At 70.4% G+C, this 51,657-nt stretch carries 61 protein-coding genes (1 of these 61 running past the window's edge); 57 read left to right on the top strand and 4 right to left on the bottom strand.

Translation table 11 applies throughout. The annotated features are described in order from the left end of the window. The 16 genes from ACFWV2_RS27465 to ACFWV2_RS27540 form a co-directional block, all read left to right on the top strand. Positions 1–476 carry the final stretch of a chromosome segregation protein ParM gene (locus tag ACFWV2_RS27465; protein ID WP_384408811.1) on the top strand. 1,678 nt of this gene lie to the left of the window's left edge, so the window shows 476 of its 2,154 coding nt (coding positions 1,679–2,154); the start codon falls outside the window, past its left edge; its stop codon occupies positions 474–476. Between the two features lie 115 nt (positions 477–591). Continuing rightward, complete coding sequence (locus ACFWV2_RS27470) at positions 592–1,053, top strand: hypothetical protein (protein ID WP_384408813.1); 462 nt, start codon at positions 592–594, stop codon at positions 1,051–1,053. Positions 1,054–1,172: 119 nt separating this feature from the next. After that, positions 1,173–1,958, top strand: coding sequence for a hypothetical protein (locus ACFWV2_RS27475; RefSeq protein ID WP_384408815.1), 786 nt, complete (start codon positions 1,173–1,175; stop codon positions 1,956–1,958). 159 nt (positions 1,959–2,117) lie between these two features. After that, positions 2,118–3,158, top strand: coding sequence for a hypothetical protein (locus ACFWV2_RS27480; protein WP_384408817.1), 1,041 nt, complete (start codon positions 2,118–2,120; stop codon positions 3,156–3,158). Positions 3,159–3,259: 101 nt separating this feature from the next. After that, positions 3,260–3,565 carry a hypothetical protein gene (locus ACFWV2_RS27485; protein WP_384408819.1) on the top strand — a complete coding sequence of 102 codons (306 nt, stop codon included), beginning with the start codon at positions 3,260–3,262 and terminating at the stop codon, positions 3,563–3,565. 567 nt (positions 3,566–4,132) lie between these two features. Then, positions 4,133–4,444 carry a hypothetical protein gene (locus tag ACFWV2_RS27490; RefSeq protein ID WP_384408821.1) on the top strand — a complete coding sequence of 104 codons (312 nt, stop codon included), beginning with the start codon at positions 4,133–4,135 and terminating at the stop codon, positions 4,442–4,444. Then, positions 4,441–4,995, top strand: coding sequence for a hypothetical protein (locus ACFWV2_RS27495; RefSeq protein WP_384408823.1), 555 nt, complete (start codon positions 4,441–4,443; stop codon positions 4,993–4,995). Before ACFWV2_RS27490 ends, ACFWV2_RS27495 begins: the two co-directional genes overlap by 4 nt. A 32-nt stretch (positions 4,996–5,027) precedes the next feature. After that, positions 5,028–5,279: a hypothetical protein gene (locus ACFWV2_RS27500; RefSeq protein WP_384408825.1), complete on the top strand. Its 252-nt coding sequence runs from the start codon at positions 5,028–5,030 to the stop codon at positions 5,277–5,279. A 215-nt stretch (positions 5,280–5,494) separates the two neighbouring features. Then, complete coding sequence (locus tag ACFWV2_RS27505) at positions 5,495–5,746, top strand: hypothetical protein (RefSeq protein WP_384408827.1); 252 nt, start codon at positions 5,495–5,497, stop codon at positions 5,744–5,746. Positions 5,747–6,055: 309 nt separating this feature from the next. Further along, positions 6,056–6,553 (top strand): hypothetical protein, encoded by a 498-nt coding sequence (locus tag ACFWV2_RS27510; RefSeq protein ID WP_384408829.1) that lies wholly within the window; start codon positions 6,056–6,058, stop codon positions 6,551–6,553. A gap of 364 nt (positions 6,554–6,917) precedes the next feature. Beyond that, positions 6,918–7,196: a hypothetical protein gene (locus tag ACFWV2_RS27515; RefSeq protein ID WP_384408831.1), complete on the top strand. Its 279-nt coding sequence runs from the start codon at positions 6,918–6,920 to the stop codon at positions 7,194–7,196. Next, positions 7,193–7,675: a hypothetical protein gene (locus ACFWV2_RS27520; RefSeq protein WP_384408833.1), complete on the top strand. Its 483-nt coding sequence runs from the start codon at positions 7,193–7,195 to the stop codon at positions 7,673–7,675. Before ACFWV2_RS27515 ends, ACFWV2_RS27520 begins: the two co-directional genes overlap by 4 nt. Further along, positions 7,672–7,947: a WhiB family transcriptional regulator gene (locus tag ACFWV2_RS27525; RefSeq protein WP_384408835.1), complete on the top strand. Its 276-nt coding sequence runs from the start codon at positions 7,672–7,674 to the stop codon at positions 7,945–7,947. The genes ACFWV2_RS27520 and ACFWV2_RS27525 overlap by 4 nt, the downstream gene beginning before the upstream one ends. Before the next feature lie 443 nt (positions 7,948–8,390). After that, positions 8,391–9,188: a hypothetical protein gene (locus tag ACFWV2_RS27530; protein ID WP_384408837.1), complete on the top strand. Its 798-nt coding sequence runs from the start codon at positions 8,391–8,393 to the stop codon at positions 9,186–9,188. Positions 9,189–9,735: 547 nt separating this feature from the next. Continuing rightward, positions 9,736–10,455 (top strand): NUDIX domain-containing protein, encoded by a 720-nt coding sequence (locus ACFWV2_RS27535; protein WP_384408839.1) that lies wholly within the window; start codon positions 9,736–9,738, stop codon positions 10,453–10,455. 142 nt (positions 10,456–10,597) lie between these two features. Next, positions 10,598–11,905: a helix-turn-helix domain-containing protein gene (locus tag ACFWV2_RS27540; protein WP_384408841.1), complete on the top strand. Its 1,308-nt coding sequence runs from the start codon at positions 10,598–10,600 to the stop codon at positions 11,903–11,905. A gap of 348 nt (positions 11,906–12,253) precedes the next feature. Here the strand turns inward: ACFWV2_RS27540 and ACFWV2_RS27545 are convergent, their stop codons facing one another. Both ACFWV2_RS27545 and ACFWV2_RS27550 read right to left on the bottom strand, forming a co-directional pair. Continuing rightward, the gene (locus tag ACFWV2_RS27545) at positions 12,254–12,508 is read right to left on the bottom strand and encodes a hypothetical protein (protein WP_384408843.1); all 255 of its coding nucleotides are present in this window, start codon (positions 12,506–12,508) and stop codon (positions 12,254–12,256) included. Continuing rightward, complete coding sequence (locus ACFWV2_RS27550) at positions 12,508–12,729, bottom strand: hypothetical protein (protein WP_384408845.1); 222 nt, start codon at positions 12,727–12,729, stop codon at positions 12,508–12,510. Before ACFWV2_RS27550 ends, ACFWV2_RS27545 begins: the two co-directional genes overlap by 1 nt. Before the next feature lie 342 nt (positions 12,730–13,071). Here ACFWV2_RS27550 and ACFWV2_RS27555 point away from each other — a divergent pair, with 342 nt between their 5' ends. The 4 genes from ACFWV2_RS27555 to ACFWV2_RS27570 all read left to right on the top strand — a co-directional run bounded on the left by ACFWV2_RS27555 (position 13,072) and on the right by ACFWV2_RS27570 (position 17,550). Beyond that, the gene (locus ACFWV2_RS27555) at positions 13,072–13,479 is read left to right on the top strand and encodes a hypothetical protein (protein WP_384408847.1); all 408 of its coding nucleotides are present in this window, start codon (positions 13,072–13,074) and stop codon (positions 13,477–13,479) included. A 55-nt stretch (positions 13,480–13,534) separates the two neighbouring features. Further along, the gene (locus tag ACFWV2_RS27560; protein WP_384408849.1) at positions 13,535–14,593 is read left to right on the top strand and encodes a hypothetical protein; all 1,059 of its coding nucleotides are present in this window, start codon (positions 13,535–13,537) and stop codon (positions 14,591–14,593) included. Between the two features lie 34 nt (positions 14,594–14,627). Next, positions 14,628–14,822 (top strand): hypothetical protein, encoded by a 195-nt coding sequence (locus ACFWV2_RS27565; RefSeq protein ID WP_384408851.1) that lies wholly within the window; start codon positions 14,628–14,630, stop codon positions 14,820–14,822. A gap of 73 nt (positions 14,823–14,895) precedes the next feature. Further along, positions 14,896–17,550: a DEAD/DEAH box helicase gene (locus tag ACFWV2_RS27570; protein WP_384408853.1), complete on the top strand. Its 2,655-nt coding sequence runs from the start codon at positions 14,896–14,898 to the stop codon at positions 17,548–17,550. Between the two features lie 319 nt (positions 17,551–17,869). Here ACFWV2_RS27570 and ACFWV2_RS27575 read toward each other — a convergent pair whose 3' ends face one another. After that, entirely contained in the window at positions 17,870–18,364 is a 495-nt protein-coding gene (locus ACFWV2_RS27575) for a hypothetical protein (RefSeq protein WP_384408855.1), read from the bottom strand. A 1,045-nt stretch (positions 18,365–19,409) separates the two neighbouring features. Here ACFWV2_RS27575 and ACFWV2_RS27580 point away from each other — a divergent pair. From ACFWV2_RS27580 to ACFWV2_RS27650, 15 genes are all read left to right on the top strand, one after another. Continuing rightward, positions 19,410–19,808, top strand: a complete 399-nt coding sequence (locus tag ACFWV2_RS27580) for a WYL domain-containing protein (RefSeq protein WP_384408857.1) — start codon at positions 19,410–19,412, stop codon at positions 19,806–19,808. A gap of 953 nt (positions 19,809–20,761) precedes the next feature. After that, a complete protein-coding gene (locus ACFWV2_RS27585) occupies positions 20,762–21,322 on the top strand; it encodes a hypothetical protein (protein ID WP_384408860.1) in 561 nt (186 codons plus the stop codon). 369 nt (positions 21,323–21,691) lie between these two features. Beyond that, a complete protein-coding gene (locus tag ACFWV2_RS27590) occupies positions 21,692–23,110 on the top strand; it encodes a hypothetical protein (protein ID WP_384408862.1) in 1,419 nt (472 codons plus the stop codon). A gap of 98 nt (positions 23,111–23,208) precedes the next feature. Next, positions 23,209–23,925: a hypothetical protein gene (locus ACFWV2_RS27595; protein ID WP_384408864.1), complete on the top strand. Its 717-nt coding sequence runs from the start codon at positions 23,209–23,211 to the stop codon at positions 23,923–23,925. 88 nt (positions 23,926–24,013) lie between these two features. Beyond that, a complete protein-coding gene (locus tag ACFWV2_RS27600) occupies positions 24,014–24,640 on the top strand; it encodes a DUF6248 family natural product biosynthesis protein (RefSeq protein ID WP_384408866.1) in 627 nt (208 codons plus the stop codon). 186 nt (positions 24,641–24,826) lie between these two features. Continuing rightward, on the top strand, positions 24,827–25,198 hold the full coding sequence (locus ACFWV2_RS27605; RefSeq protein ID WP_384408868.1) for a DUF6409 family protein: 372 nt from the start codon (positions 24,827–24,829) through the stop codon (positions 25,196–25,198). Positions 25,199–25,305: 107 nt separating this feature from the next. Then, positions 25,306–26,703: a hypothetical protein gene (locus tag ACFWV2_RS27610; RefSeq protein WP_384408870.1), complete on the top strand. Its 1,398-nt coding sequence runs from the start codon at positions 25,306–25,308 to the stop codon at positions 26,701–26,703. A 252-nt stretch (positions 26,704–26,955) separates the two neighbouring features. Then, complete coding sequence (locus ACFWV2_RS27615; protein ID WP_384408872.1) at positions 26,956–27,516, top strand: hypothetical protein; 561 nt, start codon at positions 26,956–26,958, stop codon at positions 27,514–27,516. Positions 27,517–27,651: 135 nt separating this feature from the next. Further along, positions 27,652–28,053, top strand: coding sequence for a hypothetical protein (locus tag ACFWV2_RS27620; RefSeq protein WP_384408874.1), 402 nt, complete (start codon positions 27,652–27,654; stop codon positions 28,051–28,053). Between the two features lie 72 nt (positions 28,054–28,125). After that, the gene (locus tag ACFWV2_RS27625) at positions 28,126–29,373 is read left to right on the top strand and encodes a phosphoadenosine phosphosulfate reductase family protein (RefSeq protein ID WP_384408876.1); all 1,248 of its coding nucleotides are present in this window, start codon (positions 28,126–28,128) and stop codon (positions 29,371–29,373) included. Between the two features lie 156 nt (positions 29,374–29,529). Further along, positions 29,530–30,984, top strand: a complete 1,455-nt coding sequence (locus ACFWV2_RS27630) for a DNA cytosine methyltransferase (RefSeq protein WP_384408878.1) — start codon at positions 29,530–29,532, stop codon at positions 30,982–30,984. Positions 30,985–31,201: 217 nt separating this feature from the next. Continuing rightward, the gene (locus ACFWV2_RS27635; protein ID WP_384408880.1) at positions 31,202–31,657 is read left to right on the top strand and encodes a hypothetical protein; all 456 of its coding nucleotides are present in this window, start codon (positions 31,202–31,204) and stop codon (positions 31,655–31,657) included. A 5-nt stretch (positions 31,658–31,662) separates the two neighbouring features. Continuing rightward, positions 31,663–32,037 (top strand): hypothetical protein, encoded by a 375-nt coding sequence (locus ACFWV2_RS27640; protein ID WP_384408882.1) that lies wholly within the window; start codon positions 31,663–31,665, stop codon positions 32,035–32,037. 184 nt (positions 32,038–32,221) lie between these two features. Then, positions 32,222–32,728 carry a hypothetical protein gene (locus ACFWV2_RS27645; protein ID WP_384408884.1) on the top strand — a complete coding sequence of 169 codons (507 nt, stop codon included), beginning with the start codon at positions 32,222–32,224 and terminating at the stop codon, positions 32,726–32,728. Positions 32,729–32,808: 80 nt separating this feature from the next. Continuing rightward, on the top strand, positions 32,809–33,486 hold the full coding sequence (locus ACFWV2_RS27650; RefSeq protein WP_384408886.1) for a hypothetical protein: 678 nt from the start codon (positions 32,809–32,811) through the stop codon (positions 33,484–33,486). On the opposite strand, the gene ACFWV2_RS27655 is transcribed toward ACFWV2_RS27650, so the two are convergent. Next, a complete protein-coding gene (locus tag ACFWV2_RS27655) occupies positions 33,487–34,137 on the bottom strand; it encodes a DUF3223 domain-containing protein (RefSeq protein WP_384408888.1) in 651 nt (216 codons plus the stop codon). A gap of 18 nt (positions 34,138–34,155) precedes the next feature. On the opposite strand from ACFWV2_RS27655, the gene ACFWV2_RS27660 reads away from it, so the two are divergent. The 22 genes from ACFWV2_RS27660 to ACFWV2_RS27765 all read left to right on the top strand — a co-directional run bounded on the left by ACFWV2_RS27660 (position 34,156) and on the right by ACFWV2_RS27765 (position 51,230). Continuing rightward, positions 34,156–34,419, top strand: coding sequence for a hypothetical protein (locus tag ACFWV2_RS27660; RefSeq protein ID WP_384408890.1), 264 nt, complete (start codon positions 34,156–34,158; stop codon positions 34,417–34,419). Positions 34,420–34,620: 201 nt separating this feature from the next. Further along, positions 34,621–35,274: a hypothetical protein gene (locus tag ACFWV2_RS27665; protein ID WP_384408892.1), complete on the top strand. Its 654-nt coding sequence runs from the start codon at positions 34,621–34,623 to the stop codon at positions 35,272–35,274. Between the two features lie 88 nt (positions 35,275–35,362). Next, the gene (locus ACFWV2_RS27670) at positions 35,363–36,019 is read left to right on the top strand and encodes a hypothetical protein (protein WP_384408894.1); all 657 of its coding nucleotides are present in this window, start codon (positions 35,363–35,365) and stop codon (positions 36,017–36,019) included. A gap of 54 nt (positions 36,020–36,073) precedes the next feature. Further along, a complete protein-coding gene (locus ACFWV2_RS27675; protein WP_384408896.1) occupies positions 36,074–36,283 on the top strand; it encodes a hypothetical protein in 210 nt (69 codons plus the stop codon). A gap of 411 nt (positions 36,284–36,694) precedes the next feature. Next, positions 36,695–37,069, top strand: coding sequence for a DUF3846 domain-containing protein (locus ACFWV2_RS27680; protein WP_384408898.1), 375 nt, complete (start codon positions 36,695–36,697; stop codon positions 37,067–37,069). 65 nt (positions 37,070–37,134) lie between these two features. Beyond that, positions 37,135–37,401, top strand: coding sequence for a hypothetical protein (locus ACFWV2_RS27685; RefSeq protein WP_384408900.1), 267 nt, complete (start codon positions 37,135–37,137; stop codon positions 37,399–37,401). Continuing rightward, positions 37,398–37,937 carry a hypothetical protein gene (locus tag ACFWV2_RS27690; protein WP_384408901.1) on the top strand — a complete coding sequence of 180 codons (540 nt, stop codon included), beginning with the start codon at positions 37,398–37,400 and terminating at the stop codon, positions 37,935–37,937. Before ACFWV2_RS27685 ends, ACFWV2_RS27690 begins: the two co-directional genes overlap by 4 nt. A 316-nt stretch (positions 37,938–38,253) precedes the next feature. Next, complete coding sequence (locus tag ACFWV2_RS27695; RefSeq protein WP_384408903.1) at positions 38,254–38,508, top strand: hypothetical protein; 255 nt, start codon at positions 38,254–38,256, stop codon at positions 38,506–38,508. A gap of 100 nt (positions 38,509–38,608) precedes the next feature. Continuing rightward, entirely contained in the window at positions 38,609–39,106 is a 498-nt protein-coding gene (locus ACFWV2_RS27700; RefSeq protein ID WP_384408905.1) for a DUF6573 family protein, read from the top strand. Positions 39,107–39,293: 187 nt separating this feature from the next. After that, positions 39,294–39,725 (top strand): hypothetical protein, encoded by a 432-nt coding sequence (locus ACFWV2_RS27705; protein ID WP_384408906.1) that lies wholly within the window; start codon positions 39,294–39,296, stop codon positions 39,723–39,725. A gap of 275 nt (positions 39,726–40,000) precedes the next feature. Next, positions 40,001–41,146, top strand: a complete 1,146-nt coding sequence (locus ACFWV2_RS27710; RefSeq protein ID WP_384408908.1) for an ABC-three component system protein — start codon at positions 40,001–40,003, stop codon at positions 41,144–41,146. Next, positions 41,146–41,622 carry a three component ABC system middle component gene (locus ACFWV2_RS27715; protein ID WP_384408910.1) on the top strand — a complete coding sequence of 159 codons (477 nt, stop codon included), beginning with the start codon at positions 41,146–41,148 and terminating at the stop codon, positions 41,620–41,622. Before ACFWV2_RS27710 ends, ACFWV2_RS27715 begins: the two co-directional genes overlap by 1 nt. Then, on the top strand, positions 41,619–43,565 hold the full coding sequence (locus ACFWV2_RS27720) for a DUF3732 domain-containing protein (protein ID WP_384408912.1): 1,947 nt from the start codon (positions 41,619–41,621) through the stop codon (positions 43,563–43,565). Before ACFWV2_RS27715 ends, ACFWV2_RS27720 begins: the two co-directional genes overlap by 4 nt. Positions 43,566–43,942: 377 nt before the next feature. Beyond that, on the top strand, positions 43,943–44,497 hold the full coding sequence (gene tpg, locus ACFWV2_RS27725; RefSeq protein WP_384408914.1) for a telomere-protecting terminal protein Tpg: 555 nt from the start codon (positions 43,943–43,945) through the stop codon (positions 44,495–44,497). 831 nt (positions 44,498–45,328) lie between these two features. Continuing rightward, positions 45,329–45,598 carry a hypothetical protein gene (locus ACFWV2_RS27730; protein WP_384408916.1) on the top strand — a complete coding sequence of 90 codons (270 nt, stop codon included), beginning with the start codon at positions 45,329–45,331 and terminating at the stop codon, positions 45,596–45,598. 1 nt (position 45,599) lies between these two features. Then, entirely contained in the window at positions 45,600–46,340 is a 741-nt protein-coding gene (locus tag ACFWV2_RS27735) for a hypothetical protein (RefSeq protein ID WP_384408918.1), read from the top strand. A gap of 171 nt (positions 46,341–46,511) precedes the next feature. After that, a complete protein-coding gene (locus ACFWV2_RS27740) occupies positions 46,512–46,787 on the top strand; it encodes a hypothetical protein (protein WP_384408921.1) in 276 nt (91 codons plus the stop codon). Next, positions 46,784–47,215, top strand: coding sequence for a hypothetical protein (locus ACFWV2_RS27745; RefSeq protein ID WP_384408923.1), 432 nt, complete (start codon positions 46,784–46,786; stop codon positions 47,213–47,215). Before ACFWV2_RS27740 ends, ACFWV2_RS27745 begins: the two co-directional genes overlap by 4 nt. Before the next feature lie 610 nt (positions 47,216–47,825). Next, positions 47,826–48,791 carry a hypothetical protein gene (locus ACFWV2_RS27750; protein ID WP_384408925.1) on the top strand — a complete coding sequence of 322 codons (966 nt, stop codon included), beginning with the start codon at positions 47,826–47,828 and terminating at the stop codon, positions 48,789–48,791. 163 nt (positions 48,792–48,954) lie between these two features. After that, the gene (locus tag ACFWV2_RS27755; protein ID WP_384408927.1) at positions 48,955–49,731 is read left to right on the top strand and encodes a hypothetical protein; all 777 of its coding nucleotides are present in this window, start codon (positions 48,955–48,957) and stop codon (positions 49,729–49,731) included. A gap of 549 nt (positions 49,732–50,280) precedes the next feature. Further along, the gene (locus ACFWV2_RS27760) at positions 50,281–50,682 is read left to right on the top strand and encodes a DUF3846 domain-containing protein (protein ID WP_384408929.1); all 402 of its coding nucleotides are present in this window, start codon (positions 50,281–50,283) and stop codon (positions 50,680–50,682) included. Between the two features lie 107 nt (positions 50,683–50,789). Then, positions 50,790–51,230, top strand: coding sequence for a hypothetical protein (locus ACFWV2_RS27765; RefSeq protein WP_384408931.1), 441 nt, complete (start codon positions 50,790–50,792; stop codon positions 51,228–51,230). Positions 51,231–51,657 lie beyond the last annotated feature (427 nt).

The raw sequence follows: 51,657 nt of genomic DNA on the forward strand, positions 1-51,657 counted from the left end.
AGGCCGTCGAAGGCACCATGGAAAACGCCCACGACGTGCCGACGATCCCCACCCGCTACTCCCAGCAGGAGGGATCCGTGATCGAGCGGGCCATGCGCGGCGAGGCAGACCCGGAGAACGGGGTCAGCACGGGCGGCGTCGCGGTCATCGTCCTGGACAACGGCCGCGCCGTCCTCATGCGCAGCCTGTACGCCGACTTCGACACCGACCTCGCGAAGATCTTCCCCGACGAGATCGTCCGGCTCACCGACTACGAGATCAGCGAGTTGGAGAAGCGCGGCCTGTGGTTCGACTGGAACGAGCCGGAGCGTCCGGGCGAGTTCCACCCCGCCCCCGACGACGACGAAGACGACGACGGACCCCACCGGCGCGGCGGCGGAGGGAAGCCCGGAGGCGGCAAGCCCGGCCGCAAGCGCCGGGAAGAGGTCACCTCCGCCCGCCAGGCCCTCGAGGCCATCAAGACCCTCGTCCCCTGACCCAACCCCCTGCTCACCTCACCCCTATGGGCCCGGTCGCGTGCTGCGCGGCCGGGCCCACAGCCATCCCCGATCGGAGAACACCATGGACTTCCGCCCCGCTCCCGACCGTTCAATGTCCGACACCGAGGCCGCCGCCGAGGCCGAGCGGATCCTGCGCACCGCGTTCCGCGACGAGCCGCCGGCCCCCGCCTCGACGTCGTTCCGGGACGACACCCCGCTCCCCGCCTTCGGGACCACCCCGCCGGTGCTCCAGCCCGAGACCCGGATCGTCCCGGCCTGGGCGGCCGGCACCGCCGTCGCCTCCATCGGGATCGGCGCCGGGATCACCGGCGTCGGCTGCGGTGCCTGGCTGATCCTGCAGGGCCTGGCCGCCGTCACCCTCACCTCCGTGCTGATGGTCACCCTGCCGATCGCCGCGCTCGCCGCCCTGGCCACCGCGATCGGCAGCGCCGTCCAGCACGCCCGCGCGGCCGTCACCCACACCGAGAACCACTACAACGCCGCGGTCACCCAGCACGTGCAGCACACCGAGCAGACCGCCCGCGGCTTCCTCGGCCGCATCACCAACCGCTGAATCCGGTCGTTCCGCCCGGCTCTCGTCCCCCGCCCCCACGGCGGCCGGCAGGACGAGAGCGGGACAGGCCGCCCGGCCCCAGCACCACCACCCTCCCCTTCGTGAAGGAGTACCCGGCGATGCAGACCGGACCGAACAACAACCCCCAGCTCCCCCGCCCCACCCGGACACCGAAGCCGCCCTCGCAAAACGGCGTACGAACACGCCTGGACGCCGCCGGCGCCTGGTGGAACCGCGCCTGGGAAAAGGACGGGGTCCTGCACGGCGTCTGGGAGGACATCCGCCGCGCCCCGAAGGCCGACTGGCACGGCCTCGCCCACTGGATCAAGGCCCTCGTCCTGGTCATGGCCGCCGTGGTGATGGTGATGCTGCTCGGCGCGGCCGCAGGCGTCCTGGGCGCCCTCGCCGACACGGTCACCACCGCCGTGCCCCGCCCGCACGTGGACCTGGAGCACGACACCAGGGGCATCTGGCCCACCCTCACCACCCCCATCCGGACCTTCCTCGACGGACAGGCCGCGCACCTGCCCGCCCTGTCCGGCGCCACCGTCTACCTCCTGTGGCAGGCCACCGGCCTGACCGGCCTGATCGGCGGGTTCCTGCACATCAGCGGCGCCCGCATCCTGTGGACCCTGTGGGGCCTTTCCAGCGTCTGGATCGTGTGGTCTGCGTCCCCGGCCGGCGGACGGATCCTGGCCGCCGCGCTCGCCGCCGTCGTCTGGGCGCTCGCCAGCATCCTCGCCCTGCGCGGCCTCACGTTCCGCCCCGTCATCTACAACCACCAGGCGGCCCCGGCCGCGCCGGTGTTCAGCCCTGAACTCCACCTGCACGCCACCCTGCCCGCGCCCACCCCACCCGGCAACGACACCCCGGGCCCGACGGTGATCCGCTTCCCCAACCACTAACCCACCCCTGTCGCTCCGCCTGCTCCTCGCCCACCCCCTTCCGGGTGCGCGAGGGCCGGACAGGCCGACCGGCCGCCGCCGCGCCCCGCCGACTGCTCCGCAGTCGCCGGGGCGCAGTGCTTCCCGCCCGCTGACCACTTCGCTCAAAAGGAGTTCCGCGTGTCCGTCACTCTCAATGCCCACCAGGTCGGCCGCATGCTCGACCGGACCGCCGACCACATCGCCGACGAGTACACCCCGGTCCTGCACGGCATCCGCATCGAGGCCGATGCGACGTTCCTGTACGCGGTCGCCACCGACCAGTCCACCCTCGCCATCGCCCGCTACCGCCACCACGGTCTCGACGGAGCCCCGATCGCCCGCACCCTCCCCGCCCGCGCGCTGCCCGCCCTGCGCCGGTGGCTCACGGACCAGCCCGGCAGCGACCCGGTCACCCTCACTCTCGCCGACAGTAAGATCCGCTTCACCGCCCCTCACGGCGAGATGACACTCACCGTCGACGACGACCAGAAGTACATCGGCTGGCGCGGCCTGGTCCGCGACATCATCGAGCAGACCGCCGCCGGAACCGAATGCGCCTGCCCCGCGCTCACCACGCAGATGTTCGGCCGGTTCGCCGCCGCTGACGAGCGCCTGCGCGTCTGGACCAACCCCGGCCGCCAGCCCGTGCTCCTGGCTGGCGAGGACTTCCTGGGCGCCCAGATGCCCGTCCGTTCTCGCCACGAAGGCTTCGACACCGGCCTCGCCGACGACCTCGACCACGTACGCAACCTGTGGGACGACAGCCCTACCGACGCCGACGGCCTCACCCCTGCCCCCATGCCCACCGGCAGCCGCCCCCTCCACGACGCCTCCCGCACCCCTACCGACACCGTCGAGGCTCTCCTGCACCAAACGATGCGCTCTACCCACGACCTCATCGAGGAGAGCAGCGACTCTCCCAAGGCCGTGGCGGCGCACGCGGCGGCCGGCGTCATGGCCTGGACCGCCTACCGCTACCTGGACGCGCTGCATCGGGCCGACCCCAAGCTCGCCGCCCAGATCATCGCCGAAGTCGACGACGAGCTCGACAGCGGCGAGATCGGCGAGTTCGCCTACGACGCCGCGACCGCCGCCGGCCTCGACCCGCAGAAGTGGCAGGACGACCTGGAGGCCGAGACCACCCCCTCCGTTCCCGACACCTCAGCGACGGAGAGGTGACCGCCTGACCGCTGCCTGTCCGGCCCGCGCCCCTGTGGATGCGCGGACCGGGCGGAGAACGGCCAGAACACCCCTCGACCGGACGAAACCCAAGGACACCCATGAGCACTACGGAGGAGACCACCAGGCCCTGGCCCCCGCTGGCCTGCCACTGGGTCGAGGAGCCGGACGGCACCCGCTGGCTCGTCCCGGGCTGCGTGGCCCGGCTGCACGACGTGGACGCCGGATCCTGCACCTGCCCCACGCTCGCCGACCAACTCGAGGTGGCGCAGCGCGAACGGGACGAGGTGAGGCACGCCCACCGGAGCCTGCAGTCCTGGCATCACGCGATCGTTGCGGCGGTGTATGCCCACCCGGACGGCATCAGGATCATGAAGAACGCAGCCGACCGGAGCAGCGGATGCTGAGCCAGGAACCGTCGACGGCACCCAAGCGCCAGGGCGGGCTCGCCCGCTTTCCTGAAGGGCTTGCCCACCTATCTGAAGCGGCTTGCCAACCATCTGAATTGGCTTGCCCGGTCCTTGAAGGGGCTTGCCCGTCATTTGAATCAACCGGCAGTACGCAGCTTGCCCAGCTGGCCGCCGCCCCGCGCGCGTTGCGCCACTGACCAGGCATGACCTGCTGCTTTGCCCACCGCGTGCCCCGTCCGGGCCGGGGGCAAGCCTTCGGGCAAGCGGGTCCGAGGAAGGTTCACGGCATCGGGCCGGAGGAGGGCGCACTCAACGCGCCCGCGTCTCCCCCTGCCTGTGGAGCGATACAGGGCCGAGGCGGCTGCGCCAGGGGAGGACGCAAGGAAGGCAATGAGGCCACCCACTTGATATGCATCCAGCAAGAATGCATAGTGATAGTAGACATTTCTGGGGTGCCGGAATCGGCTTCCCTGCGTCCCCACCACCCCGCTGTCACGCCCACGGCCGCCCGGCCGTCCAGTGCGACGACGACACCCAGCACTTCCACCCGAGGGGGAGATCCCTGTGCTCCACTCCAGCGAGTTCACCGAGGACATGCGTGACGAGCTTGTCCGCGACTTCATGACCGAGTACCGCGTCAGCGAGACCACCGCGCAGGTCGCCACCACGGTGTTCCTCACGATCGCCTCCTCGATGCCGGAGGAGCAGGCGAGCATCGAGTTCCAGCGGACCGTCCAGCAGTCCGTCGATCAGGGTGAGCCACGCGCTGACGGCTCCCCGTGCCGCCCCAACCCCATTCCGCGGGGCTGGGGCGGTGTGGGGGACCGGACAGACCCGGCCCCCCTCCACCGAAACAGGAGATGTGACCCCTTATGACCGTCGTTCACCTGCACCCCGTCCCGCACGGCGACGGCGCTGCCGAAGCGCCCGTCCCGATCGTCGCCCTGCACCAGGCCGTCGCCGACCTCACTCCGTCCGCCTGGCAGGGCGAAGTCGGTGAGGCCGCCGCCTTCCGGGCCACCCTGAGTGCCGACGCCGTCCTGATCGGTTCATTCCGCGACACCCTGCACGCCGCCGTAACGCCGATGAACTGGACCGGCTATCCGCCGGTCGACGACCACGAGTGTCAGTACGCGGCGTGCGCCGTCACCTACCTCGGCTCCGCCGACAGCATCCGCGGCTGGTGGCTGCACTACACCCAGCGTCCCGACCAGCTCGGCGACCCGCGTCACCTCCTCACCCTGATCGCCCCCTGCGCCTGCGGCACCTACCTCCACACCGACATCGCGAGCGAGGATGCGCTGATCGCGATGTTCGGCGAACTCAGCACGCCGCCCGGGGCGCCGGTCGACTGCGACCACCGGCTGCGCATCCGCGCCGCGAGCCGCGCCGAAAAGGTTCACGACAGCTTCGAACCGCCCTTCTAGGGCCAGTCGGCACTCGCGTACGGAGCACGCCCGTGTATCACCGCAGTCTTGCGTGGCTGGTGACCTTCCGCCTCATGGACGAGGCCGGCACCCGCCACAGCTACGTCATCAAAGACGCCCCCGACGCGTTCACCGCCCGTCTCTGGGCCCAGCGGCTCGCCAGCGGCCCGGCCGAACTCGCGGCCCGCCGTCACGTGGACATCGACCCCGGATACGACGACGTTCTCGCCATCACCGAGGACGTCCTGGCCACCACCTTGCGCTTCACGCATGGCCGGCTCTGACGGTCTCTCCGGCTGCTGGGGCAGGGCGCCGGGGGAGATCCCCGAGATCCTGCTGACGCAATCACTTGAAATGCATCCTCGGAGTATGCATTATTGGTGTGGGTTCCGGGACGGCCGACAGGTCGCCAAACTCAGCCAACCGCCCCGGACTGCCCGCCCGCTCCAAGTGAAACAGGTGGCCAGAGCATCATTCACCACCCCGCAAGGAGCACGCCATGACCCCCCAGAGCAACACCGCAGACGACGCGAGAAAGGAGCTGAAGCAGCGCCTCGCCGAAGCGAAAGCCCAGCGAGACAAGACCCTTGAGGAGATCGACCGCCTTCGCGAGGCGGCCGAGAAGAAGTTCTGGACCAGCGTGCACGCCACCCTCGACGGCGCCTACCACGGGGCCCAGAAGGACGCCACCGAAGTCCTCGGCTACACCCGGGACCACATCCTCAAGAAGACCAAGCAGTACGGCAAGTAACCGTCTCCCTCGAAGCACCCGCCCGGGCCGGCCAGACCACACCGGCCGCCCCGGGCCCGCAGAGGCCCCGCCACCAGCCGGCCTGAGCGCCCCCTTCGCGTTGCCGTTGCCATCGCGGCGCCCCGCGCAAACCCACCGCTGCCACCACGGTGCCTCTCCTCGCGAACCCTGCCGCTGCCACACAGCACCAGCGCCACCGTTCGGAGCCTGCCCTCCCGGCCGTGCCGTCCGACTCGAACCCAGCCGAGCCGGACGGTGCGGGGGACCGGACAGACCGGGCCCCGCCCGCCACCGGAAACGGAGCCTCACATGACCCCGCACACCCTGACCCCCACCGCGCCCGCCATCCCGGCCAGCCACAGGGACCCGGTCGCCGACATCCGCATGCGCACCGCCGCCGGCACCAGCAACCCCACCCAGGACATCCCGCAGCTGCTCGCCCACATCGAGATGCTCCAGCAGCGCCTGGCCGCCGCCGAGGCCGTCCTTCCCGGCATCACCCAGCTCACCCCCGGCGAGCCGGTCGAGCTGACCATCTACCGCGCGGAGCGCGACCACGGCCACATGCCGCTCGGCCTGTACACCAACCGCGCCGCCGCCCGCGCCCACGGTGAACACCTCCACGCCCGCAAAGGCCTCCCCACCCGCGCGACCGTCACGTGGATCCCCGACTTCGGCGACGCCGCAGCGACCGAGGAACTGGCCGTCTTCGCCCCCTGCGAGGACGGTGAGCAGCAGGAGGACAGCGCCACCGGCTTTCTCGTCGCCCCGCTCACCCTGAAGGCCGCGTACGACCCCGACGCCTAGAAGCAAAAGGCCCGCGCACCGTGTGGGAGACCGACGTCCCCACACAGCACCGGCAAGGCCCTCCGGCAAGGGGCGTCCACGTCCTCACCGCCGCGCCGTCAGCCGCGACAAGGCCCTTGTCTGCGCACCGTGCGCCTGGAAAGTCGCCCAGCTCCACGCCATAACCGGCCGCCAGATCTCCGTCGGTACCTGCCGCGCCGACTGCTCCGCCCGCGGAGTGCAGCCGGACGGTACCCGCGCTGGGACCAAGCCGCGCGCAAGGGCATCGACCGACAGAACTGCCCGGGACGGCCGCCAAGGCCTGAGAAACCGCCGGCCGCCCCGGGCCCCTCACCCGCCAAATAGCGAGAGAGAGACCACCATCATGCACGCCACCCGCCGCAAGCAGCACGACAAGTCCACCCGCCACCTGGGCACCGCCGCCCGGCTCCTGAAGTCCCTGGCCAAGACCAACCCGCTGCTCGCCGAGCGCGAGTTCGTCTGCAGCCGCTGCGACGTCGCCTGGCAGGGCGACGAGGCCGACTGCTGGAACTGCGGCCTCCCCGCGACCTTCTCCTCCCACCGCGACGGCGCCGCGCTCCAGCGCCTCCTCACCGCCACCACGACCTCCCGCGCTTTGGTCCCGACGGGAGCGGCGTCGTGACCGGCCTGGCCTCCCTGACCTGGCTGATCGGCGCCCAGGCCCTCAGCGACCACATCACCGCCCGCGTCAACGAGCTCGTCGAGGCGGGCACCGAATACGCGAGGGCCTGCGCCAAGGTCACTGACGCAGCCGACGCCAGCGAGGCCTGGGCCATCGCCGCCACCCGCCAGACCTGGGTCCGCCGGCACGACGTCGACCCCGACGATATGCCGGTCCGCAGCCTGTACGTCCTGGAGCGCACCGCCACCGACGTCGTCGTCGCGTACATCGACCTCGACCAGGCCGCCGACGACGCCGACGGCGGAGACCACTCCAACCTCCCGCCGGAGAAGGCGCACCAGAACGACCACTCCCAGGGCGTCGAGTACCCCTTCGAACTCCTGGAGATGTCCTTCGAGCTCGCCGCCTGGGAGCCCTTCGAGCACCTGCTGCCCACCGCCGCCGTCCCAACCGCCGGGTCCACGGGGGTGGGGGAGTGACCACCACCGAACTTGCCCCCTGGCCGCAGCTGACCGGCAACGAACCATGCCGGGCGCCCGATGCCGACCCCGAAGACTGGACCGGGCCCCCGAAGCAGCGCGTGAACGGTCAGCTGGCCTGCCTCAGCAAGTGCCCCGAGGACGTCCGCGAGCAGTGCCTGGCCTGGGCTCTGGACCACCCGACCCATGCCGGATCCGCGATCTGGGCCGGCACCACCCTCAACGACCGCCGCCGCCTGCGCGCCGAACGCCGCGACTCCGCCGCGGCCTGACGGTCACATCCCGCCCACCCGTCCGTCCGGTGCAGCCTCCTCCCGCACCGGACGGGCGGCCCCGACCTCACCCGCACATCGGGCGGACCCTGACCTCGGTCGGCCAGCCGCCCGCACGCTCGGAAGGGGAGCAACAAACAAGCTCCGCACGTATCCCGCCGCTCTGCACCGCTCCCGTCCGCCGCGCCGAGCTCGCCCTCCTCGACCACCTCACGGTCTCCGAGCCACCACCCTTATCCAGGCGCTCAGCCCAGACCACCGACTACCCGACGTACGAGAAGGTCGTCCTGCACCGCCAAGGCCCGGCGCCAGACCCGGGCGCGCCGAACCCCGGCCATCGCTGAACCGAGCCCAGGACCCCGGGCACTCACCGCGGATCCCGGCGCCGAAGCAAGCCGGCGCCAGCCGCTCCCACCCATCCCGCCAGAACGAAGGACATGCCGATGAACCGCGAGCACCACCACCGCGACATGCAGACCGCCGGCCTCCTCGCAGCCGCCGCCCCCGCCACCTCCGAGCAGCTGCTCAACCCCTCCGACACCTCCACCGACCGGCCCACGGTCGTCACCCTCTGCGGATCCACAGCCTTCTGGAGCGAGCTCGCCGAGGCCAACTTCCGCGAGACGATCGCCGGCCGCGTAGTCCTCGCGCCCGGCTGCGACATGAAGAAGGCCCACCCGCTGTGGGCGGAACCCGCGGCCGCCGAAAAGCTCAAGCTCGCACTGGACGCGCTGCACCGCTGGAAGATCAGGGCCTGCGACGAGGTCCTGGTCGTCAACACCGGCGGATACATCGGCGACTCCACCCGCGCCGAGATCGCCTACGCCCACCACCTCGGCCGCCCCGTCCGCTACACCGAGCCGGTAGGCCACGCCGTCATCCTCGACCGCCCCGGCCTGGACCCCGTACGGATCGGCCCCTACGAACACGAGAGCCGCGCCGAGGAGATCGCCGCCGGCCTGCGCAGGCAGCTGCACCACACCGCGCACGTCGAAGGCACCGTCATCACCACCGCAGCCTTCCGCCCCGACCTCGACCACCTCGACCCGCAGGTCCCGAAGGACCCGTACGCGCTGGCCCACGCCATGGACAAGGACCCCGACGGCGACGGCACCGGCCGCAACTTCCCCGACCTCTACGCGCGCCTGTGCGCCCAGGAGCCGGAGGCGTACGCGAGCGACCTGTGGAAGAGGGCCTGCTGGGCGTATGAGCACATGCAGGCCGACCCCGCGGACGAGTAGCCGTTGCGCCCGGCCCCAGGGAGGTGTCCGAGGGCGGACAGGCACCATCCAAAAATGCATTCATAGAAAATGCCTTTTTGGGGAATGCTCTACGGGGTGCGGGGGGCGCACCACAGAACCACACCCTCCAGTGCGCTCGCCCGCCCCGATCCGGGCGAGCACACCCCAGACCCCCGCAGGAGCGGCAGGTGAACTCCCTGCCGACCGACAGCAACGCGACCTCCGCCCTGGCCGCGATCACCCTGGCCTCGACCAGCTGCGTCAGCTCGCGCTCGGCGACACCGCCGACGCCGACAACAAGACCCACGCCCTGCCCGCCATCTACCAGGCAAGACCGGCCCGAGCCTGATCGGAACCCTCGCCGCTCTGATCGACTACATCGCCGACCAGCTCGACGAGCACGGCCTGGAGGTCGGAACCGAGGCGCTTCACGAGGCAGCCGGCGTCGCACGAGGCCAGGCCGGGCCCTGACCGGCCTGGCGATCAGGACCATCACCGGGACGGACGCCTGAGCCTGACGAACACAACCACTACGGGAGCCCACATCATGAGCAAGATCGAGACTGTCCCCGCCGTCTTTCGCGCCTGGTCGGTGAGCTGGCCGGAGTACAAGCCGGTGGACGTCACCCCGCCCGAGCTGCTGCCCGAGGCCCTGGCCCGCCAGGTGCCCGGCTGGGCCGAGGCCGCCGCGACGCCAGCGCACGTACTGGACTGGGAGCAGCGCCAGACCGCTGCGCTCGTGCCGTTCCAGCTCGACGCGCAGGGTTGGCCCCTGCACCCGCAGGGCCGCACCGGCCGCACCGGCCGGAATCTGGGGAAGTGGGGCGAGAACGCCGCCGCCGACCCCATCGTGGTCGCGGGCACCGGACAGGACCGCCGGCTCCTGCTGATCACTCGGGATGACATCCTCGAAGAGGCCATCCCCGGGGGGATGGTCGACCCGGGCGAGACCGCTCCGCAGACTCTGGTGCGGGAGCTGCGCGAGGAGACGGGCGTGGACCTGGCCGACCACCGCCCCGTCATCCTCGGCAAGGGCATCGTGGACGACTGGCGCAACACCGACCGCGCGTGGGTCGCCTCCACCGCCGCCCTATACCTGCTGCCCTGCCCGGTGGCCGCCGTCGCGGGCGACGACGCTGCCGACGCCAACTGGTGGCCCTTCGGCTCCCTCAGCCAGCTCGAAACCGTGCTCGCAACCGCAGGCCGTACCCTCTACGCCGCGCACCAGCCCCTTCTGCAACTCGCCGCGGACCACCTCGCCAAGTAGGGGCGCAGCCGACGCCGCGCGGGAGGCCCACCGGTCAGAAGGCGGCTACCGAGCGGAAATGCGTGGTGGCAGCCGGGCGCAGGACTCTAGCGTGGTCCGACCGGCACATGCCGGTGAGGAACCTGGTGAACTTGGAGTACCGATGGCTCTGCCCGCACGGCTCACCGCCGCCCTGGGACGGCACCCTGACGACCTCACTGAGGACGATCTGCAGCGCGCGGTCGACAACCAGATACCCGAAGGCGTCGACCTCGACTGGAAGAAGGACTTCTACCAGGGCACCGACGCGGGCAAGAAGGAGCTCGCCAAGGACGTGTCGGCCATGGCCAACACCGTCGGCGGCCTGCTCGTCATCGGCATCGACGACGGCAAAAAGGACCACGCCCACGCCCTGGCACCCTTCGAGCCGGACCCCAGACGGGGCGAGGAATGGATCCGCTCGGTCCTCGCCAACTGCATCCAGCCCGTCGTCCCGAACGTGGGCGTGCGCTCCCTGAAGTCCGCCGACGAGGGCAAGATCTACTGGATCCTCACCGTGCCGCCGAGCACCCAGATGCCGCACGCTGTCGCGATGCCGGGCAACGACTACAACTTCCGCGTGCACGTCCGGCACGGCACCACCACACGGACCCTCGCCGAATCCGAGATCGCCCAGCGCTACCGCGATCGCTTCCACGCTGCATCTGCTGACACCGACCGCCTCCAGGACGTCCTCACAGCGGGCCATGAGCACCTGAAAACCCACGTGAGAACCCCTCCCGCCGGCCGCACCCGATCCACGTGGGAACCGTTCTGGATCAGCGTGGCCGCAGTCCCCACGGTCCGTGGCAACCGCGCCCTGACCACCCAGCAGGAACGAACTGCTGCCCTCGACCGCTTTGCCAAGCTGGCCGATCAGGCGGTGACCAGCTTCATGCAGCCGGACCACCCGGCCCTGGTCGGGCGCCGACAGGTCCGCTTCGAGGGAGACCCGACCGGCCAGCTCCATCAGGACGGCTCGTTTTACGCCGCCCTCATCCTCGAGCTCGCGGACCAACCGCCCGGCAGCAGTCCCAAGCGGCTATACCAGCGCGGCCTTGAGCTGTACCTAGTGACCCAGGTCCAGGCCGCAGCAGCATGGGCGGTGGAGACGGGTGCAGGAGGTGACCTTATGCTCTCCGCGCAGATCCACCGCTTCGACGACGGCATCACTCCGGTGCGTCTCGTCGTCTCCGAGCGTCACCTCGAGCGCGGCCCCGCCGGACCGATCCCAAGAGTTCCGGCGCAGACCACCGCGAACCTGACCGCACTGGCCACCGACAAACATGAGGCCGTCATCACGGCCTACACCCTCGCCGCCGATCTGTTCGCCGACATGGGAACCCACCAGCCCTACCTACTGACCCCCGAAGGCGACATCCACTTGGACCGCCTCAACAACGACTACCGCAGCTCGCTCACCGGCTGGTAGACAGGACGGCCTCGGCGCCCGCAAGGCCAGCAGGCAACGGGAAGGCCTCCGAGATCGACTCGGAGGCCTTCCGCGCCTTCCAGTTCAAGGGGAGGCGAGCCGCACGGGCCCGGGGGCGGACTCGGCGGCCAGACGGGGCCCGGGACGATCCCGGTGTGCCGCGCCTGCCGGAACGTCGCCACGGGCACCTGGAGCCGCTGGACCGGTACGGCGCCGGACGCGAGGGCGGCACCGGCAGAAGACCGGCGGCGCTTGAGGGCATCGGCCCGCGCCAGCCCGCAAGAGCAGAGCCCCGGACCAGTAGTCCGGGGCTCTGCTGCAGCTGGCTGTTCGGCGCCTGCGGGGGAGTCAGTCCGCCTCAACATAGGCGACCAGGATCAACGTGCCCAAGGCGGTCGGCACGTACACGATCCGAACGCCGTCCTCGCGGTGCTCACGGATCGAGCCGTGCTTCGAGGGGACGCCGATCTCGGGATTCCTGGAGATGGTCACCAGAGCGGGGTCCAGCCGGCGGCGCTCGGCCTCCGTCATCCGCTCGATCTGCTCCTGCGCAACGTCGTAGAAGACGATGCGCGCGCGCCGCAGGCCGCCGTGCCGCCCCATCAGGCGACGTGGGAGGTGGGGGTGGAGTCGTCGAGCGGGGGCTGCCCGAGGTCCTCGCGCAGGTCCTCCCACGAGGTGATGGCGTTCAGGTCGACGCCCTCGCCGGCCAGGCGCTCCAGCACGTAGGCGATCCGCGGGTCGCTGTCAGCCATCTCCCGCGCGTCGGCCCGTAGGGCCTCCTGCTCGGCCGGGTCGAAGACGAGATGCATCGCGGCCTCCAAGTCGTAGATGCTGCAACGAGGCTAGCGCAGGAGCGGTTCACCGGGGCCCGGAAGGTGAAGAGGTGCCCAGAGGACCCGGCGCGCAGGCTCATCCTGTGGCACGGCGGAGACGAAAGCGGCCGGCGCCCACTTCCGCCGAGGCGGGTGGCAAGGGCGCCGGCCAACCGAAAACACACACCCCGGGAAGCCCGAGAGGCGTATCTCACTCCGAGTGTATCCGTACGCCGCAGCGTTGCGGAGCCACTCCACTTGCCAACGGTGATGTAAGCTAGGTAATGTTGTCTTGCTCGCGGGTGGTGGCAGCCCGCGGCACCGAACACACACCGACATCCTGGAGGCCCCGTGCCCTTCTCCCTCTCCCACCCCGCCGGCGCCGCGATGCAGGCCGAGGCCGCTGCATCCGCGTGGCCGGCCACCGCCGCGGCCGCCGATGCCGAACTCGCCTGCCTCGCCGAACTCCTGGCCGGGGCCGGTGTCACCGCCCTCCCCGCCGCGGGCGTCCTGGCGATCCCCGGCCTTGCCGCCGGCCCGGGCGACACCGCCGGCATCCGGGTGCGCACCACCAGCAACCCGCCGCACGCCCTGTACGTCATCGCAGCCGACCGCATCACCCCGCACGACGGCGCCAGCAGCGCCTTCGACCACCTCCGCCCGCTCCTCGAGGCGGCCGCCCGCCCCTGCGACGGATGCGGTGCCGAGGCCTACGAGCCGTGCAGCCCGTTCTGCCTGCCCGCCCCCTCGAACGACTGACACCCCCGCCGGCGGGGCGCCGTGAGCGCCCCGCCCCGTGACGAAGGAGAAGAACGTGATCCGCGCCGGACGCCTGCAGCACGTCCAGACCATGTCCGACCTGGCCGACGCCCTCGGCAAGAAGCTCACCACGATCCGAAACCAGAAGCCCTACGCCGCAGAAGGCCACCCGGCGCCGATCAGCTCGCCCGACGCCCGCAACCAGCTGTGGGACGCGGAGCAGACCGCGGCCTACTACGCCGGCGAGCCCATCCCCGAGCTGCCCCAGGTCGACGACGACGAGGACCTCCTGGACCGCCACGAGGCCGCCGAACTGCTCGGCATCGCCCCCGTGACCTGGAACACCTACAAGAGGGACCCGGGCCTGGCCGCCGGCGTCGTCCTCGTGCCCGCGGGCCCCAAGGGCACCGAGCACTGGCCCCGCCGCCTGGTCCTCGCCTACAAGGACAGCCGGCCGGGCCGCGGCGCCGGCGGCGGCCGCCGCGAGGGCAGCGGCGACATGATCCCCCGCGACGAAATCCTGCCGCGGATCGCCGAGCTCCTCGACGCCGACCCCGCCGTCACCGTCGAGACCGTCTCCGACACCCTCGGCATCACCAAGTTCCCCACCGCCCAGTCCGGCCTGGCCACCCTGCGCGGCAGGCGCATCGCCGACCTCGTCGAGAAGCAGCCCGGCCTCGACCTGAAGGAAGCCGCTCTTCAGCTGGGTTACCCCGCCATCACCCACCGCGCCGCTGTCACGTTCGCCGAGCGGGAGCTCCGCGCCCGCGGTGCCCAGCCCTACCTGCAGCACACCGCCGACGTCCTGGCCGCGGCCGGCATCGCCCAGCAGGCGCAGGTGGAGATGCGCCAGCTCGACGGAGGAGCCGTGGCCGCCGCAGTGCTGCTCGAGACCGACCAGCCGGCCGCCGCCGCTGTGTGGGACTCCCGCTTCGGGTGGCGGACCTCGACCAGCCGCCGGCACCCCATCGGCAAGGACTCCGAAACCGCGCCCGAAGGCGAGGGGATTCGCTACCTGGGAAGCGGGCTGCGGCCCGAGCCCGAAGAGCTTCTCGCCGCCCTGCGCGACGGGCGCAAGGGCACCAAGCGTCCCAAGGCGGGTATGGACGAGTAGACCAGCAGCGAAGGCTGAGAAGGGGAACGCAGAGATGGACAAGCTGTTGAACCTCGCCGCGGGGCGCCCGTCCAGGGGTAAGAACCCGCTCTCGGAAGACGCCGGCGCCGAGGAGTGGATGGTGCAGCTGCGTCGCACGGTGCGGGAGGTCGAGGTGCGTGAGCAGGCCCCCGAGCTCGTTGCCCTGAGTGCCGTCGCTCCTGGCATCGGAAGTTCCGCCGACGGCTGAGCGCGGCGGGACTACGATCACTGCGTCGAGGAGCGGAACGTACGCGTCGGCATCCGGCGCCGAGGGGGTCAGCGTGGACGACAACAAGCAGCCAGTCCGATTCCGGCAGCGCGCGAAGCAGGTGACGGCGCCGCCGACACCGGAAGCTCTGTTCGGCGTGCTTCCGCGTACGACCACCGGCCACGGAGCGTTGTGGTCCCATCAGGCCGACATACTGCGCGCCTACGCCTCGCCCGAGCTCCTGAACAAGCCGGATGTCGCCCTGGAGCTCCCGACCGGCTCGGGCAAGACGCTGGTTGGGCTGCTCCTCGCGGACTGGAGGCGGCGCTACTTCCAGCACCGTTCGGTGTACGCCTGCCCGACCAAGCAGCTCGCCCACCAGGTCTGGACAGCCGCCCGGGCCCAGGGCGTACCCGCCGCCCTGTTCATCGGCAATCGCTCCGACTTCTCTGGCCAGGATCTCGCCCGCTACGAGGGTGCCGACGCCGTGGCGATCACGGTCTACAGCCACGTGTTCAACACCAACTCCGCCTTCCCGGATGCCCAGAGCCTGCTTTTTGACGACGCGCACGCCGCCGAGAACTACGTTGCGGACGCCTGGGCGGTGGAGGTCAAGGCTGCGGCCGACCAGTTCACCTCTCTGCTGGACGTGTTCGGCGACGACCTAGACCCTCACCTGGTGACCCGGCTGACCGACCGGCACAGCGGCGCGGAAGTCCGGCTGGTGCCGACGACGGCGGTGGCCAAGCACGCCCCCGACCTGGACAAGGTGCTGTCGACCCTGCCCGGCAATGCCTCGTACCGGTTTAAGATGATCCGCCCGCACCTGCGCGCCTGCCTCTTCTACGTCAGCCCGCAAGGCTGGTACATCCGGCCGATGATCCCCCCGACGTTCACCCACGACCCGTTCACCGGCCCCCAGCAGCGGATCTACCTCTCCGCGACCCTCGGCGAAGGCGGAGAACTGGAGCGGGCCTTCGGCCGACTGAAGATCAGCCGGATTCCGGCGCCGCCAGAGTGGGAGAACATCGGCAGCGGCCGCCGCTTCTTCGTCTTCCCCGACCTTGCCGAGGCAACCCAGGACCCCTTCGGCCCCGTCGGACTGCACGCCGCAGACCCCAACGAGCCAACGCCGCCCGACACGGCCGAGGCCCCTACCGACACCGAGACCCAGGGCGGTCTCGTGGGCCAGCTGATCGCACTGCGCGGCAAGAGCGTCGTGCTGACACCCGACGGGAACTCGGCCGCCAAGATCGCCGACACCCTGGGCGTTCCTCACACTGAGCGATTCCAGCCCGGCGACACACCGGACGGACTCCAACCGTTCAAGAACGCCCAACGAGGCATGCTGCTCGCCCCGAGCCGATTCGACGGCATGGACCTGCCAGACGACTCCTGCAGCATCATCCTCATGCACGACCTCCCCAACAGCCTCCACCTGCAAGACCAGTTCCTCCAGACCCGGCTGCGCGCCGGTCGCGTCGCGCAGGAGCGGGTCCGCACCCGCGTTATCCAAGGCGCCGGACGCTGCACCCGCGGCCCCCGCGACTTCGCCCTGGTCATCGTGACCGGGCGCGAACTCCAGCGCTTCCTCTCCCGCCTCGACGTCCGGGAAGGCCTGCCTCCCGAGCTCCAGGCCGAAATCGCATTCGGCCGCGACAACAGCCAAGTTCCCCCGTCCGACCTCGTCGCCCTAGCGCGCAGCGCCCTGGACCGCGACGAGATCTGGCAGGAGGACGCCGAGCCGGACATCGTCGAACGCCGCTCCGAGTGCATCAAGCAGGAACCCGCCTACGTGGCCAAGCTGGCCGACAGCGCCGAGCACGAGATCCTGGCCTGGCAAGCCGCCTGGCTGGAGGACTGGGATACCGCCTCCCAACGCGCGGTACAGGCTCTCAACCTCCTGACTGGCGAAGAACTGCGCCCGTACCAAGCGATGTGGGCCTACCTCGGCTCCGCGTGGGCCCGGCTGGCCACCGGGGCGCCGGCGGCTCCGGCGCGCGCCGAGCAACTGTTGGACCGAGCCCGGAAGGCAGCTATCGGCACCACATGGCTGCGGGAGATCGAGGGCCAGGCGGACGCCGAGTCCGAGCTCAGCGTCGTGGACAGCGAGGCCGTCGCCGCGGTCGCCGAGGCCTACAGGTCTTCCAAGAAGCTCAAGACGGCCGCCAAGTACGAAAGATTCGCCACCGAGATGCTGGCCAACCTCGGAAACCAGAACTCCACCAAGTACGAGCAGGGCCTCACCTCCCTCGGCGAACTCTTGGGCGCAAGCTCGCACAAGCCGTCCGCCCAGGGCCGGGAGGACGCGGCCTGGCTGTGGCCCTCCTGGTGGCTGACCGTCGAGGCCAAGAGCGAACAGAAGTCCGAGGGCGGGATCAGCCTGAACGACATCCGGCAGACCAACACACATCTGCAGCAGCTCGCCGGGGACCAGCAAGTCGACGAGCCGCCGACCGGCAGCATCAGCGTCATCGCCTCACCCAAGGGCATCGTCTCCGACTCGGGGGTAACCGCCGCGGTGCCGCATCTCTACCTCGTCTCCCCGGACACGATCCTCGCCCTTGCCGTACGGGCGACACAGGCCTGGACCCGGATCCGCGGTGCCGCACCGACCGGGGTAGAGGGGGACGACCTACTCGCCGTGGTCGCGCAGGCCCTGCGCACTAGCCGGGTGCTGCCCTCTTATGTGAAAGAGACAATGAGCGCCGACCCTGTCCGCGCATAGCCTCCCGGACTCGCTCGCTCCGAGGCGCCAGCTGAACCGAGACGAACGCCCGGCCCTTCACGGGGCCGGGCGTTCTCATTCCCGCCGGAGAAGGCCTGCAGTGCCTTGTGCTAACCAGCTTGCCCGGCTCGTTGGAACGGCTTGCCCACGGGGTACGCAGCCTTGCCCAGACGGGTGGACCCAGGGCTTGCCCAAGGATCGGACAGGCTTGCCCGGGCCGTATAACACCAGCTCAAGCGACTTGCCCGCAGAGTGGAGGAGTGGGTGAACGCACCGGCTGGATCGGCCCTCCAGCCGTAGCCCGGGATCGGCAGGACGGTTAGGCGCTGCGCGGATCGTGCAGGATCGTCGCCCTGCCGGCCACGTCCCGCGGCACGCCGAACCCCATGTCGACGTTGCCGAGGAGCCCGGTGGACACGCGCATGTCTCGCAGCGCCATCCTGTACCGGCCGGCGAGCAAATCGCCGACCCACACCGGCATGTACGGCGCCGCGACGCCCTCCTGGAGGGCGACGAAACTGCTGGCGATGTCGCCGGGCAGGGGCGCCAGGAGCAGCGTGACCTTGGCCTGGGCGTCGAAGTCGCCGACGGCCGCGGCCGCGCGGACCCAGGTGTCGGAGACCGGGATCGGGGCGTCGATCATCTGGCCGTGCACGAAGAGCCCGAGGCTGTTGTCCACCACGTGCAGGGCGGTCGGGACCGGCAGGTTCTGGATGTCCTCGGTGGAGTCGGCCGCGAGCAGCAGCATCGCGTCGTCCTCGTCGCGGCCCATCGTGGTGCCCGGAATGACGGCGGTCGTGAAGTGGACGGTCATGCGCCCCGGCAGCCACGGCCTCCGATACCACCGTCAGAGGTAGGAAGGAGCCGCCCCGTCCGGTGCGCTGCCGCGGTGGGCAAGCCCATACTGCGGTGCCTCTGCGGCAGTTGCACCGGAAGGGGGCTGGAGGGTTGCTTGCAGAGGTGCACTAGGAGTTGCACCGGAGGTGTGACCGTGAGTGGGACCCCCACTTTTTTGATCTTGAGCATCGTGCCTGGTCAGGCCCGGTGGGCAAGCCCCCTCGCCACGACGACACCTCTTTCTCCGCGATAGCCGGAGGAAGAGGCCTGATTCTTCTCCGGGCCGGGGCCGGCCTTCACCACCACGGTCCAGCCCAGCCCAGCCCAGCCCAGCTCAGGCCAGCACAGACCGGCCCCAGCTCGCTCCGCAGCCCGGCCCCGCTCGCCGGCGCCCGCTCTGCGCCCGCCGCCCCCCGCTGCTCGGGGCCGGCCAGAGACGGCGCGTGCGCTCCTGCACGAAGGCTGTGCCCGGACATGCCGAAGCGGCCCCGCCGGCCGCCGGGGGCGCGTGGTGGTGGGCGGGGGGGGGGCGTTGCCCAGTCGACGCAGCGGCGCTGGGGGAGCGGGGGCTCGGCGCCGAGGCGCAGCGCCAGCCGGACCGCCGCGCGGTCCCGCTTGTGTGCCGCCTGCTGGTACCACTTCCTGCTCCCGTCCTTCAGGTGGGAGATCCATGGCCGCTCCTGGGTCTGCAGGTGCGCGGGGCGGTGGTTGTAGGTACGGGCCATCTCGGGGCTCCTCGCTGTGCATTTGTCGTAGTGCGTGTTCGCGGTCGCTGACCGGCTGCCACCGCCGATCAACTGAGACAACTATAACGTCTACTTATCACTCTTGTCGAGTGGGGATGCTTTGACGTCGCCGCTCGCTGCGATGTGGACGGCCGGACGGGTGAACGTGAAATCGAGGCGAGAAAAAGGGCCGTTCCGGGTTCCCTGAAGTGAGGTGTGTGGGTTATAGTTGTCTTGTTGGTCGGGAGTGGCACCCGGCCAACACCCCCCGAACTCACACGCTCCAGGGAGAACCTCGTGTCGAACTCCATGAAGATCACCGCCGGTCAGACCGCCACCCGCACCCTGACTGACCTGATCCGCGCCATGGATGGCCAGCGCGCCACGACCATCACCTACGTCGACAGCAAGGGTGAGGAGTCGGTACGCACCATCGAGATCCACAACATCCTCACCACCAGCAAGGGCGGCATCATCGTCCGCGCGATGTGCCGCACCCGGGGCGAGATGCGCACCTTCACCCTGGAGCAGATCAAGGCGTACACCGTCCACCGCATCCGCTTCGTGCTCACCGTCCCGGAGGAGAAGGCCGGTGACGCCTTCCCGGTCGCGCACTTCGTGTCCAGCGTCGAGCGAATGATCGACCTGGAGCTGGAGCGCGACTACCCGCTCCCCAAGTTGTCGCTCGCCGCGTAGGCGAGGGGGGCCCGCCCCGCCGGGCGGGCCCCACCGCCGCGACCCTCCGTCGGGGCCCCACCTCGGCCCCGGACGGGGCGGACGGCCCCGCCCGGCCTCCGATGCCTCTCCCGCTGAGCCCCATGCCACGTCCGACCCGCCCTGCCCGGGGCGCTCCACCCTCTTTCGACCCTGGAGGCCACGTGCCCGCTGCCGACTCGTACGAATGGCGAACAGCCCCTTGCCCCGAGTGCGCGGATCCCGCCGCCCGCCTAGTGCCCGGTGACAGGGACCGCGCCGACGTCCTGCTGTGCACCCGCTGCCCCGTACACGGGCGCCTTCCGTACCGCGACCCTGCCGATATCTGGGCGCGCCTCCCGTTCGGCGTTGTGCTCGCCATGTGCGGAGGGGCGCTGCGCATCGGCGTCCCGGCTACGCCGCACGGCCTCAACGCGTACACGCGCTCGGTCGTGACGCTGGCCACGGAACACGGGCTCCTTCCCGTGTGGCGCCCCTCCACCCGGCGCCATCACGTAACCCTGGCCGCGCCTGGCCCTGAGGGCGCGTGGGGATGGATGGAGGTGGGTGCCCGCTCCGGGAAGATCCTGCGCGCCACCGTCCACCCGCACGGGCGCAGTGCGCCCGGGATCCGTGCCGCCGGGCCGCGCGCCGTCCGTCAGCTGGTGGCCCGCCTCTCCGTCCCGGGCTCGGCGGCCGGTTGCGGAACGGTTATTCCGGGCGCTGCAGCGGCTTCTCGTTGACCCCTCCGGGCCGCGCCGGCCCTCGCGGCCGGCGGGGCCCGGAGGGTGGTGGCCACCGGCCGGTCCTGACTCGGGAATCTGACGAGCAATCAGGTAAGGGGCGGCGGGGTTGTGAAAGTGATGAAGAGTGAGTATAGTTGTCTCATCGGGGCAGGGTCCCGAGGCGGCAGTGGCAGCCGCACACCGAAAACGCACCACCCCAAGGAGATCCTCGTGAACACCGCCCGCGCCGCGTACGCCGTCATCGACACCGCCCGCCGCCTGTACCCCGGGGCCACGACCGTGGACGTCTACAACTACGGCGGGACCACAGACCTGGACGTCTTCAAGGGCGACACCTCGGAGCGCCAGAGGCTTCCCCGCTTCACCGTCCGCACGAACGCCGCCGCTGCCGCGTACGCGGCGCTGGCCTTCGGCCCCCGCTCCGCCTGGCCGCAGCACTTCACCATCACACACGCCGGAATCCTGAACGCCGCCGACGCCGACCGCTCCGCCGGGGACCACGTCTTCAACGGCCGCGTCTGGACCGGCATCGGCGAGCAGGCCGTCCAGGCGGCCCACGACGTGCTCAGCTACCGGCGCGAGATGAACCGCTCCGAGGTCCTGCGCGAGATGCTCCAGTTCCAGTACGACATGGCGGTCCGGAACCTGGCGCTGGCCACCGGCGCCCCCAAGGGGTACCGCCACGTGTTCTCCCTGGCCCGTTCCATCGTCAAGCACAACCCGATCAGCCCCGTCGCCGCCTGGGTCGCGGCTGGCGCCGTCGCCCGATAGCCAGTTCTCCCCGGCCCGGGCCACCGACCCAGGCGGGCCCGGCCTGGGGGCAGGCGCGCCCCACCCCGGCCCGGCGGGTCGGGCCGGGGTCCCGCTCTGCGCGGCGTCGCTTCACCCGCCCGCACGTCCCGCATCACCGCCACGGCCCCATGGTCGGCCCACACCGGCCAGCCGGGCCCCGGCGCGCCCCAGCAACTCGCGGCAGTGGCAGCCGCGCCACCGAACACGCACCCCTTGAAGGAGACCGTGTTGCACCCTCCCGCGCATCACCCACACCTCCCCGCCCCGTCGCGCGGCTCCGGCCCCCGCTCCGCCCGCAAGCGCAGGACAGTCCTCACGTGGGGCCTGGGGGCGGATTCGACGGCCATCATGCTGCGGTTCCTCAACGACCCGGTCGGCAACGGCCTGGAGCCGGACCTGTCGGACCTCGTGATCGTGCACGCTGTCACGGGAGACGAGTTCAGCGATTCCCTGTCCTACGCCGACCGCCTGGTCCTGCCGCTCCTGCGCACCTGGAGGATCCGCCTGGTCCAGGTATGCCGCGGCGGCCCCCGCGACGCCGAGCGCGTCCTGGTCCTCGACGACTCCCGCGCTCCCCGCCGCATCCACGCGGCCGGCCCCTGGCGCCTGTCGGACGAACTGCGCACCGCCGGCACCGTCCCGATGCTCGCCTCGGGCCAGCGACGCTGCAGCATCCGGTTCAAGGGCTGGGTACTGGACACCTGGGCCGCCCACGAGTTCGGCACCGAAACCTTCCGCCGCGTGATCGGCTACCACGCCGACGAAACCGGCCGCGCCCAGAAGGACTCCGCCATCCAGGACCAGCTGAACGCCGCCGCCGGCAGGATCATCTGCGAGCCGGACTACCCCCTCATCCGCGCCGGCATGGCCAGGGCCGCCGTCGAGCAGTACGTCCTGGACTGCCTCGGGGAAATGATCTTGAAGAGTCACTGCACCATGTGCCCGTTCACCGGGGTCTGCTCCTCCCGCGACCTGTACGAGGAGCGGCTGCGCGCCCACCCGGCCGAGGCCGCGCAGGTGCTGCGCATGGAGTACATCTCACTGGCCCTGAACGAGCGGATGTCCCTCTACGGGCCCGGCGGATCGCTCTACCAGCGCCTGGCCGAGGACAGCCGCAACCGGACCGTCCTGGACGCCTTCCAGGCCGACCTGGAGCAGACGCCGTACGCCGTGTACGAGGTGCGCCGCCTCACCGGCCTCGGCCGGACCAAGGACTGCCGGCGCTGGCACGGCAAGGACTGCGCGGAGCCGAAGTGGTGGTGCAGCCAGCAGCGCAAGCCCCGCTGCCGCCGCATCCACGCAGTCGTCGACCAGAACGGCGTGCCGGTCGACGCCGAACCGCAGTGCCTCGGCGACGACGAGCGGTGCCGCGGCACGCAGCAGAAGGGCCCGACCTGGCGATCGGTGCGCACCGTGTACGAGGGCCCGCGCGAGCGGGCCGAGGAACTGGTCACCCGGTTCGCCGGACGCTTCCCCCACCGCGTCCGCCTGGTCGACGGAGCAGCCTCCGGGATCCGGCGCGCCCACTACCTGGACGACCCGGAAGGCCTGCCGCACGCCGAGGCGTTCATCGTGGCCGCACCTGCGGGCGTCGCGGACAAGCAGCGCCCGGGGTTCGAGAAGCGCTGGAAGGAGCACACCGGGAAGAGGCCGGTCTTCCGGCCGCTTCGCGACCTGCCCGAGCCGGCCCCGCGCAAGAGGTCGGCCGGCGGCCCGGCGCCGCTGCACCGGGCCAGGGTCATCGGGGACGTGCTCTTGATCGCGTGACTGCACCTCCTTGCGAAGTGATGAATGGCGTGTATAGTTGTCTCATGGTTCGGCGGTGGCAGCCGACCACCCGGAAACGCTCAACTCGGAGGCACTGCATGAGCACCCATACCCTCAGCACGACCCGGCTCGACGCCGTCATCGCCGAAGGGACCGACCACAGCTTCACCCGCATCCGTCTGGCCGACGGCCACGCCCTCCTCATCAAGGCTCGCCCCGGCGTCGGCGTCGTGGACGAGGTGCTCCTCTCGCCGGGCCTCACCGCCCCGGACACCGAAGCCTGGTCCGAAGAGGACTCGTGGGAGGAGTGGCTCACCGGCGGGGACCTCGGCGCCGAGACCGGAACGTTCCTTGACGTGCCCACCGAGGCGCTGCGCGACCTGATTGCCGAGCACGGCGGCGAACACCAGGACCAGGAGGGCGAGGGCGCCGCGCCGAGCGCCGGGGGCACCGCGGCCGGAGAGGCCGCCCAGGAGCTCGGGGCCGAGCTCGCCGAGCTGCACGGGGCGTTCGAGCACGGATACGGCGCCGACGACATCCGGCGCGTCTTCGGGCGCATCAACGACGCGGGCGGCCCGTACCTGGTCTGTGTGTGGGACATCGCCGACGGCTACGGATTCGGCGGCAACGCCGAGTTCTACGCCGAGGACGAGGAGTGCAGGCTCTTCGAACTCAAGCCGGACGTCTACCGCTGGCTCACGGGCCAGCAGGACAGCCCCGGCCCGCTGGACGCCTGGGTGGGCGCGCACGTTCCCGAGCTGGTCGAGTTCGCCGCCACTGACGACCGCCACAACTACGCCCGGACCGAGCGCTGACCGTCGCTGTACGCGGCAGGGGGCGGGATCTGCGCCCCTGCCCCGCGATTGAGCAGGCTGCCGAACGCTCAGCATCGAAGGGATCTGCATGAACGAGACCCGACGCGCTGCCGGCCCGCGGCCGGAGGCCCGGTTGCTCGCGTACCCGGTCATCCGCCGCCCGCGGCGCACGCTCACCCCCGAGGAGCGGGAGATCGTACGGGGGATCTCCAGCCTGAATTTTCAGGGCGCCCTGATCATGGGCATCGTCGATCCGGTCCCCAACCCGTCGCCGATGGACGAGATGGAGGGCGCCTGGGTGCGCGAGCAAGTGTGGCCCGCCTACCTCCAAAAGATCGAGCGCAAGTACCCCTTCGGCTTCGCGCGATGGGCCATGTGCGAACGGGGCACCTGCTGGAACTGCCTGGCCGGCCGCTGCGACCTGTGCGTCCACCGGCAGGAAGGCGGCCCCCACGTGGACGACAACATCGACTGGGTGCGAGACATCCGGGGCCGGTGCGTCGCCCAGTTCGTCGTGCGCCCCGGCGGCGAGCCGTGCGTGTGGTGGTGCCGGTGCGCGTGCCCCAAGAGCGAGCCGACCCCGGAGAGGCCTGCGGCTCCCATCGAGGACGAGGCCGTACGGGAGGAGCCCGCGGGGGCGGGTGGAGCCTCGCCAGGCATCCGCCGGCGCCAAGGCTCTCCGGACAACGCTGGAGCGCAGTACGCCCTGTTCTGACGGCCACCTGCGCTCCCCGCTGTCGGCGGTGGCGCGGCGTATGCCTGCTTGCCGGTGAGCATCTGGGCCCGCCTGCGGCGCGCCTGAGAAAGGGGCGCCCTTGCGTAAGTGATGGATAGTGGGTATAGTTTTCTTGTCGGCGGGGGGTTCCCGCCGACACCCCCACCCCTCTCCAAAGGAGTCCACATGACCGTCGCCACCACCTCCGCCACCCAGAGCGTTCTGGAGCCGGGCACGGTCGTGCGCACCCCCCGCTACGACGAGGGCAAGAACACCGGCGTCCGCCGGGCCATCGTCATGGGCCTCTGGAACGAGAACGACCCGAAGGGCGGATACCGGGTGTGGTTCTACACGCTCGGCGCCCCCTCGTTCGCGCCGAGGACGCTTGGCATGGCGTTCGCCAACGAGTTCACCGTGGTGGGCACGGTCGAGGACATGTCCGAGCGCACGCTGCTCCGGCTCTACCGGTGGCTGCGGGACCGCGACCAGTTCTCCACGGTGCGGTTCCGGATCCAGAAGGCGGGCCTCCGTTGCCGCGCGCTCCGCCTGGGCCGGTAGCCCCGATGCCGGGGGCGGGACCACCGCCCCCGGCCGCCCCACCCGCTAGGTCGGCCGTGGCAGCCGACCGGCACCGACAACACACCACAAGCACAAGGAGCTCCGTCATGGCCCGCACCACCTTCGTCGCCTCCACCGGCTGCACACGCACCAGCGAGACCCGCCACTACACCCACGCGGTCATCGTCGACACCCGCGACGGTGACGGGCGCTTCGCCCACACCTGGTCCGGGTCCGAGGCCAAAGTTCGCCGGGCCGCCCGGACCGCCGAGCTTGCGGGCTGGAAGAACGTCTCCGTCGAGGAAGTGAACGTCCAGGAGAAGCCCGCCCGGTCCCGCAAGGCGCATCCCAGCCAGGCGCCCGCCACCGCGCAGCCGGCCCCGGCTGCCGAACGCGCCTCGGTCACCCTCTACGCCGTCCGCCCGGGCCCGCGCGGCGGCTTCGACATCGTCAATACCAGTGGCGTGGTCGTCTCCCGTGGCTGGCAGACCGAGGCTGGTGCCCAGGAGCGTGCCGACTACGTGAACGCCCAGGCGAGCCGCAAGCGCGCCGAGGACGCGCTGACCGAACCGCAGCGGCGGATGTACGCCGTCGCCAAGCGCGACGGTGCGATCGGCTCCGGCTGCCGGCACAACCTCACCGCCGTGCGGAGCCTGCACGCCGCCGGCCTCGTCACGCTCACCGAGTACGGCCCGGGCTCCTGGAACGCCGTCCTCGTCCCGCCGCCCGCCGCCGACCCGGCCGAGGCCGCTCCGGCGGCCGGTACGGGCGTACTGCCCCAGGACGCCGAATATCCGGCGGCCGCCGCCGCGGTCACCGCCCTGTCCGGGCAGCCGCTCGCCGACGTCAAAGACCCCCACGACCTCGGCGAGGTGGCCGGCTACTGGGTTCGGCCGGACGGCACCAGCGGCCGCCTGGCCGTCGCCTGGGTCGAGGACGGCAGGCTGACCACCAGCACCGACGGGCGGCCGCCCCTGGCCCGGCTGGGCGTCGCGAAAGAGCTGTTCGAGCGCACCGAAGGCTGGATCGTCGAGCCTGGTGACCACCCGTCCCTGCACGTCTGGCACGTGCCGACCCTGGATGCCGCGGCCAAGCAGGACGCCGCCGCCGGCCGGGCCCGGGGCGCGATCACCGACACCTGGACCATCACCCACACCGGCCTGCCTGAGGGCCGCTGCTTCCTGAGGGTCGAGGCACCCGACTCCGACGCAGCCTTCGCGGCCGCCCTGGCCACCCGCGCCGGCCGCCTGGTCCAGCAGGCCGGGCGCCGGCTCACCGCGCGGCGTCTGAGGGAAGCGGACCTGGCCCGCACCGTCGGCGAGCGGGTCCGGCACGTGGCCAGCGGCCAGACCGGCACCGTCGAAGCGGTGGACGTACGGATGACCGGCGCCCGCGCGTACCGGGACAGCGTGACCGTCGCCGTTGACGGCCGCTCCCGCAAGACCGCGCGCTCCCTGGAATGGGAGCCCCTGCCGACGGCCGAGGACCCCGAGGCTGCCTGCTGACGGCCCCCGCCCGGCCCCAAGGGGCCGGGCAGCTCCCCTTCCCCTCGCCGCCATCGTCCGCGTCCGGAGCGCTGCGCCCGGGCGGCGCACTGTGAATGGCCGCCCGCAGCAACGACGGTGCCGTCTGCGGATTTCTGCCGAGGGGGCAGGGGCGAGCCCTTGCGTGATGATGAATAGCGAGTATAGTTGTCTTGTGGTCGACGGTGGCAGTCGACCACACCGGACACACATCCTCAGACCCTTCGGAGAGTCATGATCATCAGCACGCCGCTCCCCAACGCCCTGCACGCCGCCGCCCGGGCCCGCGCCATCGCCGGTATCGCCCGACAGAGGAGCGTGCTCAACCACCCGGCCGAGGAAGCGCTCACCACGGTCGCCGAACTCCTCGACGACGTCGCGCTGGCCTTCGAGACCGACCTCCCCCAGGTCCTGGACGGTGTCGTCATCACCAACACGATCCCCTTCGACGCCTCCCTGCTCCTGTCCATCGCCGAAGACGTCGTCGCCCAGAACACGGCGACCGGGCTCCCCGCCTGCCTCGGCCAGTACGTCACCAGCGCCGTGTTCGGCACCCTCGAACTGCCCCGGCCCCTGCACCCCGTCAGCATCCAGCTCGCCTCCCAGGAGACCAGGCTGCGCGGCGCCCTCCAGCTCCTCCACGAGCGCCACCTGACGGGAGCCGGTGAGCGGCCGGAGGCGGCGGCGCTCTACCTGGAAGCCGCATTCAAGCTCCACCTGAAGTGGGGGCGCCTCGCCGCCGCCGTCGCCGTGGACAACGCCCGCCCCTGCAACCGGCCGACCGTCTCTCAGTAGGACCTCGCGACGCGTACAGCGCCCCGCACCCCGGCGTCCGGCCCAACCGAGGCCGGACGCCGGGGTCCGGCCTCAGGCGCACGACGCCGGCCCGCACGGCAAAGCGTCCCCGCCTGCTCGATGCGAAGGAACGAGATGACCAACCAGATGGAACCCACCGAAGGCGACCTGCTGCGCGCCGAACTGGCCGCCCTGGGCCGCCACGCCTTCCCCGGAGAGGAGGGCGGCATGACCTTCCTGGTCATGGCCGCCGACCCGGGTGCCCCGGACGACGAGGACGCCGCCTACGGCGTCCTGCACGTCCTGATGTACGCCGGCGAGCGCGCCGACCGGCCCGCGGCCGACCACCGTGAACCCTGGTCCGCGCACCTACACGCCGCCGACGGCACCTACCTCACCACCCTCGTCGACGGTTCCCCCACGCCGCTCGACGCGGCCGCCGACGCGGCCCGGTGCGCCCGTGAGGTGACCGAGCGGCTCAGCCGGCGCCGCCGCGGGAACTTCCCGCCGGTCGCACGCAGGTTCTGCACCTTCTGATCCACCCCCTGGCCGGGCGGCAGTGGCAGCCGCCCGGCACCGAACTCACCACCCCGCACCCAGAGGAGTCCCATGGACATGCCCACCCGCCGCCGGCTGCTGGAGCGGATCCGGCGCGCCCACCAGGCCGACGCCGCGTACACCGCCGCCGGCCGCGCCCGCACCCGGGCCGCCAAGGCCACCGCCGCCAGCCGCGCCCGTATCGCCCACGATCAGCAACTGCAGGCCGACGCTGACGAACTGGCGGCCGTCCAGGCCGCTCACGCCGGCCTCGTACGCCGCGAGCAGGAGGCCCGGGCCAAGGTTCGCCGGACCTTCACCGCGGCCCGCGCGGCCAACCGCGCCCTCGCGGCGCTCTACGCCCCGCACGCCCCGGGCCGCAGAACGGGCGGCGGGCGCCGATCCGGCGTCGCGGCCGCCCTCCTCGGCGAGCTGGCCCAGACGCCCCGCGAGCTCATCCTGGCCGCGGACAAAATCCTCATCTCCACCAGTGCTGGCAAGGACTCGCTCGTCTGCGCGTACCGCGTGGTCACCCTGGCCGCCGAGGCCGGCTGCCTGGACAAGGTGGTCATGGTCCACGCGGACCTGGGAGAGGAGTCCGAATGGCCGGGCGTGCGCGAGCTCGCGCAGCGCCAGGCCGAGCGCTGGGGCGTGGAGTTCATCGTGGTCCAGGCCGACCGCGGCCTGCTCGGCCTCGTCGAGAAGCGCGGCATGTGGCCCGACGCGGCCCGCCGGCTGTGCACCTCGACCCTGAAGCGGGACAAGATCGCCCCGCTCTTCAAGCAGATCACCGATGCTCTCGGCCTGGACGAGCAGGCCCTGATCCTCTCGGCCCTCGGGATCCGGGCGGCCGAATCCCCCGCCCGGGCCCGGAAGCTGCCGCTCTCCATCGACATGCGTGCGAGCACCGGGCAGCGCATGGTCCTGACCTGGCACCCGATCCTGGAGCTCTCCGAGGCCGACGTCTGGCAGCAGATCGCCGACGCCACCCTGGAGTACCACCCCGTCTACGACGCCCTCATCCCCCGCCTGTCCTGCGTCTTCTGCGTGCTCGCCGGCAGGGACGTCCTGGTGCGCGCCGTACGGCTGTGCTGGGCCCTGGGCCTGGACCTGCCCGCCCGGTACGCCGCCCTGGAAGAACACATCGGCCACAAGTTCCGGGAGAAGCTCAGCGTCGCCGAGATCGTCGCCGAGGCGGCCCGCGTCGAAGCGGAGGAAGGCCCGCTGGTCTGGGCCCGCGGAGACGCGCTTCGGCGCCACGTCGGCGAGGAGGCCGCGGCCGACTACCTCCGCCGGCTGGCCCTGGTCCTGGCTGCCTGACAGTCGAGACGACACGCGAACGGGGAGATGAGCGCCCCCACTACCGAAAGTGATGTGTTGCAGTTATAGTTATGTCGTCGGTCGGGGGTGGCACCCGACCGGCGACCGAAGGCACAGCACGCGGCCGCCGCACCGGCCGACCGAGGGGAGCAGCTCATGACGGACGCTCAGACCGCCGAACGCAGCGCCGAACCCATCCGAGTCACCGGCTTCGGCACCGACGCCGAGGGCCTGGTGCACCTCCTGCCCGACCACGGCGACACCACCGCCCGCTGCGGCTTCACGGACTGGCACAGCTACGTCACCTGCGTCGACTGGTTCGAGGAGCGCACCTGCCCGGTGTGCCTGGCCGAGCTCGCGCTCGACCTCGGCGCCGAGATCCCCGCGGACGTCCTCGCCGAGCTGGACGAGATGGCCGCGCCCTGGCCCGGCCGCTGGCTCCTGCGCCCCCGCGAGGGGGACCGCGAGCGCGTCGTCGGCGTCTTCGCCGGCCCCGGCGGCTGGGACGAAGGCCTCGCCGCCCTCGGTGCCCGGTACGACGCCGTCGGCCTCGACCTCTCCGGCGACGCCTGCGCCACCGCCGAGCGCGCCGGGCACCGCCGCGTCGTCATCGACATCACCCTGCTCGACCCCGAGCACCCCGCGCTTCGCTGGATAGTCGGCGTCATCCTCTCCCCGCCCTGCCCGGCCTGGTCGACCGCGGGCAAGCGGGCCGGACTCACCGCTCGGTCCCTCCAGGTCCTCACTGCCATGCTGTGCGCCGCTGGGGAGGCCTCCGGGCACGGCGGATGGGCCGAGCGCTCCGGGGCGACCTGGGCCGAGGTGCGCGCCATGGCGGCCGCCATGCCGGACCCGGAAGCCGGACTCGTCGGCGAGGTGCTGATCTGGGCGCTGGGCCTCCAGCTCCACGGCGAGGCCCTGCGGTGGGTCGCCATGGAGCAGTCCGCAAACCTGCCCGAAGACGTGCGGGAAGCCGTCTCGTTCGAGCTGGCCCTGGCCGGCTGGGCCCAGCAGCAGTGGGTCGAGCTGGACGCCGCCGACTACGGGGTGGCCACGCACCGGCGCCGCGTGTTCTTCATGGCGGTGCGCTACGGCCGCATCCCCGGATCCGTACGGCCCAACATGCCCTTCGCCGAACAGACCCTGGCCGCCGCCCTCGGGTGGGCCGCGGGGGAGCGCGTCAACACCCGCGGCGTCCGGGGAGTCGACGCGAACGGACGGCCCAAGGGCGGGAACACCTTCTCCGCGGACAAGGCCGGCTGGTGCCTCACGGGCAAGGCCCGGACCTGGTACCGGGAGTCGGGCGGCTACCGGCTGACCGAGGCCGAGGCCGGACAGCTGGTCGGGTTCCTGTCGACCTACCCCTGGCGCGCCTCGGAGCCGACGGCCCGCAAGGACTCGCGCACGAGCGCGTTCCAGCGCATCGGGGACGTGGTGTGCCCGCCTGTCGGCGCGGTCGTCCTGGGCGCCCTGACCGGGCGCCCCTGGCACCGGCCAGTCGTGGACTACCTCGGCCGGGTCTACGGCGGCGCCGAGCTTCCGGCGCCGGTCGACGCGCCACAGCAGCGCGGCCAGCGCGCCCCGGCGGACCTGCTGGCGCTGGCCGCGTAGTCCAGCCCGGGCCGAGCGGCGCCGCCAGCGGCCGGATCGCTACCGCCGAGGGCGGCCCCGGATGCGGTGGCCGCCCCCCGCTGGGGCGCTGCTGAGCTGCTGGTATCCGGGGTCGGGCGTGCGCCCCTACCCGCGATAGTGAGGTGTGTGTGGTATAGTTGTTTCATGGCCGGTGGTGGCAGCCGACCACCCAACCGAACACACACCCAGGAGAGTCATGACCCGACAGCCCTCCCCGAAGACCGGCTCCGTCCGCACCCGCGTCACGATCGACGGCACCCCCGACTACCCGGCCGTCCTCGACCCGGCCAACCGCTGCAACGGCTTCGTCAGCCCGTTCTTCACCCTCGACACCGCCCGCCAGCTCGCCGCCGAAACCCTCGACATCGCCACCAAGTACGGCTACGACTGCGCCGACACCATCCACGTCATCGACGGCGGAACCGACAGCAACGGCGCGCCCCGCGCGGTCGTCCTCCACATCCGCTGGATGTACCTCGAAGACGAGGGCTCGGCCCAGGTCACCTCCATCATCAACCCCCGCGAGGAGGACGGCCTCTACGGCATCGGCGGCTGGGAGTGGACGTGGTCCATCAGCTGGTACTACCACGAGACCGACCCCTGCCCGAACTGTGGCGGCGAGCGCCCCAACGGCTACGAGCTGGCGGCCTGACATCGATGGCCATCAACACCGCACCCCAGCCCTCCACCTGCCTGGTTCTCGACCCGGACGGCCGTGGCACCGTCCTCCAGGTCACCTCCGTGCACAACCTCGACGGCGAGACCCTCGCCGAGCGCCTCTACGAGGCCTACGCCATGACCACCGAGAACGGCGAGAAACTCCCCGCTGAGATCACCGCCGAGACCCTCCTCGGTCACCTCGGCGAGCAGACCGCCGCCTGCGCTGAAGGCTGGCACCACTGGGCCAACGAGCCGACGCAAGAGGCCTGGGACACCGTGCGGCCCTGGGCCGAACGGCAGGTCCGCCGCCTGTTCCCGGACCTGACCTGGCGCGTCGAGCCGGACCGCCAGTTCCTGCCCTCGAGCAGCTGAAAGCTCCCACCGGCGGGGCGGCGGCCCACAGAGCGGCCGCTGCCCCGCCCCGCCGCCCTGCCGCTGCCGGCCCCGGGGAGCCACCGCGCGCCCTACTTCAAGAGTGCTCAGATGCCGCCGCCTCAAGTCGGTGGGCACCGCTACTATCCGGGATGCCTCACGGGACGACGAACGGAGTCAGGGGATGGGCGACCTCAACGAAGCAGCGGTCAAACGGAAGTTGGGTATCCCGAGCTGGCGGAACCTGTCCAAGGACAAGGTGCTCAGGTTCGCGGCAGCGATGCCTGAGATGGCCACTGAGGTGCGGCTCAAGCTCATCGAGCAGTTCCCCGCCTTCAAGGACCTGGGCAAGGCCGACATCGATGCGGTCACAGAGGCTCACAAGTCCACCCTCGCAGCCAATGAGAACAGTCAGAAGCACTTCTACCAGGCTTCGCAGGACCAGCGGGACGCCCTGCGGGCCGACCTCGCTCGGGACGACCTCAGCTGGGAGCAGCGGGAAGCCCTCCACGACCGCCTCGAGCAAAACGTGCGGCAGGTGAACGAGAAGGACAGCGAGAGCAAGCAGTTCCTGGGGGCGGGGATGAAGGTGGTGGCAGCCGCCGGCGTAGCCGCCCTCGGGCTGGGCGTGGTATTTGTCGGCGGCAAAATCGGTGGAGCGAGCGAGGGCGATTCCGAGGAACCCCAATAGGACTGTCATGCAACGGGGCGGCCTGCGAGACGGACTGAAATCGCTTCCACCCCGTCGCCTGGGCCTTCAAGATGGGCCTCATGACCCATCGCGCCGTATTCTCCCGGTCGTGCCCGAGCCTTTGGACAGAGGACTACGCGGTCCTCGGCGGGCGGCCTGCTATCTCGCCCTCTGGGGCTGCTCTGCCGGAGCTGGAGACTGATGCGGAGCTTGCGTTCGCGTTCCGTACGGCTGCCGACCTTCTGGCCGAACGCTGGTACGACAACACTCTGGACGATTCGTTGGTGCTGGTCGTGTTGTACAACTACCGGCACGCTCTCGAACTGGGGCTCAAAGTAGTGTTGCGCGCCTTGGTCGACAGCATAAGGTTCGAGGTTCCGCCGGGCGATGAGGCGCCCGAGATCGTGGAGACAGTCGGCAAGAAGCTCGCTCAGACTCATCAGCTGAGCGTCTTGACCGGCTACCTCGTCCATCTCGCGCCGATGTTCCGAATGCGCCTGCAGGGCGACGTCAAATCGCTCTGCGACGAGGTCCATGCCTTGGATCCGAGCGGCCAGGCGCTGCGGTACAGCATGGTCAAGGGTCAGGGCGGGGCGACGGTACCGGCCCGCCCTGACCCTCTCTACGTCGACGTTCCCGAGTTCGCCCGCCGGGCGGGTGAGGCGTGCACCGCGCTGGACCTGCTCGTCGATCAGATCACCGACGTGCAGGACTGCCAGGTCAACCTGGGCCCGGACTACTTGAGGCAGCGGAGCTAGTCACCTACGTGGGCGGCGCAGGTTCTCCTGTGAGGACAGCAGCCCGAGGACCGCGTGCTCCTGGTGGTACTTGCGCCACCGCTCAGCGAGCGCGCGGTCGGTGCACTGCCCCCGACCTGGGTCGCTCGACGTGGTCAGTTCGATCGCCTCCCATCCGCCGGCTTCCTCAGCGAACGCTGCGGCGAGCTCCGCGAACGACGGGCCTCGGAAGTAGCTGACGTGGGTGTCGGTGATGTCCAGCTCCCTCCCGGATCCGTCCGAGACCAGGGTGTTCGCCGCCACCCGGGAAGTGAAGTAGGCGCTCACGTCGCCCTTCACTTCGACGCGCATCGCGGCACAGACCTGCTGGCGATAGCTCGGAGGCTTCAGACAGGCCAGGTAGGAGAAGTCGATCCGGGTGCCGTCGGTGCGGATCAGTTCGAATCCCGGGTGCGGCCCTTGCAGCGGTGGTGCGATCGCGAAGGCCTCCACGCCCACGCCGATCTTGATGTCGGCCTCTGCGTGCAGGTCGAGCAGGTCCAGCAGAAGCAGGTGATCCGCCTCTTGGTCCACGATGCTGCCCACGCTGTATCCGTACAGCACCTCGCGGACGGCTGCCTGCGCGGCCTTCTTCGACGGGTACTCCCGCGGTCCGATCCAGAACTTGGGCAACGTGTCCCTCCTCTTCCTGTGTGCGGCAGTGCTGCCCACCCGGGCTCAGGTCTATTCGGCTTCTACGAGCTGTCCCGCGCCCCCGGACCGCGCCCGGTTGGCGCCCTCGGCGGCCGCGCCTACGTCCAGGCCGTCGCGCAGATGCGCCCGGACATCCTGCAGCCGCTCGCCGGCTGCCGCGGTATCGGCGAACAGCGCGCCCGCCTCGCCCGGCTGGCCCGAGACGAGCAGCCGCTGGACGTCCTCCACCAGCTGACCACCGCGGCCGCACCAACGGCCTGAACGCCGGCAATCCACTGGCTTCGCCCCGTACGGGGCGAAGCCAGTTCTGCGTGATGGGCACGGATGGTGATGAGCCCCTGAGCAGCGGAAACAGGGTCCAGGACTCTCCCGAAAGTGATGAGTATTTGGTATAGTTGTCTTGTGGTCGACGGTGGCAGTCGACCACCACCGGAAACACACGCGAATACCCTGGAGACCCGTATGCCCCTGGACTTCACCAACCCGCACGAATTCAGATGCTTCGGCACGCTCCACCCCGACCAGCTCGTGAACTGGTCCTTCGGAGACGCCCACATCGAGTGGGAGCTCACCGGCCTCTTCTCCGGCCCCGGCACCTACACCACCGTCCCGCTCGACGCCGAGACGGACATGCACTACCTCCCCGGAGCCCCGGGCGCCACCAACACCGTGGCGCAGCACCTCGCCGCCCGCTACGGCTTCGACGACCTCGACATCCCGGGCCCCGTCCACTTCACCGGCCCGAGCGGCGAGACCGACCGCGCCCTGGGCGTCGCACCGGACGCCTTCGACGTCATGTACGGCAGGGTCCAGGACATCTGCGCCGCCCTCGGCGTCCGCACCTGGTGCAAGCTCCACCCCGGCGACACCGTGAGCGTCCGCTACACCGACCTGGAACGCGGCGACGTCTACTGGTCCATGAACCGCCCGCACCGCGTCCAGTGCTTCAAGGACCTCCCCGCCGACAGCAAGACGCTGGAGTTCATCCCGGACGCCCGCTACCTGGTCTGCGACGACGAGGAGACGTTCATCGCCTACGGCCGGTACGAGTGCCGCGCGGACCGCGCCCCGGCCGGGTACTGGCAGCGCACCGGCAATCAGCTCCTCAGCGCCTGACCCACCCCTCCCCCCGGCCAGGCGCCGGGGGGAGGAGCCCAGCTTCGGCCGGCCGAACCGCCGGCCCCCAACACCCTCAGGAGGACCGATGCACACCACCCTTCAGGACTGCCAGGACGCACTCGAAAACGCCCGGGCCCAGGCGCAGGGCCTGACCCACACCCTCGCCGCCACCCTGGCCCACATGTACCCGCACGCCGCCTACCTGGTGCTGCGCCGCGACCCCCGCTCCGGCGAACTCCAGCTCGACAGCCTCCGGACCGCCGGCGGCGCGCAGGGCGTCTGCGGCGACCTGGACACGCTCCCCGAGCTCACCGACCCCGAACTGCGCACGGCCTGGGGCGGGACCGATCCGCGCGATCCCCAGGCCCTGCTCCAGGTCCTCAGCGACCTCGACCGTCTCGGCGCCCCGTTCGGCCGGCTCCCCGACTCGGCGCAGGTGTATGCCGACCCGTACGAGGACACGGCGGCCCTGCTGTGCCTCGTGGTCAACGCCGACGCGCCCGAGCCGGAGGGCCACGACCGGGAAGTGACCGCGCACCTCGCCCTGACCGTGAGCGAGGAGGTCACCTACGAGCTCACCGTCGAGGTCCAGCTTCCCGCGTACATCGTCAACAACCCGAACGCCCTGCGCGACTACCTCGCCGACAACGAGGACCTCTGGCTCGACGACCTCGACCCCCTGAGCGGCGTCACCATCAACGAGCGCAGCCTGGACGACGTCGAACTCACCCTCGCCGCCTAGACCCCCAAGAGCCGACACGCGGGCGCCGAGGGCGCCCAGGAAGGGCAAGAACGCATGCCGGAGTACAGCGTCACCTGGACCATCGAGATCGGCGCCGACACGCCCGTACACGCCGCCTACGAAGCACTCGCCGTCCAACGCGACCCCACGTCCTGGGCCACGGTCTTCACCGTCCACACGGACGACGGTGACGTGGTCGTCGACCTCAACCCCCGTCAGCCGGGGCCGCCGTCCCTGAGCGGCCCCTGGACCCTGACGGCATAGCCAGCACACCCTCGCGCCCCGGCCCACCAGCCGCGCCGGGGCGCCGTCATGTCCGGCCCCGGGCCACGCCGGCCGTCGGCAGCTGGACGGCGCCGCGCGGTCCGTACGGCGCCTGCGGCCACGGCGGACGGTCTGTGCGCCGTCGGCTCGGCAGCGTGCCTCCACCGCGCGCCTCGGCACCGCGGGCGGGCGTCATCTTCGCGGCCGGCCATCGCGACGCCGGCGCCGGCGTCCTGGAAGGCCGGCGGTGCGTCGGGGCTTGCCGCCGGCGGGCCTTCGGTATGCCGCTGAACAGGGGAAACGCACCTCCAAGACGTTCACAAAGTGATGAGCCGCGGGTATAGTTGTCTTGCGGGTCGGTGGTGGCAGCCGACCCGCACCGAAAACCAACTCCCAGGAAAGGGGACCCCCATGCCCACCCTCCTCCAGGACAGCTACGCCCTTCGGGTCGAGCCCACCGGCGGATTCCGCCTGCTCGACTGGGGCTCCGAGATGCGCCCGCAGGACGCGCTGGACGCTGACCAGGTCCGATGCGTCGACCTGACCACCCGGCTGATCATGTGGACCGACGAGTGGGCCTTCCCGCTCGGCCACCCCGACAACGGACCGGCCAGCGTGCTCCTGCACACCTACCGGGCCATGCCGTACACGGTCAGCGGACTCGCCGTGTTCACCGGCACCACCACGTCCGGCGGCAGCGTGCTCGGCCTCACCGAGGACCAGGCGCTCGTACTCGTCGACCGCTTCTTCAACCGTCACCGCGACATCCCCCGGCCGCGCCGCTAAACGCAGGTCACCCCGGGCCCCGGAACCCAATTCCGGGGCCCCCGAATTCAACGAAAGGAAACACCATGAAATTCACCATCATCGGAGACTGGTACGAAGTCTGGGATCTCGCCTCAAAATTCGCAGTCGTCGCCGACGGAGCGGATTTCGAGGAAGCCAAGGCAAACGCGGCCGCCGCGGTGCTGGAGGCCTTCCCGCACCGTGCCGAGGAAGACGGGGAGACCCCCGAGACCCTCTGGGGCGGAGACCACGGCGCCTACGTCGTCGCGGCCTTCCTCGGAGACCTCGGCGCCCAGGCGGTCGACGCCGCGCACTTCGAGCTGATCGCGTGACCGCCGCCACCCAGACGTACACGGTCATCGGACTGACCCTCGACGTCGACAGCACCGAGCTGCTCATCGCGGCCGTCCTCGCGGGCCCCGTCGCGGACCAGGTCGAGCTGCTCGCCACCAGCGAGGAGGACTTCACCCGGTGGGCCGAGGAGTTCGACGCCCCCGACCCGGACACCGCCGCAGACCTCGCCTACACCCACCGCCGCACCTTCGGCAGTGCGCCGAACGCCGGAGAGTACCTGCACCAGGTGCTGGAGGACGAGGGCATCGAGGCCACCGCGGGCGGCCACCCCGGCTCCGGGTGTTACTGGGTCGCCATCGGTACCCCCTATGGCGGAGAGATCCTCATCAGCGGCCAGGGCCGACACAAGGCCGAGGTGTACTACCCCCTGACCGAACACGCCGGTTGGCTCGTCTGCCGCTACGACGAGTGCGGCCTGGAGTTCACGATCCTGCACGACTCCCACGACCCCGACCTGGCCGCCGACACCGCCGCCGCCGTCGAGGCCGTACGCGCCAGCCTCGCTACCGGCTAGACGCGCCCCGCCCTGCGCCCCCACCGTGCCGCTGACGCACGGTGGGGGCGCAGCTGTGCTCCGGCCGCCAGGGCGCCGAGCCAGAGCGACGTCCGGGCAACAACGCACCCTCTACCGGCTCCCCTCTTCCCGCCGGCCGCGGAGGGGAACGCCGGCGGTTCACTCGCGGTCGGTGAAGTGCGGTCGAACCGCATTCACCCAGGTAGACGAGCCAATGAGGGCGCCGAAAGTGACTCGCGTGTGTTATAGTTGTCTTGTTGGTCGGCGGTGGCAGTCGATCACAAACCGAATCCACGCACAGCCGTGAGGAGACATCATGTCCGACACCCTGCTCCGCACCCTCGACCTCATCGAGCCCGGCGACCTGGTCATCTACCACGGGAGCATTCCGTCGCACCACGGCCTCCACCTGGCCCGGCCGTGCGACTGCTTCGACTGCGGACGCGCGGACTACCTCGGGAGCACCGACACCCGCTACCGGCTGAGCGACCCCTTCGCCGAGGACCCGGACGCCCTCACGCTGCGCTGCGTGCGCCGCCAGTCCATCACCCGGTCCACCGCCAACGCCTGACCCTCCCTCGGGGCGCAGCCACCCGGCTGCGCCCCGCCCCGGGCGGCGGGGAGTGGCACCCCGCCGCCGCCGAAAGCACCCCCTCACGAAAGGGCAGACCATGACCGACAAGACCCTCATCAACGGCGCAGCGAACCGGGACAGTCTGGGCCCCGACGCGATGCGCTGGACCCCCGAGCCGGAGCAGCCGGCCGTTTCCGTGGCCGACGTCTTCGGGGAGGTCATCCACGGCTACAGCCGGGCCCGCGCCATCGCCGACGGGGTCCTGGTCGCCGTCGGCGACGACATCGCCCGCGAAGCCGGGTTCAGGTTCCCCGTCGCGCTCACCGCGGCCGCGTGGGCCGACTGCGTCGCCTGGACGGACGAGGACAACCGGCAGACCTACCAAGACGAGGAAGGCCGCCTCTGGGACGTGCTCCGGATGACCCGCTACGCCATCCGGCGCTCCGACGGCGGGCCCTCCTGCACCGTCGAGCTCTACCGCGTCCCGCGCGACGGAGAGAGCGACGAGGCCGAGCGGACGTGGCTGCTCGCCACGTGCGGGCCTGGCGACGACATGGAGCCCGTGATCACCATCTCCCTGCCTGACGAGGACTGACTGCCAGTAGCAAGCGCCCCACCCTCCAAGGGTGGGGCGCTGTGCGTTCGTGGCCCTCCCTGCGTGCGAAAACACCCCGGAAAAGATCCATGCAGCCCCCCAAAAATGGTGAATATAAGGTATAGTTGTCTCGATGGTCGGCAGTGGCAGCCGACCAGGCACCGGAAGCAGACCGAGAGGAATCGGCATGGCAATCACGTCGCACGACCGGACCCCGTACGAGGTTCAGCGCGCCGCTGCGCTGTTGATGGGCTTCTTCGACGCGGTGGGGGATGGCTGTCACGTCCTCGTCGTCGCGGCATCGGCGAACGGCGACAGCCTCTCGATCACCGTGCCGTTCCACAAGGACGGCGAAGCGGCCGATGTGGACCCCGATGACGCCCTTGAGGCGATGGTGATCCTCACCCTCGCCGCGATCGTGGGCGGTGGCGTGGTGCTGCGTACGTGCTTCGCCGACCAGACTTCCGAGGTGAGGGGTTGGAGGCTGGTGGAGTTCTATGCGAAGCCGCTCAGCGCTTCGGAGATCTTCAGCGCCTACTGCACGGACGCGGAGACGGGTGAGCTGATCGCGCCGGAGTGGGGCCTTGAGTACGTGGATGCGTCCCGCCTGAGGGTCTGATCTGAGGCCTTGGGTGCGGGCAGAGCGGCCCGCACCCAGGTGTGCAGGCCCGGGCCTGCCCGGTCCGCTTGAGGACTCACACCAACGAGCACCCGGTCCGTTTGCCCGGAACAGCGCGATTCGAGTCTGCCGCTCACCTGTATGCGGATCGTCGTACTCGTGGAATGATCGCTGAACGGTCTGGCTTGGGGGGTGTGATGGCAGACGGGGGAGAACAGTACGAGGCGTCAGCGTCAGCTCTTGGGTATCTGTTCCAGTTCGCCAAGGCTCTGCACATGTGTATCGAGCAGTGGATGAGCGCTGGTGCGGACTGGAGCGTTGCGGTCGAGGCGGCCGACGACATTGAGCAGCACGTGGGCTCCGTGACGGACCTTGTGCAGCTCAAGCAGCGCGCTGAAGGTGTGCGTCTGACGAACCTTTCGAAGGATCTGTGGAAGACCCTGCGGATCTGGGCGGAAGCCGCCGGGGCGGGTCGAATCGACCTCGACAGCACGAATCTGTACCTGCTCACCACGGCCGAGCTTCCTAAGGACAGTGTGGGCTTCCTGCTCCAGCATCGTGACAGCGGTCACCGCAACGAGGAGCAGGCGCTGAAGCTGCTCTGCGCCGCGGCGAAGGCCTCGAAGAGCGAGAGCAAGGCGATGACGGAGTCGTTCGCCGCATTCATGGGACTGGCCGACCGCGAGGTGCCACTCCAGCGCGCGCTGCTCGCGCGGATCGAGGTCATCGGGGGCGCCGACGACATCGACGTCGTCCGCTCGTCCATGCTCGGCCTCGCCGCGGTGGCCGCAGGCCGCGAGGCAGCCAAGTCCTTTCTCCACAGGCTGGAGGGCTGGTTCTACGACCGCGTGATCGAGCAGATGCGTACGCCGGGTGGCAGCCCGGTCACCGGCGTCGAGTTCGACGAAGTTTTCAGCGGGCTCCAACGACAGTTCAGCTACGACAACCTGCCGATCGACCCGGACATCACCGGCATGACCGGCGCTGTCGACGAGGAGACCGACAAGATCTTCGTCCGGCAGCTCGGGTTGATCGGTGTGGGCTCGGAGCGTATCGGCTACGCGGTGAGGGACTACGTCCGAGCCTTCGCGCAGCGTTCCCGCTGGTTGAACGAGAACCTGCTGCGGCCCGGCGAGATCGGCGAGTACGAGCGCCGACTGGTGGAGGAGTGGCAGTCGCGCTTCGCGGAGATGGCGGAAGAACTGGGACCCGAGGCCACCGAGGTGGAGAAGAAGAAGGAAGCCAGGAGGATCTACCGGTGGGTCGACCAGGAAGCCCGCTCCCAGATCCGCACCGGATGCGATGAGGTGTTCGTGCCCAAGGGCTCGTACCACATGCTGGCCGACGAATGCCGGGTCGGTTGGCACCCGGATTTCGCGGCCCGGCTGATGCAGCTTCTTGAGCCGGCCGAGGTCCGCTGATGGACCTGAGTCGTGAGGAGCGAGCCCTGTACAACCCCGCCTTCACCGCGTTGCTGTGCACCCGCGCAGTTCAGGGTCACGAGAAGCAGTACGACGCCGCGTGCCCCTTGCCCGTGGCCGTCGTGGCCGCAGTGATGGCCCTTCAACCTTCCATCAGGGGCGTCCTCCCCGGGACGACGAAGACCGGCCTGATGAGGTGGCTCGACACGAACGAGGCTGTGCGCATCGCCATGGGCCGCAACGCCGCCCCGCTCGCGGCGGTGGTCCGTCCCGGGCTGCTCTTCGCCCTCCAGACCGGATCCCTGCGGGCTACAGGAGAAGGGCTCAGCTTGGCTGCTGGCGCGACGACCAAGGCCATCAAGGGCGCCACTCAGCAGACCATCAACATCCAAAATGCCGCCCTGCTCCTCGGGCGCTGGCTGCCCAGCACGGGCAGCCTCAGCACCGTCCTGACGCTTCTCGGAGTCAAACCGTGACGTTCCAGATCAAAGCGATCACCATCTACGGCAAGCGGCCCGGACAGATGCGCACCGTTCCCTTCAAGACAGGCGCCCTCAACATCGTCACGGGCGACTCTCGGCGCGGAAAAAGCGCACTGCTGACGATCATCGACTACTGCCTCGCCAGCACCGACTACCCCGTCAAAGCAGGCAAGGTCCGCGACTACGTCAGCACCTACGCCGTCACCCTCACCAAACCCGGCCAGCAACTCTTCGTTGCCCGCCGGGCCCCTGAAGCCAAAGCGGCAGTCAGCACCGTGCTGTGCGTCATTACCCAGGCGCCTGACACCCCGCCCCCGCAGCTGGAAGAGCTGCACTTCACCACCCCGCAGGACACGGCCAAGGACCTCCTCAGTAACTTCTGTGGCATCGACAGCACCGTCCGGGTACCTGCCGTCGGCAAGAACACACTCATAGCGCCCTCCATCCGCCACGCTCTCTTCTTCTGCTTCCAGGCCCAGAACGAGGTTGCCAACCCTGACGTCCTGTTCCACTCGCAGGGCGAAGACTGGAAGCCGAACACCATCCGGGGTGTCATCCCATACTTCCTGGGCGCGGTCGACCGCGAGCAGGCCCTGCTCCACAACAGGCTCCGCAACCTGCGCCGGGACCTCGCCGACAACGAAGCCATGCTCGCTGCGTCCACTGACGTCACCCCGGCGAGCGGCCAGGCCCAGGCCCTGCTGGCCGAAGCCGTCGAGGTCGGCCTCGTGCCTCCACGAACCGGTGAGCAACCGGCAGACGAAGTCCTCCGGCACCTACGCAACGCCATGGTCCACGGTGCCCCGCAGGCCGGCTCCCCCGGCGACGACCCCATCGCCGCTCTCCACACTCAGCGAACTGAACTACGCCGGCTCTTCTCGCAGACCCGGGCGAAGATCGCCGACTTGAAGACGGAACTGGCAGAGAACGACGAGTTCAACGATCAGGCCCTCGAGCAGCGAGCCCGCCTGGCGTCCCTAGGCCTCTTGAGCCGGGACCCCGACACCGCAGACCGAGCACGCTGCCCGGTCTGCGACAGCAGCGTCCCCGCGGCCAACGAGACCGTCGCCGGCCTCGTGCGGGACCTCGCCCACCTGGACGGCGATCTGCAAGCGATCGGAAGCGACACCCCCGCCATCCGGCGCCTCATCGCGGCAGGCGAAGACCGTCTGCAGACATTGCGCTCTGAGCTCGCCCGCAACCAGGAGGAGATCAACGAACTCACCACAGCACTGCGCACGCTCCACCGAGAGCCCGACGACTTGAGACGAGCCGCCATCGTCCAGGGCCGCATCAGCCTCTTCCTCGACACAGCTGCCCAGCAAGTTGCCGCACCTCGGGTTCACGATCGCCGTGAGGCGCTGCGAGAGCAGATCGCTGGCCTTGAGGAGCAGCTCAGCGGGAGTACCCAGGAGGAGCGGCTGACCAGCTTCCTGTCCCTGATCAACCAGGAGATCAAGAAGAAGGCGAAGGCACTCGACCTCGACTTCTCTGGCTCGCCCATCCGCCTGGACATCGGCCGGCTCACCGTGGTCGCTGACACCGTCGACGGCCCTGTGCAGCTAAAGAACATGGGCAGCGCTGAGAATCACCTGGGCTATCACGTCTCCACCCTGCTCAGCCTCCACGAGTGGTTCGCTGAGCACCACGGGCCTGTGCCCCGTGTCCTGATTTTGGATCAGCCCTCGCAGGTCTACTTCCCGGCTGAAGCCACCGGCGAGGTGGAGCTCCAAACCAACGACCGCATGCACCTGCTGAACCTCTTCGTAGCCCTCCACCACACCCTTCAGCAGCTTGACGGCAAGATGCAGATCATCGTCATGGAACATGCCGACCTCGCAGACCCCGGTTTCAGCCAGCACGTAGTCGAGCGCTGGCGCTACGGCAACGACTCAGCCCTGGTGCCCTCCGCATGGATGGATCACGAGGACAGTTGAGAAGGGCTCGTCAGCACAGCTGATCGACTCAGGACCTGCCGAGGCGGAGCGCCTGCGACGGTCTCGTAGCCCGCTACGACGGGCGGCCGGCCCTGTCCAGGACCGGCCGCCCGTGAGCAGCGCGTGCCGGGCGGTAGGCGCCGCAGAGTGCGCCAAAGCCGACATCGAAGTCGAGTGGGAGAGGGCCCGGGGCGCACCCATCGCCGCATAACGGCGGCGGAAGCCGCACCTGTACCCTTCTAGGCCGCTGTACGGCGGTCTAAGGCCCTACCGTCCTGTTCCAAGTCTCCCCTTGCCCGCTCGGGGTGCTGATTGAAGCTCAGGTCGCCGCACAGCGCCCCGGTTTCACCCAGACCTGACCCACCGAAGGACCGCACATGACCATCGACGCAGCCCTGCACGGCGCGCTCCAGGGTGCGTTCACCCGGCCGATCCCGAAGAGTGCCGGCGCCCAGGTCCGCTACCTCGTCAAGCAGCACCACGGCAGCACCCGCGACGTCGCAGTCCTGCTCGGCGTTTCCCAGCGCACCATCGAGCGCTATGTCCGCGACCAGATCAAAAAGCCGCGGGCCGACCTGGCCGACCGCATGGCCGCCGAAGTACGGCGCCGCTGGCAGCCGCAGATCCGGGCCAAGGCCCGCAAGGCCGCCGCCACTTCCGCGGGCCTGATGGTGGACGTCCGGGCCCGGTTCGGCTTCACTGCCGCACCCGGCACCACCGATGACGCCCGCCTGCGCCACCTCACCCTCGCGCTCCCGCCCCACCACGCCGCCCGCCTCTTCGACGCCCAGGAGCAAGGCGCCACCGACCGCGAGCTGCAACGGGCAACGGCCGACGCCCTGGGTGAGGTCTACTTCCGCGACGGCGGCCATCGCGCCCACGGCCTCGACGTCGAGCTGACCGACATCGATCAAATCCAGTTCGAGCTGTAGCCCGGCATGGCAGGCGGCAGGTCCACCGCCGTACTGGGTCGGGGTCCCGAGAGGTCTAGACCTCTCAGGCGCGGAAAGCACATACTGATATTGGTACCTGGTCTAGAGCAGGCTGGCCATGACCGGCTGCTCGACACCGTCACCTTGACGTTTAGGTCGGGTCCCCCGGCGGGCGTCTCTATCCCCCTCCACGGCTCAGGGCTGCGCCTCGCGGGACAGAGCGCGATCACGAGAGCTCTTGCCGGCGGCCTCCCGTGCCCGGCGTTTCCTTGCCGGGCCCCGGGGCCGAGGTGCTAGAAACGCGGAGAGCCCGCCGTTTCCGGCGGGCTCTCACGACGTCTGCCACCGGGCTTCCGGAGGGGGCCACCCCCCGGAACACCCGATGATGCTGAAGTCCAGGCGAGTTCAAGGCCCATGTCCAGCACGAAGTATGTAACCGGGCTTACCGCCGAGTTATGCCGCAGTTTTACGGGTTCTTCCGTCCGTGGAAGGTAGGAGCCGTAAAAATACGGGTTCCGTGAGGCGTAAAACTCAATTCCGTGTTGGCTCCGTCACACTCTGTGTGTGTCGGGGTGATCAACTCGCTCACATGCGCTAGCTCTGATCGATTTCCCCACGGATAAGGGTTGTTGGGAGCCTGCGACGCGTGTCGGTACAGTTCTCGGTTACCGGTCGTAGGAGACCGCCCCCCGGGGCAACTCTTCGGCTGGTGCTGCCAGAAGTCCGAAGAGTTCAGATGGCGGTCTCCGGTCTCGCGCCGGGCTCGGCTGTCCCCCCTCGCCAGGGATCGACAGTCGAGCAGCCGACCGCCCCTCACCCATAGGGGCTGCCTTGTCCACGCCTGCGCTGATCACCGCGGCGGTGCTGTTCCTGATCGTGTTCGGAACCACCTGCTACGCGATCTTCCACCTCAAGTCCACGCCCGTCCGCATCGCCGCCGTCCTGCTCGCCATGGGCAGCCTGATCGCCGCGATGGTCCCCATCATCCGCATCCTCGCCGAGCCCGCGCCCCAGCCCGCTCCGGCCCCGGTCGCCGCCCACGCGTACGACACCCCCACCACCACGACCGTCCTCGACGGCCGTGCCCGGAAGGGGAACTGACATGGCGACGCCCAGCGATGAGAGCCGCCCCCGCCGCAGCAGTGTCGAGGTCCGCCTGGGCCGCTACTTCGGAATGCTCGGGGTGGGCGCCGAGGCCGCCGCGGCTCTGGCCGCCGGCAGTTTCCTCCACCGCACCTCTCCCGGCCGCGTCCGTCTCACCGGCCGCCACGCGTACGTCGACATCCTCGTCAGCGGCGTCGTCCTCGACGCGGAACGGCTCTGGGCCGGCGATTACTGGGTCGGCGACCTTGATGTCTTCCGGGAGACGTCCCAGCCTCACCAGCGCGCCTGGGTCGACTTCCTCGGCCCGGCCTGGACTATCCGTATCTCGCGCGAGGTACTCCGCAGCTGGGCGGTCCGCGACCTGACGGTCCAGCGCATGCTCTACCAGGTCCTCATGGATCGCCAGGGCGTCATGAACATCGTCTACGGACTGGACCACCGCTCGACGCTCGCCCGAGTCGCGCAGCTCCTCGACTACCTCGCCCATACCCCTCCCCTTCTCGCGGAGGTCGGCCTCGCTCCGCGAGCCAGCCTCGAAGTTCAAGGGCCGACTCAGAAGCACCTGGCCGACGCCCTCGGCCTCAGCCTCGCCTCGGTCGAGAAGAGCATGAACCTGCTCCGCAAGCACGGGGTCCTCGCCTCCGCCGGCGGAGGCCGGGCCCACCGCGCCTACCGCGTCGAACAGCCCCAGATTCTCGACGCGGTCGCCCAGGGCCACTCCCTCGCAGCAGCGGCCTGACGCGCAACCCCGGTGGCCGGCCCCTGGTACCCAGGAGTCGGCCACCAGCGCAGAGGCGCCCCCGCCACACGCACACGCGAGGCGCGCTGCGCACCTGGACAGCCGGGAGCCCGACCCGTCCGTGCCCCGCGGCCCGTTCAGGGCGTTGAGCCGCCCATGAAGCCTTCAGTGATGACCGTCGGATACCTGCGTGAAGTCCTGGCCCTTCACGGGGCGGACGACGACCTCCCCGTGGTGATCCACGCCGACGTCCTGGGCGGTGAGTTCGTCTCCGTGCTGCGCCTGGAGTCGGTCCACTTCACCTCCGCCATCCCCAACGGCACCGTCCGCGAGGAAGGTGCCCTCCTGCCCGCCGGCCACGGACACGTCACCCAGGTGGTCCTCGGCGCAGGTCTCGGCGATGGCCGGTACGTCCGGAAGAACTCTCTGCTTAGCGTGACGGGATGACGGCGGTGGACGAGCAGCTCGCCTACCGTCAGGCCCGCGACCTCCAAGGCGCCGGCTGTTCTACCCCCGCTGATCTGAAGCGCTACCTGGCTCAGGTCAGCATGGACGCCCAGAGCCTGCGCATCGGTCTCGCCCAGGCCGTCATGCACGTGTACGCCGGCGTGCCGCTCCCTGATCACGGGACCGCCGAGCTGCCCTACCCGCAGGACGTGCTGGAAGGGAGGCTCTTCGATGACGTCATGCGCGGCCCCGAGCCTGAGAAGGGCTTCCCGCGGGCACTCGTCCCCGACCCGGCACTCGCGAACGCTCTCCGTCACACCATGCGCCTGCTCGCGGACACAGCAGACGCTGCCCACCTCGTGGACGCCCTGCTCGCACGCTCGAAGTCCGCACTGCCCCAGGAAGGCACCGCCATGTCTCCCTGGTGAGCGCAGGTACCGAACACCTTCAGCGCACGGCAGGCGTTAGACCGGGCAGAGCCGGTTACTCAGGCCAGCGCCGTGAAGCATCCGGCCACGTCAACGACACGCCCCTGGGTGATCTCGCCCGTGACGTACGTGCCGACCGGCAGTGGCCCAGGAGGAGCCGGAGTCGTTCGAGCCCATGGGTGCGATCTCTCGGTTGCGTGACAGCGGAGTGAGAGACAGCGGGAGGTCTGCGTGTCGCCGCGGGGCAGCGTGAGTTCTCGGGGTAGGGCGCACTGTCATGGGTGTGAGAGATCGCGGCGATTCCACTGTCACGGGGCGGTATTCGTGCAGGTGGCGCACTGACACGAGGCCGAGAGATCGCAATGACAGTGATCGAGCGACGCATCAGGCCGGGCATGAAAGCGGCCGGCGCCCTCAGTCCGCTGAGCGGGTGGCACGGGCGCCGGCCTCCAAGACACCCGCCGTCCGGAGACCGCGAAGTGTGGGCAAGACACTACAGGCACACGCTCGGGCGACACGAAGACCGGTACAGTTTTTCTGACAGGCGACGTGCCGACGGTGACCCGCCTACCGAGCCTCCGCCCCTTCCCCTGCCCTTTTGGGAGTTGACGTGATCCGAGCCGGACGTGCCGACAAGGTCCGTACCCTCACCGATCTCGCCGCGCAGCGGGGGCTCAGCGTGCGCCGCTATCAGGAGCTCAAGCCCTACAAGGCCCAGGGTTTTCCCGCCCCGATCAGCTCCGACGGCGCCAAGACCCTGCTCTTCGACGGCGACCAGGTCGATGCCTACCTCGCGGGCGACCCGGTTCCCGCCCTGCCCGGCACCGACCACGACGAAGACCTCCTCGACCGGCGCGAGTGCGCCGCCCTGGCCGGAGTCAGGCCCGAGAGCTGGCACGGCTACCGCGCGCGGCTCGTCGAGCACAGGGCCGTCGTCGGCGGAGTCGAGCACTGGCCGCGCGGTACCGTCCTGGCCCTGCGCCGGGCCCAGGCCTCCCGCCCCCCGGCCGGCGGACGGCCCAAGCGCACGGGCGACCAGGTCCCCCGCGGCCAGGTCCTCGACCTCACCGCCCAACTCCTCGACGCCGACCCCGCCACCAGCGCGGCCCGCGTCACCGAAGAACTCGGCGTGCACCGCGACACCGCCCAACGCGCGCTGACCACCGTGCGCGCCGAACGCATCGCAAACCACCTCACCACCCACCACGGCCTCACCCCCGACCAGGCCGCCACCCAACTCGGCTACCCCGCCGGACAAGTGCGCACCGCGAAGCGGCAGGCACTCACCATCCTGCGCGGCCGCGCCGCCGCCCCCTACCTCACCGCCGTCACCGACGCCCTGCGCACAGCCGGACTCACCGGCCCGGCCACCGCGCCCGCCGTCCAGCACGACGGCGACACCGTGCGCGCCGCCGTCCCCCTTGCCGCAGGCGCCCCCGCTGCCGCACTGGTCTGGGACGAAGAGACCGGCTGGCACACGGCGGACAGCCGCCGCCACCCCGCCCCCCGCACCCCGCTCCTCGACGGCCACACCCACCCCGATCCCGCAGCACTCCTCAACGCCCTCACCACCTGACCGCACAGACACCCCCGGCAGCCTCCAAGCCGCTCCAGAGCCCCCACAACCCCCCAGGGAGGAAGAGGGGCGCGCCGCGGGTCCGCAAGGCCGCACAGGCGCACGGAGAGCCCCCGGTCTCCGGTGTGCGGGCGGCCCTGGCCGCGGTGCCAGAATCTCCGCCATGTCAGAAACCTTCTGGACCGCCGTGGGCGCGATCGGCGGCAGCCTCGCCTTCGGCGGCGTCATATGGCAGGCGCGTCTCACACGCCAGTCCGTCAGGATCAGCCAGCTGATGACCGCCGACGCCATCCGCAGCCGGCTCGACTCCCAGGCCCCGGACATCATCCTGAAGCTGGACCCCCCGCCCTTCCCGCCGCAGGCGTGGAACAACTCCGGCATGCCCTGCAACACATGGCCCGCCGGGCACAGGTGGCACTTCCCCGCCGACCAGGACGGAGCCAACCGTCTGGTGCTGCAACAGGTCCTGGTACTGGAGAACCGCAGCGCCCAGCGGGTCGAAGCCCGGTTCGAAGGCGACCTGGTCCTGGACCGGGACAACAGGCCCACGGCCGCCGACGTGCTCCTCCTAGAGCCGGGGGAGACAACCCCGCAGATCTACCTCCAGCGCGACTTCACCATCAAGCAGCTCTCGGAGAACTACCAGGCGCGCCAGGACGGCCTGGAACTGCCGCACCAGGTACGGGGCAGCATCACCGTGGGGGACGACCGCGACAACGGGAGCACCGACCGGTGGGACCTGGCACTGACCGGCTCTCCCGTCCACCCCGTCCCCGACCACGACGGCCTGTGGCAGATCGCGCCCTGGCACCTCACCGAAGGCCCCGGTCTGCGCACCCTGGACTACAGCCTCCTGCCCACGCGACAGCGCATCCACTGGATCTCCCGCGCCCGTGACATCCAGCTCCCCGCCCCCGCCGGAGCACCGAACGGCCTGTAACCGAAACGGAGGCCGGCCCCGGCGCACCCTCGCGCGGAAGTCCCCGAACACCCCTCTGCGACCCTCCAAAGCCCCGCCCGCTCCCGTGGGCGCGCCGGGGCGCAGCCGGGCGCAAAGGCGCGCCTACAAGCTCTTCCTCGCGGGGTAGGCGGGTCGGGGCGCGCCACCGGCCGCCGCCTGCCACGCGGCACGGGCCCGGGAGTCCGCTGCGCTCCCTCCCTCGCTGCGCGGCCCCTGCGGGCGCTGCGCGCCTGACGCGTGCTGCGGGAGTCCGCTGCGCTCTCTCCCTTGCCGACCCCCGCTGCGCGGAGCCCGGGCCCCGACGTCGCTGCGCTCCCGCCGGGAGCGGCGACCGGTACCGCGCCCCGACCCGCGTACCCCGCGAGATCCTGCGGCGCCAGCGATTCGGAAACGTCACTCATATGTGTTGACCTGCGCGGATAGCGCAGAACTCCCCAAAAATCGCGTCTAAAACTGATACAGTTTTCTTGTTGGGCGGAGTGGCACCGACCCAACACCAAGTCACCCGACCCCACCTGAAGGAGACTCATGTCCCAGACGCGCACCGAACCCGCCTTCGCCCTGCTCATCCGCCCCGGCGGCACGTTCCGGCTCGTCGACTGGCCCAGCAACCCGGCCGACCGACAGCACCTCCTGCGCGCCACCATCGACTGCGACCGCTACGACGTCGCCGACATCACCACCGACCTTTCGCTCTGGATCGACGACGAAGGCGCGATGGTCGAAAGCCCGGAAATCAACCTCCCCGCCACCGCCATTTTCGCGCGATACGGAACCCCCCATCAGTTCTACTGCGGAAACGCCCTCTTCACCGGCGGAACGGATTCCGAAGGGGAAACCCTCGGGCTGACGAAGGACAAAGTTCTGGAACTGATCGAAGTCCTCATGGAATTCTCCAACCCGATCCCGTTCCAGCGCACCAAGAGCTAGACCAGAAAGACCCCTTGGAGGCGGCGCCCGCCGCCTCCAACCCCCGCCGTGGCGGGAGTGGCACCCACCACGGCACCAAGACACCCCACCAACAGAAAGAGACCACCGTGGCCTACCACGTCATGCCCAGCCCCTCCGACGACATCAGGGCCGCCGACACCGTCGAACGGCTCCTGGAGCGCGCCGGACTGGGCGAACACCGCGCCGTCCTCGTCGTCGCCGCCCTGTTCGGCACGGCGACCGTCCGCGTCCTCGAAGTCGACCGTCTCGAAGGCGACATCATCAGGGCCAGCTTCGAGGACACGATCGACTTCACCGACCTTCTCGCAGCCGCCATGACCGGCGCCCATTCGGCCGGACTGGTACTGCGGACAATCCGGGAGGGCGAGACCGACAAGGTCTATGCATGGCGCTTCAACAGCGGAGTCCCCATCTCCCTGGGAAAGACCGAAGCCAAAACCGCGTACACCACCCACCCGGTAACGGGTGAACCCGTCCCCGCAGAAAAGGACGTGGAATACATGGAAGCGTTCTCTCTCCTCCGGTAACACCAGAAAGAAAGGGGCGTCTCGGAGCCAGAATTCCGGGCCGCCCCGGCCACACCTCCACCCCGAACGAGGTGGAGGTGTGGCCCCATTCTGCCAAAGCTACATGCTGCATCACCTGATGCAGAGTCACCGCCCCGGCCACCCCTTCCCCTTGCCGCTCGGGCCGCAGGCCCGTTGGCCGACCCGCGCAGCGGGGCGCGCCTTTGGGGCGCGCTGCGCCCCGGGTGGCTGGAGCGCAGCGGAGGCCACCTCCCGGGGCCACAGGCCCCGCAGCTCCGGGAGCGCAGCGGACGGAGCGCCACCCGCCGTGCGCAGCACGGCGGGTGAGCTGCTCGCGCAGCGAGCAGCAGGCGCTCACGCGGAGCGGGAGCGCAACACCCGCGCGCAGCGCGGGTGTTCGCTTGCACATCGCGCAGCGATGTGGTAC

It is taken from the genome of Streptomyces sp. NPDC058671, assembly GCF_042716475.1.
Lineage (GTDB): Bacteria > Actinomycetota > Actinomycetes > Streptomycetales > Streptomycetaceae > Streptomyces.

Excerpts from the sequence above, each read along its gene's own strand:
- ACFWV2_RS27470 (WP_384408813.1), top strand. The coding sequence starts at position 592 with ATGTCCGACACCGAGGCCGCCGCCGAGGCCGAGCGGATCCTGCGCACC.
- ACFWV2_RS27475 (WP_384408815.1), top strand. The coding sequence starts at position 1,173 with ATGCAGACCGGACCGAACAACAACCCCCAGCTCCCCCGCCCCACCCGG.
- ACFWV2_RS27485 (WP_384408819.1), top strand. The coding sequence starts at position 3,260 with ATGAGCACTACGGAGGAGACCACCAGGCCCTGGCCCCCGCTGGCCTGC.
- ACFWV2_RS27495 (WP_384408823.1), top strand. The coding sequence starts at position 4,441 with ATGACCGTCGTTCACCTGCACCCCGTCCCGCACGGCGACGGCGCTGCC.
- ACFWV2_RS27505 (WP_384408827.1), top strand. The coding sequence starts at position 5,495 with ATGACCCCCCAGAGCAACACCGCAGACGACGCGAGAAAGGAGCTGAAG.
- ACFWV2_RS27510 (WP_384408829.1), top strand. The coding sequence starts at position 6,056 with ATGACCCCGCACACCCTGACCCCCACCGCGCCCGCCATCCCGGCCAGC.
- ACFWV2_RS27515 (WP_384408831.1), top strand. The coding sequence starts at position 6,918 with ATGCACGCCACCCGCCGCAAGCAGCACGACAAGTCCACCCGCCACCTG.
- ACFWV2_RS27530 (WP_384408837.1), top strand. The coding sequence starts at position 8,391 with ATGAACCGCGAGCACCACCACCGCGACATGCAGACCGCCGGCCTCCTC.
- ACFWV2_RS27535 (WP_384408839.1), top strand. The coding sequence starts at position 9,736 with ATGAGCAAGATCGAGACTGTCCCCGCCGTCTTTCGCGCCTGGTCGGTG.
- ACFWV2_RS27540 (WP_384408841.1), top strand. The coding sequence starts at position 10,598 with ATGGCTCTGCCCGCACGGCTCACCGCCGCCCTGGGACGGCACCCTGAC.
- ACFWV2_RS27545 (WP_384408843.1), bottom strand. The coding sequence starts at position 12,508 with ATGGGGCGGCACGGCGGCCTGCGGCGCGCGCGCATCGTCTTCTACGAC.
- ACFWV2_RS27565 (WP_384408851.1), top strand. The coding sequence starts at position 14,628 with ATGGACAAGCTGTTGAACCTCGCCGCGGGGCGCCCGTCCAGGGGTAAG.
- ACFWV2_RS27575 (WP_384408855.1), bottom strand. The coding sequence starts at position 18,364 with ATGACCGTCCACTTCACGACCGCCGTCATTCCGGGCACCACGATGGGC.
- ACFWV2_RS27590 (WP_384408862.1), top strand. The coding sequence starts at position 21,692 with ATGCTGCGGTTCCTCAACGACCCGGTCGGCAACGGCCTGGAGCCGGAC.
- ACFWV2_RS27595 (WP_384408864.1), top strand. The coding sequence starts at position 23,209 with ATGAGCACCCATACCCTCAGCACGACCCGGCTCGACGCCGTCATCGCC.
- ACFWV2_RS27600 (WP_384408866.1), top strand. The coding sequence starts at position 24,014 with ATGAACGAGACCCGACGCGCTGCCGGCCCGCGGCCGGAGGCCCGGTTG.
- ACFWV2_RS27605 (WP_384408868.1), top strand. The coding sequence starts at position 24,827 with ATGACCGTCGCCACCACCTCCGCCACCCAGAGCGTTCTGGAGCCGGGC.
- ACFWV2_RS27610 (WP_384408870.1), top strand. The coding sequence starts at position 25,306 with ATGGCCCGCACCACCTTCGTCGCCTCCACCGGCTGCACACGCACCAGC.
- ACFWV2_RS27615 (WP_384408872.1), top strand. The coding sequence starts at position 26,956 with ATGATCATCAGCACGCCGCTCCCCAACGCCCTGCACGCCGCCGCCCGG.
- ACFWV2_RS27620 (WP_384408874.1), top strand. The coding sequence starts at position 27,652 with ATGACCAACCAGATGGAACCCACCGAAGGCGACCTGCTGCGCGCCGAA.
- ACFWV2_RS27625 (WP_384408876.1), top strand. The coding sequence starts at position 28,126 with ATGGACATGCCCACCCGCCGCCGGCTGCTGGAGCGGATCCGGCGCGCC.
- ACFWV2_RS27630 (WP_384408878.1), top strand. The coding sequence starts at position 29,530 with ATGACGGACGCTCAGACCGCCGAACGCAGCGCCGAACCCATCCGAGTC.
- ACFWV2_RS27635 (WP_384408880.1), top strand. The coding sequence starts at position 31,202 with ATGACCCGACAGCCCTCCCCGAAGACCGGCTCCGTCCGCACCCGCGTC.
- ACFWV2_RS27640 (WP_384408882.1), top strand. The coding sequence starts at position 31,663 with ATGGCCATCAACACCGCACCCCAGCCCTCCACCTGCCTGGTTCTCGAC.
- ACFWV2_RS27645 (WP_384408884.1), top strand. The coding sequence starts at position 32,222 with ATGGGCGACCTCAACGAAGCAGCGGTCAAACGGAAGTTGGGTATCCCG.
- ACFWV2_RS27650 (WP_384408886.1), top strand. The coding sequence starts at position 32,809 with ATGACCCATCGCGCCGTATTCTCCCGGTCGTGCCCGAGCCTTTGGACA.
- ACFWV2_RS27665 (WP_384408892.1), top strand. The coding sequence starts at position 34,621 with ATGCCCCTGGACTTCACCAACCCGCACGAATTCAGATGCTTCGGCACG.
- ACFWV2_RS27670 (WP_384408894.1), top strand. The coding sequence starts at position 35,363 with ATGCACACCACCCTTCAGGACTGCCAGGACGCACTCGAAAACGCCCGG.
- ACFWV2_RS27675 (WP_384408896.1), top strand. The coding sequence starts at position 36,074 with ATGCCGGAGTACAGCGTCACCTGGACCATCGAGATCGGCGCCGACACG.
- ACFWV2_RS27680 (WP_384408898.1), top strand. The coding sequence starts at position 36,695 with ATGCCCACCCTCCTCCAGGACAGCTACGCCCTTCGGGTCGAGCCCACC.
- ACFWV2_RS27685 (WP_384408900.1), top strand. The coding sequence starts at position 37,135 with ATGAAATTCACCATCATCGGAGACTGGTACGAAGTCTGGGATCTCGCC.
- ACFWV2_RS27695 (WP_384408903.1), top strand. The coding sequence starts at position 38,254 with ATGTCCGACACCCTGCTCCGCACCCTCGACCTCATCGAGCCCGGCGAC.
- ACFWV2_RS27700 (WP_384408905.1), top strand. The coding sequence starts at position 38,609 with ATGACCGACAAGACCCTCATCAACGGCGCAGCGAACCGGGACAGTCTG.
- ACFWV2_RS27705 (WP_384408906.1), top strand. The coding sequence starts at position 39,294 with ATGGCAATCACGTCGCACGACCGGACCCCGTACGAGGTTCAGCGCGCC.
- ACFWV2_RS27710 (WP_384408908.1), top strand. The coding sequence starts at position 40,001 with ATGTGTATCGAGCAGTGGATGAGCGCTGGTGCGGACTGGAGCGTTGCG.
- ACFWV2_RS27715 (WP_384408910.1), top strand. The coding sequence starts at position 41,146 with ATGGACCTGAGTCGTGAGGAGCGAGCCCTGTACAACCCCGCCTTCACC.
- tpg (WP_384408914.1), top strand. The coding sequence starts at position 43,943 with ATGACCATCGACGCAGCCCTGCACGGCGCGCTCCAGGGTGCGTTCACC.
- ACFWV2_RS27735 (WP_384408918.1), top strand. The coding sequence starts at position 45,600 with ATGGCGACGCCCAGCGATGAGAGCCGCCCCCGCCGCAGCAGTGTCGAG.
- ACFWV2_RS27740 (WP_384408921.1), top strand. The coding sequence starts at position 46,512 with ATGACCGTCGGATACCTGCGTGAAGTCCTGGCCCTTCACGGGGCGGAC.
- ACFWV2_RS27745 (WP_384408923.1), top strand. The coding sequence starts at position 46,784 with ATGACGGCGGTGGACGAGCAGCTCGCCTACCGTCAGGCCCGCGACCTC.
- ACFWV2_RS27755 (WP_384408927.1), top strand. The coding sequence starts at position 48,955 with ATGTCAGAAACCTTCTGGACCGCCGTGGGCGCGATCGGCGGCAGCCTC.
- ACFWV2_RS27760 (WP_384408929.1), top strand. The coding sequence starts at position 50,281 with ATGTCCCAGACGCGCACCGAACCCGCCTTCGCCCTGCTCATCCGCCCC.